The sequence below is a fragment of the Rhizobium sp. PAMB 3182 genome, assembly GCF_052908355.1.
This window is the reverse complement of record NZ_CM128607.1, coordinates 2,395,001-2,451,687: the sequence shown is the minus strand read 5'-3', so window position 1 is coordinate 2,451,687 and position 56,687 is coordinate 2,395,001. Positions and strand designations below refer to the sequence as shown.

General features: G+C 59.9%; 47 protein-coding genes, 1 tRNA gene, 2 rRNA genes and 4 pseudogenes (2 of these 54 running past the window's edge). 31 read left to right on the top strand and 23 right to left on the bottom strand.

Annotated features, from left to right (window positions below; all coding sequences use genetic code 11):
- The 4 genes from ACU5AZ_RS11930 to ACU5AZ_RS11915 all read right to left on the bottom strand — a co-directional run.
- Window positions 1-722: the 5' portion of an ABC transporter substrate-binding protein gene (locus tag ACU5AZ_RS11930; protein ID WP_446822581.1), read on the bottom strand. 319 nt of this gene lie to the left of the window's left edge; only the first 722 of its 1,041 coding nucleotides appear in the window; its start codon is at window positions 720-722; its stop codon lies beyond the left edge, outside the window.
- A 61-nt stretch (window positions 723-783) separates the two neighbouring features.
- Window positions 784-2,091 (bottom strand): NAD(P)/FAD-dependent oxidoreductase, encoded by a 1,308-nt coding sequence (locus ACU5AZ_RS11925; RefSeq protein ID WP_446822580.1) that lies wholly within the window; start codon window positions 2,089-2,091, stop codon window positions 784-786.
- 43 nt (window positions 2,092-2,134) lie between these two features.
- Complete coding sequence (locus ACU5AZ_RS11920; protein WP_446822579.1) at window positions 2,135-2,866, bottom strand: HAD family hydrolase; 732 nt, start codon at window positions 2,864-2,866, stop codon at window positions 2,135-2,137.
- Window positions 2,867-2,903: 37 nt separating this feature from the next.
- Entirely contained in the window at window positions 2,904-3,995 is a 1,092-nt protein-coding gene (locus tag ACU5AZ_RS11915) for an ABC transporter ATP-binding protein (protein WP_446822578.1), read from the bottom strand.
- A gap of 233 nt (window positions 3,996-4,228) precedes the next feature.
- Between ACU5AZ_RS11915 and ACU5AZ_RS11910 the strand changes: the two genes are divergently transcribed.
- Complete coding sequence (locus ACU5AZ_RS11910; protein ID WP_446822577.1) at window positions 4,229-5,206, top strand: LysR family transcriptional regulator; 978 nt, start codon at window positions 4,229-4,231, stop codon at window positions 5,204-5,206.
- On the opposite strand, the gene ACU5AZ_RS11905 is transcribed toward ACU5AZ_RS11910, so the two are convergent.
- Window positions 5,187-6,077 (bottom strand): GNAT family N-acetyltransferase, encoded by an 891-nt coding sequence (locus tag ACU5AZ_RS11905; protein WP_446825999.1) that lies wholly within the window; start codon window positions 6,075-6,077, stop codon window positions 5,187-5,189. The two genes, ACU5AZ_RS11910 and ACU5AZ_RS11905, sit on opposite strands and share 20 nt — an antisense overlap.
- Before the next feature lie 308 nt (window positions 6,078-6,385).
- On the opposite strand from ACU5AZ_RS11905, the gene ACU5AZ_RS11900 reads away from it, so the two are divergent.
- From ACU5AZ_RS11900 to ACU5AZ_RS11890, 3 genes are read left to right on the top strand one after another with little or no spacing between them, the layout of a single operon-like run.
- A complete protein-coding gene (locus ACU5AZ_RS11900) occupies window positions 6,386-7,309 on the top strand; it encodes a 2-hydroxyacid dehydrogenase (protein WP_446822576.1) in 924 nt (307 codons plus the stop codon).
- Between the two features lie 31 nt (window positions 7,310-7,340).
- Window positions 7,341-8,396, top strand: coding sequence for a tartrate dehydrogenase (locus ACU5AZ_RS11895; RefSeq protein WP_446822575.1), 1,056 nt, complete (start codon window positions 7,341-7,343; stop codon window positions 8,394-8,396).
- Window positions 8,397-8,400: 4 nt separating this feature from the next.
- Complete coding sequence (locus ACU5AZ_RS11890; protein WP_446822574.1) at window positions 8,401-9,858, top strand: NAD-dependent succinate-semialdehyde dehydrogenase; 1,458 nt, start codon at window positions 8,401-8,403, stop codon at window positions 9,856-9,858.
- 112 nt (window positions 9,859-9,970) lie between these two features.
- Here ACU5AZ_RS11890 and ACU5AZ_RS11885 read toward each other — a convergent pair whose 3' ends face one another.
- Window positions 9,971-11,245 carry an NAD(P)/FAD-dependent oxidoreductase gene (locus ACU5AZ_RS11885; RefSeq protein WP_446822573.1) on the bottom strand — a complete coding sequence of 425 codons (1,275 nt, stop codon included), beginning with the start codon at window positions 11,243-11,245 and terminating at the stop codon, window positions 9,971-9,973.
- Between the two features lie 15 nt (window positions 11,246-11,260).
- Window positions 11,261-11,929, bottom strand: coding sequence for a haloacid dehalogenase type II (locus tag ACU5AZ_RS11880; protein WP_446822572.1), 669 nt, complete (start codon window positions 11,927-11,929; stop codon window positions 11,261-11,263).
- 308 nt (window positions 11,930-12,237) lie between these two features.
- Between ACU5AZ_RS11880 and ACU5AZ_RS11875 the strand changes: the two genes are divergently transcribed.
- On the top strand, window positions 12,238-13,077 hold the full coding sequence (locus ACU5AZ_RS11875) for a GNAT family N-acetyltransferase (RefSeq protein ID WP_446822571.1): 840 nt from the start codon (window positions 12,238-12,240) through the stop codon (window positions 13,075-13,077).
- Between the two features lie 23 nt (window positions 13,078-13,100).
- The gene (locus tag ACU5AZ_RS11870; protein WP_446822570.1) at window positions 13,101-14,474 is read left to right on the top strand and encodes an aminotransferase class III-fold pyridoxal phosphate-dependent enzyme; all 1,374 of its coding nucleotides are present in this window, start codon (window positions 13,101-13,103) and stop codon (window positions 14,472-14,474) included.
- A gap of 14 nt (window positions 14,475-14,488) precedes the next feature.
- On the opposite strand, the gene ACU5AZ_RS11865 is transcribed toward ACU5AZ_RS11870, so the two are convergent.
- The 3 genes from ACU5AZ_RS11865 to ACU5AZ_RS11855 all read right to left on the bottom strand — a co-directional run bounded on the left by ACU5AZ_RS11865 (window position 14,489) and on the right by ACU5AZ_RS11855 (window position 17,848).
- The gene (locus ACU5AZ_RS11865; protein WP_446825998.1) at window positions 14,489-14,965 is read right to left on the bottom strand and encodes an Lrp/AsnC family transcriptional regulator; all 477 of its coding nucleotides are present in this window, start codon (window positions 14,963-14,965) and stop codon (window positions 14,489-14,491) included.
- A 279-nt stretch (window positions 14,966-15,244) separates the two neighbouring features.
- Window positions 15,245-16,573 (bottom strand): aspartate aminotransferase family protein, encoded by a 1,329-nt coding sequence (locus ACU5AZ_RS11860; RefSeq protein WP_446822569.1) that lies wholly within the window; start codon window positions 16,571-16,573, stop codon window positions 15,245-15,247.
- 87 nt (window positions 16,574-16,660) lie between these two features.
- Window positions 16,661-17,848 carry a phosphotransferase gene (locus tag ACU5AZ_RS11855; RefSeq protein ID WP_446825997.1) on the bottom strand — a complete coding sequence of 396 codons (1,188 nt, stop codon included), beginning with the start codon at window positions 17,846-17,848 and terminating at the stop codon, window positions 16,661-16,663.
- Window positions 17,849-18,161: 313 nt separating this feature from the next.
- Here ACU5AZ_RS11855 and ACU5AZ_RS11850 point away from each other — a divergent pair, with 313 nt between their 5' ends.
- From ACU5AZ_RS11850 to ACU5AZ_RS11840, 3 genes are all read left to right on the top strand, one after another.
- Window positions 18,162-18,959 (top strand): substrate-binding periplasmic protein, encoded by a 798-nt coding sequence (locus ACU5AZ_RS11850; protein ID WP_446822568.1) that lies wholly within the window; start codon window positions 18,162-18,164, stop codon window positions 18,957-18,959.
- 120 nt (window positions 18,960-19,079) lie between these two features.
- Window positions 19,080-19,751 (top strand): amino acid ABC transporter permease, encoded by a 672-nt coding sequence (locus ACU5AZ_RS11845; RefSeq protein WP_446822567.1) that lies wholly within the window; start codon window positions 19,080-19,082, stop codon window positions 19,749-19,751.
- 124 nt (window positions 19,752-19,875) lie between these two features.
- Complete coding sequence (locus ACU5AZ_RS11840; protein WP_446822566.1) at window positions 19,876-20,649, top strand: amino acid ABC transporter ATP-binding protein; 774 nt, start codon at window positions 19,876-19,878, stop codon at window positions 20,647-20,649.
- 45 nt (window positions 20,650-20,694) lie between these two features.
- Here the strand turns inward: ACU5AZ_RS11840 and ACU5AZ_RS11835 are convergent, their stop codons facing one another.
- Window positions 20,695-21,369, bottom strand: a complete 675-nt coding sequence (locus ACU5AZ_RS11835) for a GntR family transcriptional regulator (RefSeq protein ID WP_446822565.1) — start codon at window positions 21,367-21,369, stop codon at window positions 20,695-20,697.
- 333 nt (window positions 21,370-21,702) lie between these two features.
- Entirely contained in the window at window positions 21,703-22,179 is a 477-nt protein-coding gene (locus ACU5AZ_RS11830; RefSeq protein WP_446822564.1) for an Lrp/AsnC family transcriptional regulator, read from the bottom strand.
- A gap of 380 nt (window positions 22,180-22,559) precedes the next feature.
- Here ACU5AZ_RS11830 and ACU5AZ_RS11825 point away from each other — a divergent pair, with 380 nt between their 5' ends.
- The 13 genes from ACU5AZ_RS11825 to ACU5AZ_RS11765 all read left to right on the top strand — a co-directional run bounded on the left by ACU5AZ_RS11825 (window position 22,560) and on the right by ACU5AZ_RS11765 (window position 35,115).
- On the top strand, window positions 22,560-23,960 hold the full coding sequence (locus ACU5AZ_RS11825; protein WP_446822563.1) for an aminotransferase: 1,401 nt from the start codon (window positions 22,560-22,562) through the stop codon (window positions 23,958-23,960).
- 32 nt (window positions 23,961-23,992) lie between these two features.
- Window positions 23,993-24,769 (top strand): amino acid ABC transporter ATP-binding protein, encoded by a 777-nt coding sequence (locus ACU5AZ_RS11820; RefSeq protein ID WP_446825996.1) that lies wholly within the window; start codon window positions 23,993-23,995, stop codon window positions 24,767-24,769.
- Window positions 24,770-24,806: 37 nt separating this feature from the next.
- Window positions 24,807-25,625 carry a transporter substrate-binding domain-containing protein gene (locus ACU5AZ_RS11815; RefSeq protein WP_446822562.1) on the top strand — a complete coding sequence of 273 codons (819 nt, stop codon included), beginning with the start codon at window positions 24,807-24,809 and terminating at the stop codon, window positions 25,623-25,625.
- 59 nt (window positions 25,626-25,684) lie between these two features.
- Window positions 25,685-26,398: an ABC transporter permease subunit gene (locus ACU5AZ_RS11810; protein WP_446822561.1), complete on the top strand. Its 714-nt coding sequence runs from the start codon at window positions 25,685-25,687 to the stop codon at window positions 26,396-26,398.
- 2 nt (window positions 26,399-26,400) lie between these two features.
- Window positions 26,401-27,081, top strand: coding sequence for an ABC transporter permease (locus tag ACU5AZ_RS11805; RefSeq protein WP_446822560.1), 681 nt, complete (start codon window positions 26,401-26,403; stop codon window positions 27,079-27,081).
- A 24-nt stretch (window positions 27,082-27,105) separates the two neighbouring features.
- Complete coding sequence (locus tag ACU5AZ_RS11800) at window positions 27,106-27,459, top strand: cupin domain-containing protein (RefSeq protein WP_446822559.1); 354 nt, start codon at window positions 27,106-27,108, stop codon at window positions 27,457-27,459.
- 43 nt (window positions 27,460-27,502) lie between these two features.
- Entirely contained in the window at window positions 27,503-28,822 is a 1,320-nt protein-coding gene (locus tag ACU5AZ_RS11795) for an NAD(P)/FAD-dependent oxidoreductase (RefSeq protein ID WP_446822558.1), read from the top strand.
- A 657-nt stretch (window positions 28,823-29,479) separates the two neighbouring features.
- Window positions 29,480-29,728: a hypothetical protein gene (locus ACU5AZ_RS11790; RefSeq protein WP_446822557.1), complete on the top strand. Its 249-nt coding sequence runs from the start codon at window positions 29,480-29,482 to the stop codon at window positions 29,726-29,728.
- Window positions 29,725-30,012: a DUF1488 family protein gene (locus ACU5AZ_RS11785; RefSeq protein ID WP_446822556.1), complete on the top strand. Its 288-nt coding sequence runs from the start codon at window positions 29,725-29,727 to the stop codon at window positions 30,010-30,012. Before ACU5AZ_RS11790 ends, ACU5AZ_RS11785 begins: the two co-directional genes overlap by 4 nt.
- Window positions 30,012-30,200, top strand: coding sequence for a hypothetical protein (locus tag ACU5AZ_RS11780; RefSeq protein ID WP_446822555.1), 189 nt, complete (start codon window positions 30,012-30,014; stop codon window positions 30,198-30,200). The genes ACU5AZ_RS11785 and ACU5AZ_RS11780 overlap by 1 nt, the downstream gene beginning before the upstream one ends.
- Window positions 30,201-30,281: 81 nt before the next feature.
- Window positions 30,282-32,561 carry a glycosyltransferase family 4 protein gene (locus tag ACU5AZ_RS11775; protein ID WP_446822554.1) on the top strand — a complete coding sequence of 760 codons (2,280 nt, stop codon included), beginning with the start codon at window positions 30,282-30,284 and terminating at the stop codon, window positions 32,559-32,561.
- Complete coding sequence (locus tag ACU5AZ_RS11770) at window positions 32,558-33,958, top strand: glycoside hydrolase family 130 protein (RefSeq protein WP_446822553.1); 1,401 nt, start codon at window positions 32,558-32,560, stop codon at window positions 33,956-33,958. Before ACU5AZ_RS11775 ends, ACU5AZ_RS11770 begins: the two co-directional genes overlap by 4 nt.
- On the top strand, window positions 33,955-35,115 hold the full coding sequence (locus ACU5AZ_RS11765; RefSeq protein WP_446822552.1) for an AGE family epimerase/isomerase: 1,161 nt from the start codon (window positions 33,955-33,957) through the stop codon (window positions 35,113-35,115). Before ACU5AZ_RS11770 ends, ACU5AZ_RS11765 begins: the two co-directional genes overlap by 4 nt.
- 89 nt (window positions 35,116-35,204) lie before the next feature.
- Here ACU5AZ_RS11765 and ACU5AZ_RS11760 read toward each other — a convergent pair whose 3' ends face one another.
- From ACU5AZ_RS11760 to ACU5AZ_RS11745, 4 genes and pseudogenes are all read right to left on the bottom strand, one after another.
- Window positions 35,205-35,942 (bottom strand): MOSC domain-containing protein, encoded by a 738-nt coding sequence (locus tag ACU5AZ_RS11760; protein WP_446822551.1) that lies wholly within the window; start codon window positions 35,940-35,942, stop codon window positions 35,205-35,207.
- A 225-nt stretch (window positions 35,943-36,167) separates the two neighbouring features.
- Window positions 36,168-36,335 (bottom strand): annotated as a pseudogene (locus ACU5AZ_RS11755) (IS3 family transposase); the annotation flags it as partial.
- Window positions 36,304-36,630 carry a hypothetical protein gene (locus ACU5AZ_RS11750; protein WP_446822550.1) on the bottom strand — a complete coding sequence of 109 codons (327 nt, stop codon included), beginning with the start codon at window positions 36,628-36,630 and terminating at the stop codon, window positions 36,304-36,306. The pseudogene ACU5AZ_RS11755 and the gene ACU5AZ_RS11750, both read right to left, overlap by 32 nt.
- A gap of 311 nt (window positions 36,631-36,941) precedes the next feature.
- Window positions 36,942-37,547 (bottom strand): helix-turn-helix domain-containing protein, encoded by a 606-nt coding sequence (locus ACU5AZ_RS11745; RefSeq protein WP_446822549.1) that lies wholly within the window; start codon window positions 37,545-37,547, stop codon window positions 36,942-36,944.
- Window positions 37,548-38,097: 550 nt separating this feature from the next.
- On the opposite strand from ACU5AZ_RS11745, the gene ACU5AZ_RS11740 reads away from it, so the two are divergent.
- Together ACU5AZ_RS11740 and ACU5AZ_RS11735 are read left to right on the top strand one after the other, a co-directional pair.
- Window positions 38,098-40,548: a GcvT family protein gene (locus tag ACU5AZ_RS11740; protein WP_446822548.1), complete on the top strand. Its 2,451-nt coding sequence runs from the start codon at window positions 38,098-38,100 to the stop codon at window positions 40,546-40,548.
- Window positions 40,545-42,992, top strand: a complete 2,448-nt coding sequence (locus tag ACU5AZ_RS11735) for a GcvT family protein (protein WP_446822547.1) — start codon at window positions 40,545-40,547, stop codon at window positions 42,990-42,992. The genes ACU5AZ_RS11740 and ACU5AZ_RS11735 overlap by 4 nt, the downstream gene beginning before the upstream one ends.
- A 473-nt stretch (window positions 42,993-43,465) precedes the next feature.
- On the opposite strand, the gene ACU5AZ_RS11730 is transcribed toward ACU5AZ_RS11735, so the two are convergent.
- Window positions 43,466-44,401: an AraC-like ligand-binding domain-containing protein gene (locus ACU5AZ_RS11730; RefSeq protein ID WP_446822546.1), complete on the bottom strand. Its 936-nt coding sequence runs from the start codon at window positions 44,399-44,401 to the stop codon at window positions 43,466-43,468.
- Between the two features lie 164 nt (window positions 44,402-44,565).
- On the opposite strand from ACU5AZ_RS11730, the gene ACU5AZ_RS11725 reads away from it, so the two are divergent.
- A complete protein-coding gene (locus ACU5AZ_RS11725) occupies window positions 44,566-45,861 on the top strand; it encodes an acyl-CoA dehydrogenase family protein (protein ID WP_446822545.1) in 1,296 nt (431 codons plus the stop codon).
- Window positions 45,862-45,871: 10 nt separating this feature from the next.
- Here the strand turns inward: ACU5AZ_RS11725 and ACU5AZ_RS11720 are convergent, their stop codons facing one another.
- Complete coding sequence (locus tag ACU5AZ_RS11720) at window positions 45,872-46,510, bottom strand: helix-turn-helix transcriptional regulator (protein ID WP_446822544.1); 639 nt, start codon at window positions 46,508-46,510, stop codon at window positions 45,872-45,874.
- Window positions 46,511-46,684: 174 nt separating this feature from the next.
- Here ACU5AZ_RS11720 and ACU5AZ_RS11715 point away from each other — a divergent pair, with 174 nt between their 5' ends.
- The 5 genes and pseudogenes from ACU5AZ_RS11715 to ACU5AZ_RS11695 form a co-directional block, all read left to right on the top strand.
- The gene (locus tag ACU5AZ_RS11715; RefSeq protein WP_446822543.1) at window positions 46,685-48,097 is read left to right on the top strand and encodes an acyl-CoA dehydrogenase family protein; all 1,413 of its coding nucleotides are present in this window, start codon (window positions 46,685-46,687) and stop codon (window positions 48,095-48,097) included.
- Between the two features lie 119 nt (window positions 48,098-48,216).
- On the top strand, window positions 48,217-48,834 hold the full coding sequence (gene ribA, locus ACU5AZ_RS11710; RefSeq protein WP_446822542.1) for a GTP cyclohydrolase II: 618 nt from the start codon (window positions 48,217-48,219) through the stop codon (window positions 48,832-48,834).
- Window positions 48,835-49,193: 359 nt separating this feature from the next.
- On the top strand, window positions 49,194-50,579 hold the full coding sequence (locus ACU5AZ_RS11705; RefSeq protein WP_446822541.1) for an NtaA/DmoA family FMN-dependent monooxygenase: 1,386 nt from the start codon (window positions 49,194-49,196) through the stop codon (window positions 50,577-50,579).
- 62 nt (window positions 50,580-50,641) lie between these two features.
- Window positions 50,642-51,151 (top strand): flavin reductase family protein, encoded by a 510-nt coding sequence (locus tag ACU5AZ_RS11700; protein WP_446822540.1) that lies wholly within the window; start codon window positions 50,642-50,644, stop codon window positions 51,149-51,151.
- Between the two features lie 14 nt (window positions 51,152-51,165).
- A pseudogene (locus tag ACU5AZ_RS11695) lies at window positions 51,166-51,612 on the top strand (6,7-dimethyl-8-ribityllumazine synthase); the annotation flags it as partial.
- Between the two features lie 142 nt (window positions 51,613-51,754).
- Here ACU5AZ_RS11695 and ACU5AZ_RS11690 read toward each other — a convergent pair.
- A pseudogene (locus ACU5AZ_RS11690) lies at window positions 51,755-51,922 on the bottom strand (integrase core domain-containing protein); the annotation flags it as partial.
- Between the two features lie 61 nt (window positions 51,923-51,983).
- Window positions 51,984-52,453: pseudogene (locus tag ACU5AZ_RS11685) on the bottom strand (integrase core domain-containing protein); the annotation flags it as partial.
- 63 nt (window positions 52,454-52,516) lie between these two features.
- On the opposite strand from ACU5AZ_RS11685, the gene ACU5AZ_RS11680 reads away from it, so the two are divergent.
- Window positions 52,517-53,706 (top strand): IS3 family transposase gene (locus tag ACU5AZ_RS11680; protein ID WP_446822318.1). Its coding sequence is split into 2 segments (ribosomal slippage): window positions 52,517-52,769 and window positions 52,769-53,706, totalling 1,191 coding nucleotides; the frame shifts between segments, so codons are not numbered across the junction.
- An 80-nt stretch (window positions 53,707-53,786) separates the two neighbouring features.
- Here ACU5AZ_RS11680 and ACU5AZ_RS11675 read toward each other — a convergent pair.
- From ACU5AZ_RS11675 to ACU5AZ_RS11665, 3 genes are all read right to left on the bottom strand, one after another.
- Window positions 53,787-53,863 (bottom strand) — tRNA-Met (locus tag ACU5AZ_RS11675).
- Window positions 53,864-54,015: 152 nt separating this feature from the next.
- Window positions 54,016-54,130: ribosomal RNA gene (rrf, locus tag ACU5AZ_RS11670) — 5S ribosomal RNA — on the bottom strand.
- 201 nt (window positions 54,131-54,331) lie between these two features.
- A 23S ribosomal RNA gene (locus tag ACU5AZ_RS11665) occupies window positions 54,332-56,687 on the bottom strand (it continues 445 nt past the right edge of the window).

Sequence of the window (56,687 nt, the reverse complement as noted above, 5' to 3'; positions counted from 1 at the left end):
ATCGGCGCGCCCTCCTTGACGATGGCCGACACGCGGCCGTTCCAGGCCATCTCCATGTCCACCTCTCCGTCAGCCAGCAACTGGGCCGATTGCGCGCCCGACGTCCACCAGACCGAGATGTACGGCTTGATCTCCTCGAGCTTCTTGAAGGCGCGGTCGACGTCGAGCGGGTAGAGCTTGTCAGCCGGCACGCCGTCCGCAAGCAGCGCTGCTTCGAGCGTCGCCAGCGGATGGTTGCGCAGTGCCCGCGTCCCCGGGAACTTCTTCACATCCCAGAAATCGACCCATGTCTTGGGGGGATTGTCACCGAATTTGTCCTTGTTGTAGGCCAGCACGCTCGAATAGAACTCGTAGGCGGCAGAATACGGGCTCTTGTATTCTGCCGGCATTTTCTCGGCATTGGGGATCTTGGAAAAATCGAGCTTCTCGATCATTCCCTGTTCGCCGCCGCGGATGCAGTCCTTCGTCGGGGTGTCGACCACGTCCCAGATGATCTTGCCGGATGTGGCCTGGGTCTTGATGACCGGCCAGGCGTCAGGCGAACTGTCCTGGTTGACGGTGATGCCGAGCAGCTTTGCAACCGGGTCGAGAATGGCCTTGGTCTGGGCTTCCTGGTAGGCGCCGCCTTGCGAGACAAAGGTGATCTGCTCGGCGGAGGCCATGCCGGCGGTGAAGATTGTGGCGCCTGCAGACAGCGCGATCACGGAAAGCTTGTATTTCATTGCGTCGTTCTCCTCATTATTGATGGGGTAGAGCCCCTTGATGGCATGCGACTTGCGGGTCTTAGCGCCCGATTGCATCCAGGAACTGGTACCATCCGGCGACGAGCCGGACGGCTGGTTCCCTGATGGGATAGAATGGAACGGGCTTCAGCGGACCTGCGGTCAGAAGTCCGAGATCGGGTGCCTCTCCGGCCACCAGGGCGGCGACGTGACGGCCCATGTTCGACGCCATGGCGACTCCCGTGCCGTTGTAGCCCATGGCGTAGACGATGCGGTCGTCGAGCCGGCCGAGATGGGGAATGCTGTCCATGGTCATTGCCACGAGACCCGACCAGCGATGCGTGACCGAAACCGTCTGCAGCTCCGGGAACTGGCGCACCATGCCCTTGTGCAGCGCCGCGAAGGCGCTTTCCGAATCGGCCTTGCCGAACGCGCCGCGGCCGCCATACATCAGCCGGTCACCCGCCTTGCGGAACCAGCGCATCATCCTGCGCGTCTCGGTATAGCTGCGCCCTTTCGGCAAGAGCCCCTCGCCGGCCGTGCCGGTCAGCGGCTCCGTTGCAATCATCGCCGAACGGAAGGGAATAATGGATTTGCGGACGGCCGAAGTCGCCGGTGTCAGGTCGGAATAGGAATTGGTGGCGATGACGACCTGACGGGCCGTCACCGTGCCGTCGGGAAGTTCGAGAACGACGCCATCCCGGTCTCGCCGGATCGCCGTCACCGGCGACGTCTCGCAAATGGCGATGCCCTCCGCCTTCAGGCCGGCGGCCAGTCCGAGCGCGAAGTTCAGCGGATGGATGATGCCGCCATGGGTGTTGAGCATGCCGCCGACGAAATCGCGCGAACCGGTCTCGGCTTCCATGTCCCCGGGCGAGAGGATCGTGCAGGCGCTATCGCCGAGCGTTCCGCGCAGCCACTCGACCTCTTTCTTCAGCCCGTCGAGGGAAACCTGATTGTGGGCGCAGCGAAGCGAGCCGGAGGCCCGGTAATCGGCAGCCGCAATGCCGTAGTCCGATACCAGCTCGCCCACATGGTCGATCGCCTCGATGCCGAGATCGTGCATGCGCCGGGCGGTATCAAGGCCGTGGCGCGCGGCGATGTCGGCGAAGGACAGCCGGAACTTTCCCGAGACGACCCCGCCATTGCGGCCGCTTGCGCCCCAGCCGATCCGGTTCGCCTCCAGCACCACCGCGGAAAGTCCGCGGCGGGCGAGATAACGGGCCGTCGACAGGCCGGTGTAGCCGCCGCCGACGATGGCGATGTCAACCCGATGACCGCCCGACAGCCGGTCGAAGGCCGGACGGCTCGACGCCGTCTCCTGCCACAGGGACTGAATGTCGGGATAGGGAGGAAGGGGCTCGGTCATCAGGCTTGCTCGTTCTCGTACTGGCTGGCTGCTATGTCTCCGTTCAGGCGGCAGCGACGGTCGCGACGCCCGCGGCGAGTTCGGCATCGACCGCATCGGCCAGCTGCTTGAGGGTGGAGAAGTGGAAATCGGGCTTGGTCAGAACCTTCGGCTCCGGCGTACCGCCAAAGCCTTGCTGGCCTTGGCGACGCTCGATCCAGCACGTCGTGTAGCCGAGTTCGCGGGCGACGCCGATATCGTGGTGCTGGCTCTGGGCAACATGCAGGATTTCCGACTGCTGGAAGCCGAAAGCGGACTGGCGGCCCTTGTTGTAGGCGAAGAACTGCGGATTGGGCTTGGCGCAGCCGGTTTCATCACAGGTAATACTGTCGTGGAACGGATTGCCGAGCGTATCCGAATAGGCGGAGAACGCAGTCCGGTCGGCATTGGTCATGGCAACGAGACGGAAATTCTTGCGCAGCCGGGCCAGCGCCTCGACGGAATCGGCGAAGGCCGGCCAGCGCAGCACGGAAAGCTGGAAGGCATCGGCGGTGGCGTCGTCACTCTTGAACCCCGTCTCTTCGGCGAGCGACAGGTAGACATCCTTCATGGCAGAGGAGGAGCGACCGTAGAACTTGTCGCGGCCGCGCTTGTAGGGCTCGAAAATCTCGTCATCGGTGGCCTTGGCGGCCTTCTCGCCGCCCAGCGCGCGCACCGCGTTGAGCACGCCGCTTTCGAAATCGATCAAAGTGCCGACCACATCGAAGGTCATGACCTTGAATTGCGTGAGTTGCATGGTTTTCATCCTTGTTGTCTGCAATGAATGGGAGCCGTCAGCCCGCTTCGGGAACGATGACGGTGTCTTCTGGGTGGAGCGCCAGCGTGATCGCCTCGCCCGGTGATTTCATCTGCGCGCGGCCGGCATGGTTGCTGGGAAGCCTGAAACTCAGTTCCTCGCCGTCATCGAGCCTGACGAAGACACGGACGCTTTCACCCTGGTAAAGCGTATCCGTAACGGTGCCGGCCAGCCGATTGCTTGCTTCGGGCTCTGTCCCGTCGGCCAGCACGAGCTTCTCGGAGTGGACGACGAGATGCAGGTTGCCACCGTCGGGCACGCGATGGGCGGTCCTGAGAACCTGCCCCTTGAGACGCACACTGTCGTCGCTTTCGCGCCGGACCGGTAACAACGTTGCCTCGCCGATGAAGCGGGCGACGAAGGCATTGACGGGATGGTCGTGCAGGCGCTCGGGCGTGTCGACCTGCACCAGCCGGCCCTCGTTCATGATAGCCACGCGGTCGCTCATCGTCAGCGCCTCGCGCTGGTCGTGCGTGACATAGACGATCGTCGCGGAGAGGCGCTGGTGCAGGCGCTTCAGCTCGATCTGCATCGTCTCGCGCAACTGCTTGTCGAGCGCCGAGAGCGGCTCGTCCATCAGGATCAGTCCGGGTTCGAAGATCATCGCACGGGCAAGTGCGACGCGCTGGCGCTGGCCGCCGGAAAGCTCGTGGATCTTGCGGTTCTCGTAACCCGCCAGCTCGACCATCTCGAGTGCCGATTTCAGCTTTGCCGGCCACGTCGATTTTGGCAGGCGGCGCGCCCGCAGGGGAAAGGTGATGTTCTCGCCAACGCTCATATGCGGGAACAGCGCATAGTTCTGGAAGACGATGCCAATTTCCCGTTTATGCGGCGGCTCAAATGTAATGTCGCGATTGCCCAAAAAGATCTTTCCGGATGTCGGCTGAACGAAGCCGCCGAGAATGCCGAGCAAGGTCGTCTTGCCGGAGCCGGATGGGCCGAGAACGGATACGAACTCACCGGGTGCGACATCAAGGTTGACATTGTCGAGCGCCCTAAAGCCCCCGTAAACCTTGCTCGCCTGTCTGATGGAAACGCCAACGCGTTCCTTGTCGTGTTCTTCAATCATATGATTCCACAGCAAAATTCCATCGCCTTCGGCATCAAGCCAAAGCGGAAAAGCAATCTCTTGTAGAAACGGACATGGAACGACGGTCGATCGCGACATCAGCCGCAAACGCCTTCAGACCAAAACGTTACCCCTTGAATACGGAAGGTCTTCTGCCCTCATTGACGAGCAGAAGACCAAACAAGGTGGCGATGCGCAATTGAAAAAAATTCTCCATGGTGTTACATAATGTAATGCCATATCTGCGACGCTCCCTGCCATCCATGAATGGCCTCTTTACTTTCGAGGCCGCCGCGCGTTGCGGCAGCTTCTCCCGCGCGGCCGACGAGCTGAACGTCACGCCGGCCGCGGTCAGCCGCATGATGTCGCGCCTTGAGGAACATCTTGATACGACTTTGTTTCTTCGCCAGCCGGGCGGCGTATCGCTGACCGAGGCGGGTCAGCTGCTGTTCGATGCGATCGCGCGCGGTTTTGCCGGAATCGAGAATGCGTTGCGCGAGATCGAGGATCGCCGGACCGGCATCGAGACGGTGTCTCTCTCGGTCTCCACCGGCTTCACCACCCATTGGATGATGCCGCGCATGGCCGAGTTCAAGAAGGAATTCCCGGCGGTCGACCTGCGGTTCCAGCTGGTGATGGGGGCGCTTTCCGGCCCCGTCAACGACGTCGATCTCGGCATGCGCTTTGTCGATGGACCGGACGAAAGGCACGAGGCCGCCTTCATCATGCCGGAAATCCTGCTGCCGATCTGCAGCCCCGGCTATATCGACAGCCACCGCGGATCAGGCGCCGGCATGGGCCGCATGCCGGATACGACGATCAATCTCAGCGACGCCCAGCCGGACTGGTCGAAACTGTTCATGCCCGCAACCGACGGCGAGGCTCTCAATTCGATGATTTTCTCGGACTATGCCATCGTGGTCCAGGCAGCCCTCCTCGGACAGGGGGTGGCGCTTGGCTGGATGAACGTCGTCGCTCACTGGCTGAAGACGCGGGCGCTCGTGCCGGCCCGCGAGCAGCTTATGATCACGGGCAGGCAGTCTCACCTCGTTCGGCTGCGCGACAAGCCGGCGCGTGCGATCGTCGGCAACGTTCGCGACTGGCTGATTGCTGAGCTGAGGGCGGATGTGAAGGCGGTCGGAGCCCTGTATCCGTCGCTGAACATCGACATTGACAGGCAGGGCGCCGCGACTAGCCGAGTGTCTGGCTGACCAGCGTATAGGTCTGGGGGGCGTCGGGCGAACCGGTCGTAAAATCCTGCAAGGTCTTGCCGAGCGACATCGTCAGGACGGTGTCGAAAACCATCATGCCGCTGTTGACAACAAGCTCGGCGAATTCGCCACCCTCAAGATGCGTGTCGAGCCGAAGGAACCCGCCCTCGTGCTCGCGGATATGCGGCAATATCACGGCCATGGCATCCTCGTCGCCGGCGGCGACGAGCGGACCGACGACGTGGCCGCGGCCGAAACGCCGACAGAGTGCGAAGGCTTGCAGGGTGCCGTCGCGGAACAGGCCGTAGCCGCGCGAATGACCGAAGAGCCTGGCCATCAGGGCCGCCCGCGCCACGCCGAATGCCATGGTATCGAGCGCGGTGGCCGCGGCAAGATCCTCCTCCGTCAGCAGGCGGACGTCCTGCGGCGTCGTCTGTTCTGCGGGCAAGGCAGTGATGATCCCCTGGCACTGATAGACGGTCTTCTCGGGCCTGAAACCAAGCGAATGATAAAGCCGCTGGGCAGCACGGGTGGCGTTGAGGCGCAGATTGACGCCGCCCAGATCGTCAAGCGCGTATTTCATCAGCCAGAGACCGGTTCCCTGGGTCTGCAGTCGGGGCGAGGTGATCACCATTCCCATCGTCGCCAGATCGTGCGACTGGCGAAACCACATCGCCGAGCTCATGATCCGACCGATCTCGTCGGTCGCGACCACGCCCTCGCCAACCTCGCGAAGAAACTGCCAGTCCTCGCCGCGATGCGGCCAGCCGACAGAGATCGACAGCGCATGAAGCTGCTCGAGGTCCGCAGTCCGGACGTCGCCGATCTGCATGGCGAAAGCATCGATCTGGAGTATTTCGCTTGGCTTCATCGATTCAGCCACTGACAAATCCTCGAAATGCTTCTGATACTGACGCAGCCATTGCTGGCCTCCCGCCATCACCATACATTCGGCCCGCCATATAATTCGCCCGAATATTCATCCGAAACACAACATTCCGCCGAAACGACTGCGGCTTCGGCATGGAATCCTGCCCGATGCGGCACATTCTGAGGATAAGCCGAAACATGTCGCAACCAGCGAATGCCCGCCGGGGCAATTCGTTAACGCGACTGCAGGCAGGACGAATTCAATGCGGAAAGCAAGCGCGCGGACAGCAGCACAAGGAAGCAAGTCTGATGACCTTTCTCTTCAACTCGGACGCCGAGCGTGGTGCGATCTTTGCGGCGGCCTTCGCCAGGGATCTGCCCGATGTTCCCTTCAGCATGGATCCCTCAGGCGTCGATCCGGAGACGGTGCGGTATCTGATCACGTGGACGGTGCCCGAAGATCTCGCACGCTACCGCAATCTCGAAATCCTCTTCTCGATCGGCGCCGGCGTCGATCAGTTCAGTGGCTCGAGCGTTCCCGAGCACGTCAAGATCGTGCGGATGGTCGAGGACGGAATCGTTCGGATGATGCAGGAATACGTGCTGCTGGCGGCTCTCGCTCTGCACCGCAATCTGCCACTCTATCTCGACCAGCAGAAGCGCAAGGTCTGGTCACCGCTGCCACAGCTGCAGGCCACGGAGCGACGGATCGGCGTCCTCGGTCTCGGCACGCTTGGGCAGGCCGTCCTGGAACGCCTGAAGCCGCTCGGCTTTCCTCTGTCCGGTTGGAGCCGCAGCCCGCGAACCATTGACGGCGTCGCATGCCACCACGGCGACGCCGGCCTTGAGACCATGCTCGCGACGACGGACATCCTTGTCTGCCTGCTGCCGCTGACCTCGGAGACCCGTGGCTTCATGAATGCCGCATTGTTCCGGAAGCTTCCTGAAGGCGCTGCACTGATCCATGTCGGTCGTGGCCCGCAACTCGATCAGGACGCGCTCATTGCGGCCCTCGACGCGGATCATATCGCCGCCGCCATGATCGACGTCACCGATCCCGAACCCTTGCAGGAGGACCACCCCTTCTGGAGCCACCCGAAGATCATGCTGACGCCACACATTGCCAGCGTGACCCAGCCGGAAACCGCGGCACGCGCTGTCATCGACAACATCAGGCGTCATCTCGCCGGACAGGAGCCGATCGGCCTTGTCGACCGTGCGCGCGGCTACTGAACCGAGGCCAGCCTTTAGGAAAGTACCCACAATGAACACATACAAGATTGCATTGATCCCCGGCGACGGCATCGGGCGTGATGTCACCGACGCCGCATGGACCGTGCTGCAGACAGTCGCCGGTATCTCCGGCATCAGGCTCGAAGGCACGGAATTTCCCTGGTCCTGCGCATTCTATAAACAGACCGGCCGGATGATGCCGGAGGACGGCATCGAGACGTTGCGTCCCTTCGACGCCATTTTTCTCGGCGCGGTCGGCTGGCCGGCGGAAGTGCCGGACGCAGTCTCGCTCCACGGACTGCTGCTCCCGATCCGCAAGGCCTTCGTGCAATACGCCAACATCCGCCCGCACCGGCTGCTGCCCGGCGTGCACGGTCCCCTGAAGGCCGAAGGCTTCGACATCCTCTGCATCCGGGAAAATACCGAGGGCGAGTATTCGGGAGCCGGCGGGCGCGTCCACCAGGGCATGGGCAATGAAGTCGCCGTCGAGACCTCGATCTTCACCCGTACCGGTGTCGAGCGCATCATCCGCTTCGGCTTCGAGCAGGCACGCGCAAGACGCGGCAAACTCGCTTCCGTCACCAAGTCGAATGCGCAGAAATACTCGATGGTGTTCTGGGACGAGATCACGCGGACGCTCGCCGCCGAATATCCCGACGTCGAGGTGACGAGCTACCACGTCGATGCACTTGCCGCGCGCATGGTCATGGCACCCGAAAGCCTCGACGTCATCGTCGCCTCCAATCTCTTCGGCGATATCCTGACCGACCTTGGCGCCGCCATCCAGGGCGGCCTCGGCTTCGCGGCGTCCGCCAACATCAACCCCGACCGCTCCGCACCGTCCATGTTCGAACCCGTTCATGGCTCCGCACCTGACATCGCCGGGAAGGGGATCGCCAATCCGATGGCCGCCGTCTGGTCCGGCGCGATGATGCTGGAACACTTGGGCGAGAAGGAAGCCGCGAACAAGGTCATGGCCGCTCTTTCCGCGGTCACAGGACACGGCATCGGCACCGTCCCCAGCAAGGACACCACGGATGCGATCACCGCCGCGATCATCGATACGCTCACCTCCTCCGAAGGATAAATCCATGCTCAACATCAAGGACACGGACCTGCTGCGTCAGGCCGGTCTCATCAACGGCGAATGGGTCGTTGCCCGCTCCGGCAAGACTGTCGACGTCATCAATCCGGCAACGCAGGATGCGATCGGCACCGTACCAGACATGGGCGGCGAGGAGACCCGCGCGGCGATTGCGGCGGCCGATGCCGCCTTCAAGAGCTGGAAGGCAAAGACCAATGCGGAGCGCGCGCTGCTTCTCGAAAAATGGTTCGACCTGATGATCGAAAACCTCGATGACCTGGCGCTGATCCTGACTTGCGAACAGGGAAAGCCGCTGGACGAGGCGCGCGGCGAAATTCGCTACGGCGCATCCTTCGTCAAATGGTTTTCCGAGGAAGCCCGCCGCATCAACGGCCACACCATTCCAAGTCCCGCGCGCGACCGCCGCATTCTGGTGCTGAAGGAAGCGGTCGGCGTCTGCGGCATCATCACGCCGTGGAATTTCCCCAATGCCATGATCACCCGCAAGGTGGCGCCTGCGCTCGCCGCCGGCTGCACCGTCGTCATCAAGCCCTCCGAGTTCACCCCCTATTCGGCGCTGGCACTCGGCGTGCTTGCGGAACGGGCCGGCATTCCGGCTGGCGTCATCAATATCGTCACGGGCATGCCGACGGATATCGGTAACGAAATCATGGCGAACGAGACTGTCCGCAAGATCTCGTTTACCGGCTCGACCCGCGTCGGCTCGCTGCTGATGCGCGGCGCGGCCGACAGCGTGAAGCGGTTGAGCCTCGAGCTCGGCGGCAATGCCCCGTTCATCGTCTTCGACGACGCCGATCTCGATATTGCCATCGAGGGTGCGCTGGCGTCGAAGTTCCGCAACGGCGGCCAGACCTGCGTCTGCGCCAACCGCATTCTCGTGCAGTCGGGCGTCTATGACGCCTTCGCCGCCAGGCTCAAGGCCCGCGTCGAGGCCATGAAGGTCGGCCCCGGCACGGAAGCCGGCGTCTCCATCGGGCCGATGATCAACAGTGCCGCCATCGACAAGATCGAGCGCCATGTGGCCGATGCACTCGACAAGGGCGCGAAGATCATCACCGAGACTCCTGCCATGCCGAATGGCCGGCAATACACCGCCCCGATCGTGCTCACGGGCGCAACGACCGAAATGCAGCTTGCGACCGAAGAGACCTTCGGTCCGGTCGCCCCCCTGTTCCGCTTCGAAACTGAAGAAGAGGCGATCGCCATCGCCAACGGAACGCCCTTCGGCCTCGCCTCCTATTTCTATACGGAGAACATGAAGCGCGCCTGGCGGGTCGGCGAGGCGCTGGAGTTCGGCATGGTGGCGCTCAACACCGGCGTCATCTCGATGGAGGTCGCTCCCTTCGGCGGCGTCAAGCAATCCGGTCTCGGCCGCGAGGGCGCCCAGATGGGCATCGAGGAGTATCTGGAATCGAAGAGCTTCCATATGGGCGGGCTGGCCTGAGCGGATATATTATGAGGGCGGTCGCTGAACCGCCCTTTCTTCGTTCCCGCGAGACGACAAAAAGAAGGCGCAGACTGCAAGCAATCCGCGCCTTGAGTCTGGCTGGGATGGGCTACTGGAACCTGTCGAGCATCTTGTAATACTGGCCGACCAGCGGCAGGAACCAGGGCTTGCCGAAATGGCCGGGAACGGCAGGCCAAGGGTAGTCGCGCATCGGATTGCGGTCGGCGCGGCCGAGAATGGCGTCGGCCACCATCATGCCGAGATGGGTCGAGAGCTGCGCGCCATGGCCTGAATAACCCATGGCGTACCACAGCCCGTCATGGTAGCCGGCGCGCGGGAAACGGTCGGCCGTCATGTCGACGAGCCCGCCCCAGCAATAGTCGATGTCGACGCCCTTCAGCTGCGGGAAGATCCGATCCATGCTTTCGCGCAGGATCTCGCCGCTCCTCGAATCCGAGCGCTGGTCGGACGTCGCCGAGAAGCGGGCGCGGCCGCCGAAGATCAGGCGATTGTCGGGGGAAAGCCGCCAGTAATTGCCGATATTCATCGTGTTGACGCAGGTGCGGTTGCCCGGCATGACCGCCCGGGCTTCGCTTTCCATCAGCGGCCGGGTGGCGATCAGGAAGCTGCCGATGGCAATGATGCGACGGCGGAACCAGCTGAAGTTCTTGGTCGTATAGGCCCCGGTCGCAACGATGATATTGGCGGCCGTCACCGCACCGCGTGAGGTTTGCAGGGTATGGAGACCGTTGACCTCGACGTGCCCGGTCACAGTGGTCCGCTCGAAGATTGTCGCGCCATGTCGCGCCGCGGCCTCCGCAAGACCGGCGACATAGCGGCCCATATGCATCATGGCGCCCTTCTTCGACAGCATCGCGCCATGGAAGGGCGACCCGACCTCGTCTTTCAGGTCTCCCGGCGACAAGAGCGCCGTATCGGGATCGCATTCCTCGTGCAGCACCTCGAAATTGCGCGCGATCGCATCGAAATGCCTGGGCTTGGACGCAAGCTTCAATTTGCCGGCGCGGCGGAAATTGCAGTCGATCCCCTCTTCCGCGATCAACGTCTCGATGGTGTCGATGGAATCGTCCAGCGCGTGATAGAGCGCGATCGCGCGCTCCTTGCCGAGTTCGGCCTTGGCGGCGAGATAGCTGTGCGCCAATCCGTTGTTGAGATGACCGCCATTGCGGCCGGAGGCGCCAAAGCCGACGCGCTCCGCCTCCAGCACGACGACCTTCGCCCCGGCCTTGGCCAGCTGCCGCGCCGCAGCAAGCCCGGTAAAGCCCGCGCCGATGACGGCGACATCGTAGTGCCCGCTGACCGGACCCGGGGCGGCACCGGCAAACGTCGGCGCCGTATCGTGCCAATAGGAGACGAATTTCATCGCTTGGACTTTCCTTTATAGACCGACCACGCCCGGCAGGTCGTGAATGCCGGCAATCTCGGTATAGCCGTAATAGGGGTTCGCCGGCTCGTGACCGCGATTGACCCAGACCTTGTTCCGGATGCCGAGATCATGGGCCGACATCAGGTCATAGCGGAAGGAGGACGAGCAGTGCAGGATGTCCTCCGGGCCGCAACCGAGCATGTCCAGCATGTATTCGAATGCCTGGAAGCGCGGCTTGTAGGCCTGGGCCTGCTCGGCCGTGCAGACCTTGTGGAAAGGCGCGCCGAGCTTTTCGACATTCGACATGATCTGCGAGTTCATGGCGTTGGACAGGATGACGAGCGGTATTTCCTTGGCGACACGGGCAAGGCCGGCCGGCACGTCCGCATGTGGTCCCCAGCTGGGCACGCGCTCATGCACCATCCGCGCATCCTCATCCCGGAAGGTCACGCCATTCGCCTTGCAGGCCCGCGAGAGCGAATTGTGGATGACGTCTGCGTATGGCTTCCATGCACCCATGATCTCGTCGAGGCGATAGGCGGAGAAATTCCGGATGAATTTCTGCATGGCCTGCTCGTCGAGCCGGTCGCCATAAAGGTCGCGGGCCGCACCCGCCATGTCGAAATTGATCAACGTGCCGTAGCAATCGAACGTAATGTACTTCGGGCGAAAGGGGGCCATGACGTTCTTCCTCTGGCGTCGCATTTCGTTGCCATGATCATAGGACAGGCCTCCAGCGCCGGCTGTCCGAATGGGGCGCTCCCCGAAGCACAATGTTGTTAATCTGCCATCCCGTTTGGCAGACTATTGCACGGCAAACTCCCGAAGCGGCCCTTCTTAACCCCACGCAGGCGCCCAGTTTGCGGGGATTGCAGCATAAGATGCGGCACTGGGGGGCGGCTTCGGCGAAAGATAGTGCGCCGGCCGCGCCATTCAGATGATTAGCTTCCCCTTCCTGTCCGAGACTTCATCCCAGAAAAGGGAATGCCATGCAGAACAACCAAATCGATCTCGTCGCCTTCGGACCGGAGCATATTGAAGGTGCGGTCCTGCTGTCGCGCGCCGAAAGCTGGCCCCATCGCCACGCGGACTGGAAGCTGGCGCAGGAGCTGAGCACCGGCATCGCCGCGGTTGATGCGGACGGCCGCGTTGTCGGCACGACGCTGGTCACGCCCTACGGCAGGGATTGCGCCACGATCAACATGGTCATCGTCGACAAGTCGATGCGCGGCCTCGGCCTCGGCCGCAAGCTCATGGAGCGCGCCATCGCACTCGCCGAGGACCGGCCGCTGCGGCTGGTTGCCACAGACGAAGGCCTGCCGCTCTATGAAAAGCTCGGCTTCGTCGCCAACGGCCAGATCCGCCAGCATCAGGGCGAGGTGCGTCCGGTCGCCTGCCCCGATGGCGTCGAGGACATGCAGCCCGGCGATCTGGACGACCTGAAAGCCCTCGACAAGGAAGCCCATGGCGCGGATCGCTCGGCGCTGATCGACGCACTGCTCGAACGCGGCGAGATCGCCGTCATCCGCAAGGGAAAGACAATCGAAGCCTGGGCGGCGATCCGCCCCTTCGGTCGCGGCGAGGTCATCGGCCCCGTTATCGCACCCGATGCAAAGACCGCCTGCGCGCTGATCGCCTATCATGCCTCGTCGCGGCCGGCCGCGTTCCTGCGTGTCGACACCGGCAGCGAAACGGGCATAGCCCCTTGGCTGTCCGAAATCGGCCTGTCCCATGTCGGCGGCGGAACCGCCATGCGTCGCCCCGCCAAGGAAGACGCGGAGCAGTCTCGCCGAAAAGTCTATGCGCTCGCCAACCAGGCCCTCGGCTGAAAACAGCAATCCGGAGACTGAAAATGCTCGCCAACTCCCTGATCGAACTCGATCGCGCCCATCTGATCCATCCCGTCGCCTCCTATCGCGGTCACGAGCGCCAGGGCGTACGCGTGCTCAAATCCGCCTCAGGCGCGACCGTAACGGAAGCCAATGGCCACCAGCTCGTCGACGGCTTCGCGGGACTTTGGTGCGTCAATGCCGGATACGGCCATGAAAGCATCATCGAGGCGGCGACCCGGCAATTGCGCGAACTGCCCTATGCCACCGGCTATTTCGACCTTGGCTCAGAGCCGGCGATCCGGCTCGCCGCAGAGCTTGCCGAGCGCGCGCCGGGCGATCTCAACCGCGTCTATTTTACCCTCGGTGGTTCGGATGCGGTCGACAGCACCATCCGTTTCACGCGCTACTACTGGCATACGAAGGGCCAGCCGCAGCGCGACCAGTTCATCTCCATCCAACAGGGCTATCACGGCTCCACCACCGTCGGCGCCGGCCTGACCGCTCTTCCCGCTTTCCATGCGGGCTTCGGTGTTCCACTTGACTGGCAGCACAAGATCCCGTCCCCCTATCCCTACCGCAACCCCGTCGGAAACGATGATGCGACCATCATTGCGTCCTCGCTGGCAGCGTTGAAGGCAAAGATCGAGGATCTCGGGGCAGACCGGGTGGCGGCCTTCTATGCCGAACCGATCCAGGGCTCTGGCGGAGTCATCGTGCCGCCCAAGGGCTGGATCAAGGCGATGCGCAATCTGTGCAAGGAGTACGGCATCCTGTTCATCGCCGACGAGGTGATCACCGGCTTCGGCCGCACCGGGCCGCTGTTTGCCTGCAGCGATGAAGACATCGTGCCGGACATGATGACCGTCGCCAAGGGTCTGACCTCCGGCTATGTGCCGATGGGCGCAGTGTTCATGGCCGATGGCGTCTACGACGTGATCGCCGATGGCGCCGGCGAAGCAGCGGTCGGCCACGGCTACACCTATTCGGCCCACCCGGTGAGTGCGGCAGTCGCGCTGGAAGTTCTCAAAATCTATGAGGGCGGACTGCTCGAAAACGGCCTCAAGGCCGGCGCTCGCCTCCGCGCAGGGCTGGAAAGCCTCACCGACCATCCGCTGGTCGGCGAAGTCCGCGGCCGCGGCATGCTCTACGGAGTCGAGCTCGTCACCGACAAGGCAAAGAAGACGGCACTTCCGCCAGCGGCGATGCCGGCGCGCCGCATCTTTGACCGCGCCTGGGACAACGGTCTCGTCATCCGCGCCTTCCCGCAGGGCGTGCTGGGCTATGCCCCGCCGTTCTGCTGCACGGACGGCGATATCGACGCCATCGTCGAGCGCACGCGCAGGACACTGGACCAGACGCTGGAAGATCCCGACGTCCGCCAGGCCATGGCCTGAGCGGGAAAACGCGATCAGACCGGGAAGAGGCTCGTCAGCGGCAGGTGCGACTTGACGATTGGCGATTTCAGCACGACGAAGCTGAAATACTTGTCGATCCCGATATCCATGTCGGTGAGCCGTTCCATGATCGTCTGGTACTCGCCGATGCCGGCGGTGACGAACTTCATGAGATAATCGTAGCCGCCGGAAACGAGATGGCATTCGATGACCTGGTCTATCTTTTCGACGACCGCCAGAAAGCGCGCGAAATCCACCTGCCGATGATTTTTCAGCGTGATCTCGGTGAACACGGTCAGGGTCTGGCCGAGCTTGACGAGATTGATCTGCGCCGAATAGCCCTCGATATAGCCTTCCGCCTGCAGCCGCTTGACGCGCATGAGACAGGGGCTGGGGGAGAGGTGGACGAGGTCTGCAAGCTCGACATTGGTGATGCGGCCGTTCTTCTGAAGCTCGTAGAGAATCTTGATGTCCGTGCGGTCGAGTTTCAACATCGGCTTCTGTCTTCCTTGCATCCTGCCGCAGCATAAAATGCCGCGGATTGTCGCGATGACGTTAGCACAGGAGGGTACGTTGTCCACCGACACCCATCTCTGGAAACGGCACAGAAGGTTTCGAAGCCATATGCCACCGAAGAATTTTCTGCCGCAAGTTTGGGAGATGCGGTCCCGAATACGCCCGGCGGCGGAATTCTTCGAGGCTGCAGAGAAAGGCAGGGCCACGCGCCGTTTCTGGAAGGACCGCGCAATTGTCGGCGGTCTTCCAGTTCGTCAGGCCGCGACCCGTTCCAGTGCACGCTTCAGCGCATCCAGGAAGAAGTCCACATGATCTGTTTCGCAGATCAGCGGCGGACGGACCTTCAGCGTATCCTCATTCGCACCTGTCGTGCTGATCAGCACACGTTCATCGCGCATCACATTGACGACGTCCAGAGCCATCTTGCGGCGGGCGGCGGCACTCAGACCGTCGCGCCCCATGTCCACCCCGAAGAACAGGCCGGCATTCCTTACACCGCGGATGTCGGCATGCCCTGAGGCCAGCTTCGAGAGGCCTGCTCGCAGGTACTCGCTGACTGACAGTACCTTTTCCGGAATCCGGTCTCGCTGAAGCACTGTCAGAACGGCGTCCGCCGCTGCAATTCCCACCGTGTTTCCGGCAAACGTGTTGGAGTATCGGGCCGTCGCACCGAACTTGTCCATGGGAAGCCTGCGCCCGACCACGGCACCAATCGGAAAGCCATTGCCCATCGGCTTTCCGAGGGTCACCAGATCCGGAACGACCCCATGCCGCTCGAAGCCCCACATGTGCTGGCCGGTCCGGCCAAAACCAGGCTGAACTTCATCCGCGATGAAAAGCGCGCCGGCGCTGCGCGCTGCCTCCACGCCACGTGCAATGAAGCCAGGCGGGTCCACCCACACGCCGTCGCTTGAGAAGATGCTGTCCATCAGCAGCGCCGCGACGCCGGTTCCCCTTCGTTCAAGGTCGTGGACGGCGGCCTTTATCTGCGCCTCGAAGAATTCCGCCGCCTGGCTTTCGGGTATGCCCTCCGGGCCGGGCAGTGCGATCATGCGGACGTGCGGGCTGAGCTTGACGGCGTCGCCGAGATTGGGCGAGACCGCGGCAACGGATGCGCTGGTCCCGTGATAGGCATAGGACGTGACGATCACGCCTTCATTTCCGCTTGCCAGGCGCGCCACCCGCAAGGCGAGGTCGTTTGACTCACTGCCTGTGCAGGTGAACACAACCCGGTCCAGCGCCGCGGGAAAGGTCGCAACGAGCCGTTCCGCGTAATCGACAAGCCTCGGCTCGAGATAGCGTGTATTGGCGCTCAACAGGCCCGCCTGTTCGGCGATCGCGTTGTTGACCTCGTGATTGCAATGCCCGAGCGACGGAACGTTGTTGTAGAAGTCGAGATAATCGCGGCCGTCCGGATCGTAAAGCCACATGCCCTGGGCACGGACGAAATGCACGGGTCGACGGTATTGAAGCCGGTACGATGCTCCGAGAACCGCGTCGCGACGTGCGATCAGGTCCCGCTCCCGTGCTGGCAGTTCGACCTCACCTGGGACGAAGCGATTGGGCATAAGGTCTGTGGTCATTGTGTTCAATCCGCTTGAAATGGTGGAGAACCGCATTGGACAAGTCGGGCGGTTCGAGGGCAATGCTTTCCGATTGCGTCCAGTCGGCTATGTCATCGTGACAGCTCGCGAGATCGCCGCTTCCTCGTCGACGGAGGAAAGCTGTCTTAGAATGGTCAGTCCTCGCTCGGCACGCGCAACATTCTTCAAGATGTAGCCGGCCTCCGCTGGAAAGAGGCGCGCGCGCCAGTTGTTGATCAGGATGAGGGCGCTCTGCCGGGCGCGCATGAGCCCGACGAGAAGCCGCGCCTCCAGGCTCGAAAGTGGAAACTGCGAGGCGTAGCCGGAGATCAGATACTCCGCTCCGCCCAAGGGCAATGCCGGGTCCGTTACCATGTGGCTCGCCGCGATTGCCAGGTCCTGGATGCGCGGGCTCCAGCATCCATCGCCAAAATCGATGAATGCGATCCCACTGTCCGTCAGCAGCATGTTGAATGGACTCGGATCATTGTGTGTCACCTGCCATTCCAGATCGTTCAGGCGCGGCGCGACATACGCCATGTAAGTCTCCATTGCCTCGTGGACATTATCCGCAATTTGGCCGGGAGGAAGATATTGTTGAAGGCCCATCAGGCCGGGCCAGCAACCGATGTGCCACAGGATCGGGCGATCGATCGCGGGCATGTCGAGGCGGCCGAGCGCCGCGTCGAGAGCGGCCAGGGACGCGCCTGCGCGGCGAAGGAGGTCGGGGCCCATGTTCAGCGCGTGAAGCGGCAGGCCTTCGATCCGGGTCTGGAGATATCCGCAAACGCCGTTCTCGTTGAAGGTCAGCGCGCCCAGGGAGGAGCACACGATCTCCGGAACGACAAAGCCGGTCGCGCCCTTCAGCCCGGAGAGAGCGCTTGCCTGAAAGCGAAAGCTGTCTACGGATTCCGGTCGCGTCGACGTCTTCAGAATGAGGCGACGTCCATCGGACAGCATCACTTCATCTGTGCATTCGATTTCCGACGAAAGATTGGAAATATTGCCGTCGAGACCATACTGCCGCGCAAGGAGTTTCGCCGGCATGCCCGGCTCCAGACTGGCCGGACGCTCTGCGAGCAATCTGCTCGCCGTCTCGAAATAAGCCTTATCCGACATGCGGGCAACGGGCGGGGCAATACCGGACCCGGGCACCTGGTTTGCACCCCCCTGTTCAATGACCTGCAACTTCTGGGCTCCCCGAAAATGGATCTGGCGCGACGACGATGAAGGCTCTCCCGGATCACCGCGATTGCCGTCTTTAACTGTGATCACATATATCAATATTCAGGTTTGTCAAACGACACCCTCGTCCACGCGCCAGACAAAACAATGAACATTGCGCGATAATAGCGAAATTTCTCCGATATAGACAGAGGGCGTTGCAGTGTTTTAATTTTGTGATATGAGATCACAATACAGATTGCCTAAAATGATTGCGTGCGCATTCTGTAGGCAAGGAACCCGATGGGTTCTTTGACAATCAAATGGCGGCTTCGCGCCTGCAGGGCGCTGCAAAACAAAGGGAACGACAATGACAGCCGGTTTTATGTCTCGCAGAACTCTATTGTCATCAGCCGCGGGAGGCGTGGCAGCAGCCTTGCTGGCGTCACGCGTCCACGCGGCTTCAGGACCCACCATCAAGAGCACGGATGGATCCTTCGAACGCGTGAAGACCGCAAACAGTCTCAGCTTCGGAACCTCGAACGATCAGCCATATTGCTACGTCGACGCCACCTCCGGTGAGGTTGTCGGCATTGATGCAGAAATCATGTTCGCGATCCTCGGAAAGCTCGGCATCGCCAACCACGACATCACCCAGGTGGATTTTGACGGGCTCATCCCCAGCCTCCTGGCCTCGCGCATGGATGTCATCACCGACGCGATGTACATCACCGAGAAGCGGAAGAAGGTAATCAACTTCTCGGACGGCTGGTATCAGTACGGCGAGGCGCTGCTCGTTCAGGCCGGCAATCCGCTCGGTCTCCATTCGCTTGCGGATCTGAGCAAGGCGAAGGTCGGCAGCTATCTCGGCACGGTGTACCTGGATTGGCTCAACGAAATCGAGGGGGCCAAGGTCAGCAGCTATCCGGATGCAGCAACCGCCATGGAAGATCTCAAGGCCGGCCGTATCGACGCCGCCATCGTCGACGCTCCCGTTGCCGGCTTCGCACTAGCCCGGAATGAAAAATACAAAAACGCCTTCGAGATTGTCTCCGACTACACGCCGAAGGAAATCGGCATCATCGGTGCCGGCTTCCGAAAGGAAGATGAAGCATTGCTCGAAGCCTTCAACTGGGGCCTCAAGGCCATCAAGGAAGACGGCACGGACCTGGCGATCCTCAAGAAGTGGGGGCTCTCGGAGAACAACCGCTACCTCGGCTGAGAAGCGGCCACTCCTGGCGAGACATGGCTGCCGGATAGCGTTCAGAAAAGGCAGAGCGAACACGGCTCTGCCTCTCGGACGCGATCCGGTTCTGCGGCAATTTTCTGGAAGGCATTCCCGATGGACTTCTCCGTCACCGACATAATCGACTTCATGCCGCGTCTCCTTTGGGGAGCGCTGACGACAATCGAACTGACACTGATGTCGATCATCTTTGCAATGGCGATTGGTCTGCTGCTGGCCATTGTTCGGCTGTCGTCACGGCGACTTCTGACCTTCCCCGCAGCGCTATTTGTCGACGTGATCCGGGGAACGCCGCTGCTGTTGCAGATATTCTATATCTATTATGTCCTGCCGCTGGCCGGAGTGACTTTGGACTCCTTTACGGCCGGCGTCATTGCCCTCAGCCTGAATTATGCCGCCTATCTCAGCGAGGTGTTTCGCTCAGGGATCATGGCTGTCGCGCCGGGACAACGGGAGGCGGCCTGGTCGCTAGGTATTCCCGCCCGTGAAACGATGACGCGGGTCATTCTTCCACAAGCGATCCGCGTGGTGATTCCGGCCGTTGGAAACTACTTCGTCTCGCTTTTCAAGGATTCGGCCCTGGTGTCGGTCATCGCGCTGTCGGAACTGATGCGGGCGGGCCAGCTGCTGGCATCCTCGACCTTCAAGCATTTCGAGATTTTCACGATGGTTGCATTGATCTACCTGGCCATAAGCTATCCAGCGACCTGGCTCGTTCGCTGGACCGAGAGGCACTTCAAGATCGGCAGGATCAAATCCACTGCCTGACACCGCCCGGGTGCGGTCATTGTCCCGTGAACTCACGGCTTGGCCGCAGTCCGCAATTCGAGAGTGAGAACGTGTCGCGATTGCGTTCTTTCCGTTATCTCACATAAAGCACCCAGAGGGTCACATGCAAAATTCTGAAATTGGCTCCGGCTCGGCATCCAAGAAGAAGATCGTCGACATTCGCGATCTTTCCAAATCCTACGGAAGCTATGAGGTCTTGAAGAAGGTCAATTTCACCGTACATGCGGGCGAGCGCGTCGTCATATGCGGGCCATCGGGCTCGGGAAAGTCGACCCTGATCCGCTGCATCAACAGACTTGAATTGTTCCAGTCGGGAAGCATCGTCGTCGATGGCGTCCCGCTTGATGGAAATCCGGAAAACATCGACACGATCAGGCGCGAAGTCGGGATGGTTTTCCAGTCCTTCAACCTCTTCCCGCATCTGACGGTCCTTGAAAACTGCACCCTCGCACCGATGATCGTGCGCAAGCTGTCCCAACCGGCAGCCGAAAAGCTAGCACTTGAGCTTCTGGACCGGGTCCAGATTGCCGATCAGGCGCGCAAGTATCCCATGAACCTGTCCGGCGGGCAGCAGCAGCGCGTCGCGATTGCGCGCGCCCTGTGCATGAAGCCACGGTTGATGCTGTTCGACGAGCCGACATCCGCCCTCGATCCCGAAATGGTCAACGAGGTTCTCGACGTGATCGTCAGCCTCGCCAACGATGGCATGACCATGATCTGCGTCACCCACGAAATGGGCTTTGCCCGCCGCGTGGCCGATCGCGTTGTCTTCATCAGCCAGGGCGAAATTCTGGAAGAAGCGGAGCCGAACACCTTCTTCGAGGCACCGCGGCACCAGAGGACGAAAGCGTTTCTGTCGAGGATATTGCCACACTGAAGAGCGGATCCGGCGCGCCCTGCCCCCGACGGATCTCGCGCAGCGCTACGTCGGCGGCATGCAGGAGATGATGAATTCCATGCCCTCGCCGATGTCGTCCTCGATTGCCGCCCGCAGCGCGGCCGGATCGCGCGCGACAATCGCCGCCAGCGCTGATTCATGATGGGCCGTCAGGGCGGCAACTTCAGTCTCGTTCCGCTCCACCGCGCGGGGACCGGTTGTCAGCAGGTTGAAACTCGGCCCTATTCGCAGCCAGAGATTTTCGATGATGTTGACCGCGATCTCCATGCCCGAGCAGCGGTACAGCGTGAAATGAAAGTCCTGGTTTTTGACGAGGTAGCGCTTCGAGTCGCCGATCGCCAGGGCAGACCGCATCTGGCCCTGCAACTCATACAGAACGGACAACTCCCTTGCCCCCACCCGCAGCGTTGCCGCTTCAGCCACCGATCCTTCAAGAATGGTACGCAGCTGCAGCAGCTCCGTCAGGATTTCCCGGGTGATCTCGGGAACCGCATAGGTCCGGTTCGGCCTGAGAACGAGAGCACCTTCCGCAATCAGGTGCTGCACGGCCTCCCGCACCGGCATCGGACTGGTGCCCAATTCGCTGGCAAGACTTCTCAGGCTCACAGTGTCGCCAGGCATGAAGCGCCCCTTCATGAGGGCTTCACGCAAGGCCTGATAGCTCTGCTGCTGGAGACTTTCGCGGTCCACCGGCTTCATTCTTATCGACAGGGCATCCTCGGAAGGACTTGAGCTCGTTGTATCGGAAGTCACATTTGACTTGCTCACGGCAGGAAGCTTTCAACGTGCTGACAAGAGAAGCATGGAACAAACATTCTAACTCGTAATCTAGCAGAAAAACAAAGAGTTACCAATCCAAATGACGCCCCCTCCACAGAAACCGGCGCGAGACGACGCCATTCTTGCAATCCCTTCGCGTGGCAGATGATGGAACGGTGCGGAGCGGAGAAATTTCCGTTCCCGGCATGGTCCTGCGCACGCTTCTCTCGTTTCAGTGCCCCACCCCTATCACGGGGATCTGCCCGCATGACGCTATGAGAAATCGTTGACGTCGATCGGCACGGAAAATCCGACTTTGACGCGATCCATCACCACCATCGTCTTGAACCCTTTGATATCGGGGTTTTCATAGAAGAACTTGCGGGTAAAGCCTTCATAGTCCTCCATGCTGCGCGCGGTAACGATCAGAACGAAGTCCGAATCTCCGGTCACATAATACCCATTCATGACTTCAGGCGTCTGCCGGATCGACTGCTTGAATCGATCGACAATATCCGCGCGTTCGCGCTCGAGGGACACCAGCACGAGCATCGCAAGCGGCCGTCCGACCGCCTTGGGTTTGACGACGGAGAGATCTGCCTCAATAACACCCTCTTCTCTCAGCCTTTTGACCCGTCTCTGGACGGCAGTCGCAGATAGGCCAACCAGCGCGCCCAGCTCCTCTGTGCTGTGACGATTGTGGGACTGGAGAATGCTGAGAAGACGTGCATCAAGACGATCGAGTTGCATGGACATTCCTGCAGGTTTTCAACGGATTTTTTTAAAACAAAGCAGGATTCCCGCATCATTGCAATTTATCTTGCTGAATTTCTGCGCTGCACTGCACATAAGCTCTTCACGACGAAGGGGACGAAAGCGAGCGGCCGAATGTTGAACTCGATACCGACGGAAGGCCACGCTTTGAAGCAATTGAACGATGGGTATCGTTCCGAGACAGGACGTAAGTCGCGGGCCTCTGACGGGGCACCGGCATCGCCGCCCGCCGTGTCGGATCCCAAAACCCTTCAACGAATCGCGCAGAGAACAGATGGCGAGGCAGGGTTGCTTGGTCGAAAGATCAACGCGGCCGAGAGCGCCTCTGGCGGCCTGGCCGCGTCAGGACATACATCATGAACAATATCGCTGAAATCGCCGACATGGACCGCAGGACAGTCCTGCATCCTTTCACCTACCTGAAGGACTATGCGCAGGGCGAAGCCGATCCCACCATCATGGAAACGGGCAAGGGCGTCCGCATCAAGGACGCAACGGGTCGCGAATATATCGACGGCTTCGCGGGCCTATACTGCGTGAACATCGGCTATGGTCGTACCGAAGTGGCCGAGGCGATTGCCCGGCAGGCCTACAAGCTGGCCTATTATCACTCCTATGCCGCTCACACGACCGAAGAACTCGCAAGACTTTCAGACCGGCTCGTCCGGATGGCGCCGGGCAACATGTCGAAGGTCTTTTACGGCCTGTCGGGCTCCGACGCGAACGAAACACAGGCCAAGATCGTCTGGTACTACAACAACCTGCGCGGAAAGCCGCACAAGAAGAAGATCATCGCCCGCGAGCGCGGCTATCACGGATGCTCGGTGATCTCCGGCTCCATGACCGGGCTCAGCTTCTATCATGACCACATGGACCTGCCGGTTTCCGGCATCCTGCGCACCGGCGTTCCGCATTTTTATCGCGGCGCCCACCCGGGAGAAACCGAGGAGGCTTTCTCGCAGCGTCGCGCCGACGAGCTTGAGGCCCTGATCATCGCGGAAGGCCCCGACACGGTCGGCGCATTCATCGCCGAACCGGTCCTCGGAACGGGCGGCATTACTCCGCCGCCGGCCGGCTACTGGCCGAAGATCCAGGCGGTACTGCAGAAATACGACATATTGCTCATCGCCGACGAGGTGATCTGCGGCTTCGGACGTACCGGCGCCATGTTCGGCTCGGATCTCTATGGCATGGAACCCGACCTGGTCACCGTCGCCAAGGGACTGACGTCTGCCTATGTGCCGCTCTCCGCATCCATCGTCTCGCAGAAGGTCTATGAGGTCATGGAGGAAGCGACCCCGCGTGTCGGCTCCTTCTCGCATGGCTACACCTACTCGGGCCATCCGATCGGCGCCGCGGCGGCAAACGCCGTCCTCGACATCGTCGAGCGCGAGGATCTCGCCGGGCAGTCCGCCAGGAAGGGCGCCTATCTGATGGGGCGCCTGAAGGCTGCATTCGAGCAGAATCCGATCGTAGGCGAAGTGCGGGGCGTCGGCATGCTGGCGGCAGTGGAGTTTGTTGCGGATCGCGACACCAAGGCGGCATTCGACCCTGCTCTCAAGGTCGGCGCCCGGATCTCGCAGGCGGCACGCAACCGCAATCTGATCGCCCGGGCAATGCCGCATGGCGACATCCTGGGCTTCGCGCCGCCGCTCGTCATGACCGAGGCGGAGATCGACGAAATGGTCTCCATTGCCAAGGCCTCCGTCGACGAGGTTCTGAAGGAACTCGACAGCCAGGGCGCCGTGAAGAGCTGATGAATGACCAGCCGACTGGAGAGCCCGCGCGCATGAAGGACGTCCTGAAGGTCCACGATCTCGTCAAGTCTTTCGGCACGACGCGCGTGTTGGATGGCGTCAGCTTTCGCATGCGGCAGGGCGAGGTCATCTCCCTGATCGGCTCCTCCGGCTGCGGCAAGAGCACGCTGCTTCGCTGCGTGAATTTCCTCGAGGTCCCGAGCTCCGGCCAGATCGAAGTCCTCGGCGATGCGATTTCGGCCAGCACCGACAAGCGGGGTGAAAGCGTCATCGTCAATGCAGCAAATATCGTGCGATTTCGCCGGCAGATCGGCATGGTTTTCCAGAACTTCAATCTCTGGCCGCACCGCACCGTGCTCGGCAATGTGACGGAAGCGCTGGTCTATGTCCTGAAACTGTCGAAGAAGGAAGCCACCGACGTCGCACTGTCTGCCTTGGCAAAGGTAGGCATGGCCGATTTCCGCGATCGCTACCCGCAACAATTGTCGGGTGGGCAGCAGCAGCGGGTCGCGATCGCCCGCGTTCTCGCGATGCGGCCCAAGCTGATGCTGTTCGACGAGCCGACATCAGCGCTCGACCCGGAACTTGTGGGCGAGGTGCTGAAAGTCATACGAACCTTGGCCGAGGAGGAAGCCACCATCCTTCTCGTCACCCACGAGATGCGGTTCGCACGCGATGTGTCGGACCGGATGATATTCCTGCAAAAGGGGCGCCTTGAGCAGGACGACACGCCGGAGGAACTGTTTCGCAATCCCGCTTCGCAGGCGGTGAGACAGTTTCTATCCAGCGTCATGCCGGCCAACGCCTGAGGGCGGGCCACAACAACAACCATAAAGGGGTAACAGAATGATCAGCAGCAAGTTCATCAAGGCCACACTCGCATCCAGCTTCCTCCTGATGGCCGCCGCCGGTGTTGCGTCGGCGGAAGAAGGCGTTCTTCGGGTCGGTACCGAAGGCGACGCGCCGAAGTTCAGCATGGCCGATGCCAGCGGCGACGTCAGCGGCTTCGACGCGGATATCGCCAAGGGCCTCTGCGCCGAGCTCAAGCTCACGTGCAAATTCGTCGTTCAGACCTTCAGCTCGCTTGTCCCGTCCATGGACAGCGACCGCTTCGACGTCATCATCTCCGGCCTCAGCATCACCGACGAGCGTGCCAAGAAGATCGACTATTCCATTCCCTACGCCACGACACCCCAGTATTTCGTGGTGGCGAAGGATTCACCGCTTGCGGGGCTGAAGACGCTGGCCGAGATCGAGAAGGGTCTTGAAGGCAAGAGCGTCGGCGTGGTCACCGGCACCACCTATGCGAAGTTCGTCCAGAAGAACGTGCCTTCGGCCGATCTCAAGACCTATGACGCGACGACCCAGCAGCTCGCCGACCTCGCGAGCGGCCGCATCGATGCCGCTTATGGCGACTCGCCGACCTGGCAGGATTTTCTGTCGACCCCGGATGGCGCAAACTTCACCAAGATCGACGTGAAGGTCATGTCGATGGACGACCCGGAGACGCTCGGCAAAGGCATGGGCGTCGGGATGAAGAAGGGCAACACGGAACTGAAGGCCAAGATCGACGCAGCGCTCTGCAAGATGATCAACGATGGCAAGGTCAAGGAAGCCTCGATGACCTGGTTCCAGGACGACTATACCATCCCTTGCAAGAAGTGATCCTTTGACAAGGAGACCTGCCTCGAGGCTCTTCGGGGCAGGTCAACGGGATGGTGCTTATGTTGACTGATTTTTGGGTGCTCATGGTGGAGCAGGGTTGGGCTCTGGCTCTGCTGAAGGGCAGCCTTGTGACCGTGGCCATCGGCTTGCTGGGTATGGTGCTGGGCTTCGTCGTGGCCACCCCCCTGGCCGTCCTGCGCTGGAAACAGGTGAAGGGGATTTCGCAACTTGTCGATGCCTACAGCGTCGCAATCCGCGGCGTTCCCGGTCTGCTGGTGATCTACCTTCTGTTCTTCGGTTCGCTCGACTGGATCCGTTCCGTGACGACGGTCTTTGGCTTTCAGCAGGCTGCCGAAAATGCCTATCCGTTCATCATCGGGGTCCTGGCCATCGCCGTCATCTCCTGCGCCTATTCCATCGAGGTCATTCGCGGCGCGCTGGAAGCCGTGCCCCCCGGACTTTTGGAGGCCGCGGATTCGCTGGCGCTGCCCTGGAACGTCACCTTTTTTCGCGTCACGCTGCCCTTGGCACTGCGGCTTGCGCTCGGCGGCATCAACAATGTCTGGCAGATGACGATCAAGGACACATCGCTGATTTCGGTGGTCGGCCTGCAGGAACTCATGCGCACCGCTGCGATCGCGGCGGGCATAACCCGCTCTCCCTTGCTGTTCTACTGCATTGCCGCGGTGGTGTTTTTCGGGATGACGGCGGTGAGCCAATCCCTGTTCTCGATTGTCGAGCGCTCCCTCAATCGTGGCTTCGGGGGGCGATGACCATGGATCTCGACATCATCGGCTACGCGGTCCCGTTTCTGCTCACCGGCACGAAAGTAACACTGCTGATCGCGGTGTTCGGCATTGGCTTTGGCCTGCCATTCGGTGTTCTCGTGGGCCTTGGGCGCGGCTCGAAAAACAACCTCATCCGCCGCCTCTGCGACATCTATTGCGCCGTTTTTCGCGGCACTCCCATGCTGGTTCAGATCTTCATCATCTACTACGGCCTGGCCCAGGTGGGTTTCATACGGCATAACCCGGTCATCTGGTGGATGATCGGCGACGGCCTCAACGCCGCCATCCTGGCCGTGGTGCTCAACACCGGCGCCTACACCGCGGAAATCTTTCGAACCGCCTTCCTCTCCCTGCCGAAGGGTCTCATCGAGGCAGCCGAAGCCTGCGGCATGTCGCCCTGGTATGTGTTCGCCAGGATCAAGTTTCCATTGGCGCTTCGCCAGGCGCTTCCGTCCTACAGCAGCGAAGTCGCCATCATCGTCAAGGAGTCGAGCCTCGCGTCGACGATCACCGTCCTCGAGATCACCGGCTATGCCAAGCGGCTGATGAGCGAGACCTTCGCCATCATGGAAATCTTCATCATCACCGCCGCCTTCTATCTCGCCATCAACGTCGTCGCGCTGACGTCGCTGAAACTTCTTGAACGACGCCTCTCGTTCACCCGGTAAAGCACCCTTTCAGAAAGGTTCATCATGTCCAAGCTTACATTCATCGACCAGAACAAGCTTCCCGAGCCGCGCAAGGGCCAACCGCTGCCCGAACGACTTCTCGAAGGCGATCCGCGGTTCCTCTCCTGGGATATCGCGCAGACCGAGGACGGTCAGGTCTCCTGTGGTTTGTGGGAGGCAACCCCCGGTGCCTATCGGTCGATCAAGGGCAAGGTTTTCGAATTCTGCTACATCCTGTCCGGCGTGTCCGAACTGACGGAAGACGGCGGCGAGACGCGCCGCATCAAGGCCGGGGATTCCTTCGTCATGCATCCCGGCTTCGAGGGTGTGTGGAAGGTCATCGAGACGACCCGCAAGATCTGGGTGGAGCGTAGCTGATTTCCACCGCGCCACCCGCCGCAACATCGACAAGGTGCCTTCAATGTCTGCATCCGCTCTCACTTCGGTTCAATCGACGCCCTACTGGTGGGACGATTGCGATTTCCAGTCCCTGCCGGTGCAGCCGGTCGGCGCAACCTGCGACGTCGTCATCGTCGGGGGCGGCTACACGGGGCTTTCGGCGGCGATCGAGCTAGCCCGGGCCGGCCGGCACGTGCAGCTCTTCGACCGGCAGCCCCTGGGCAAGGCTGCGTCCAGCCGCAATGGCGGCATGGCCAGCGGCAGCATACGGCCGAGCCGGAAGGCGCTGGTCAAGCGCTTCGGAGAAGCGCGCGCCAACGGCATTCTTCTGGAAGGCAAGGCGGCGCGCGAGGATCTCCGGCATTTCGTTGAGGAAGAGAGGATCGATTGCGACTTCTTCCTCTCGGGCCTTTTCGATGGCGCCATGACCCCCGGGGAAGCAGACGACCTGCGCCGACATGCGGATTTCCTTCATCGGATGATCGGCATCGAGGCGTTTCCCGTCGAGAAGGCAGATTTGGGCAGCTATATCGGCACGGACCTCTATATCGGTGGATTTGTCCGGAAGGACATCGGCGGCCTGCAGCCCGCAAAACTTCTGGCCGGGATGATCCGGATCGCAGTCTCCACCGATGCCGTGATCCACGAGAACACGGCGGTGCTCGGCTGGAGTGAAGAGGCCGGTGGTGTGAGGGTGCGAACCCAGCGCGGCGAGGTCCTTGCGAAGAAGCTTCTCGTCTGCACCGGCGGTTACACAGATGCCTTCGATCCGTGGCTGCGCCGCCGCCTGGTGCCCGTGCGCAGCCGGATCATCGCCACCGAGCCGCTCGGAACCGAAGTCATGGACCGTCTTATGCCGGCGCGCATGATGTATGGCGACATGCGCAAGCTCAGCTACTACTACCGGCCGTCGCCGGATGGCACGCGCATCCTGTTCGGCGGACGGGACGGCACGACGGAAGGCGATCCGAGCGCACCGACAGTACACCTGCAGGCCGAACTCGCACGGCTCTTTCCCGACCTGCGGGGCGTGGGGATCACCCATAGCTGGTTCGGCTACGTCGACATGAACCGCGACATGGTTCCACGGATGTTTTCCAGGGGCAATACGGTCTATGCCACCGGCTATTGTGGATCGGGCGTTGTCTGGGCCCGCTGGCTGGGCAAGAAGGCCGCATTCAGGATCCTTGGCGACAAGGACCAGGCCCGCAGCGCCTTCGATATCGACACGCCACCCAAAGCCATTCCCTTCTACAGCGGCCGCCCTTGGTTCATCCCGATCGTCTATTCCATGTACGAGCGCCACGACAGGAAAACCCTGCAGCACCGGAACCGTCACTGATTCCGAGCGGAGTCCAGAGCGACACAAAGCCCCGTGAGGGGCTTTGTTTGTATTGCGGGGAATATTGGTTGCGGGGGCCTGATTACACCGAGACCAGAACATTCAGCCAATTTCTGGGGACTGGCTAACCCGCAATCACCAGACCCAAACGAAAAACCGGGGTTGGTGCTACGACTTTCATTGACAACGGGGCACCTTCACGGTGGTCATCGAAGTTGCCATCGCCCTGGCCGAAAGGCGGACAGAGCAGCGATTGCTGCCTCTGTGCCGGTGACATTGCGCAGTTCGACAATCGACATTGCACCATGGCAAGCCTCCGCCTGCGTCAGAACGCCAAAGGTCATTTGAAGTTTTGGCCCCGTAAACCGTACTCGCGAACCTTCTCGTCGAAAACGAGAATTGGAAGCGTTTGAGGTGCTTCCGTGTTCGTGAGAGTGCGGTTCGAGCTTGGTCGCTCCGCTAAGCGTCAGCCTCTGCCCGAACCCAATCCTGGAGCCGCATCTGAACCCGCAGCTCTGAGGTTCGCCCCAAGGATGTTTCTCGAGTGACATTGCAATTCATGGTACAGGGTCCCATATGCTAGTCAGTGGCAGCCATTGAACGGGCACTGCCATTTTCTGGGCGGCACTCACCCTGGCCCCAATCAAGGAGGACGGTATGTCTTCCGACCTTAATCAACCAATCAGCAGCTACGACATCAGCATCATCAGGACCGTGCTTCGGCGCTCCGGGTTCCGCCATGAGGAACCATTGTGCGAACTGGACCGCGGTGCAGCGCGCCATGCTCTGAAACTTTACCAAAGAGGTCTCCGGAGCTCCGGCGATCTGATTGGCGCCGTCACCCTGTGGGCCGATGAGGCCGTCAGCGCGCGGCGCAAGGCCGGCGTTCAGGCCACGAGCCTGTGACCCTCGCCTTCCCCAACTCGACCCGGACCTACGACGAGACGCGCGGCGTCATTCGCTTCATCGGGCATGACGGTCTGAACCAGGTGCTGTTTCTCCTGCCTGTCGCTGTGTTTGACCGCCCGGGCACGCCCGACCGCCCGAAGGAACGCGACTATCTCATGGCATTCGATCGGGCGCGCGAGCGCATCCTGAAGACGGCTCGTGCAGCCTTCCAGTCCCGCCGACGAGACACAATAGAACTCGATCTCAGTGCCTTCGGGTCGTCCCTCCAGTCGCAGATATGATGACGCCGATCAGACGTTCGGTGAAATTCGAAGAAGGGGCGGTCAAGGCTGATCGCCTGCTGACCGGGGTGGCCCTGTGCGATCCACAATCAGCAATCTGGAAGCAGGTTGATCTCGGCGAAGCCGAAGCTCTGTTGCGATGGGAGGATGAAGGCGGAAGCCCACGTAGCGGCGATCCTGCCGCCTGACGTTCGCAAATCGATCGTCACGCATAACGCAGCCTACGACTTTAGACGAGAGTTCGACACCATGTTCTGAAGGGAACGCAGATGACAAAGCCAACCCGTATCGCCTTCATCGGCAATTCTCTTCCTCGCCAATGTGGTATCGCGACGTTCACCGGCGATCTCTCCCACGCCATGGCTGATGCGTCGCAATCCGTCCGCGCGAGCATCGTCGCCGTGACGGATGCCAAGCAATCCTACGCCTATCCGGAAGACGTGATCTTCGAGATACGAGAGGATGAAGTCGAAGATTATGTAACTGCCGCGCGGGTCTTGAACGAAGGGCGGTTCGATGTGGTGTCGCTACAGCACGAATTCGGCATCTTCGGAGGTCCCGATGGCGACTTCATTCTCATGCTTTTGAAGAACCTGCGAGTTCCGGTCGTCACCACCTGCCACACCATCCTTGCCGAGCCGAGCCCGTCTCAACTCCACGTGCTGCAGAAGATCGCGGCGCACTCCAGTCGTGTCGTTGTCATGGCAGAGAAGGGCCGTACCCTGCTCACGGAAATCTATGGCGTGGCGGCGCGCAAGATCGACGTCATCGCCCATGGCATACCCGACCGCCCGTTTCACGATCCGGAAATGGCCAAGCTGGACCGTGGCTACGCCGGGCGTCCCCTGATCCTGACCTTTGGGCTTCTTTCTCCCAACAAGGGCATCGAGGTGGTCATCGACGCCATGCCGGCGATCTTGAAGGACAACCCCGAGGCCTTGTACATCGTCCTCGGTGCCACCCATCCAACGCTGCTGCGCCAGCAAGGTGAAGCCTATCGCGACGGGCTGCGCCAGCGCACCGAGCGACTGGGCGTCGATCAGGCTGTGCAATTTCTCAATCACTTTGTCGACCTGCCCACGCTTCTCGACTTCATTGCCATGTGCGATGTTTACGTGACGCCCTATCTGGACGAGGCGCAGATGACCTCGGGTACGCTTTCCTATAGTTTCGGCATGGGGAGCGCGGTGGTTTCGACACCCTATTGGCACGCCTGCGATCTCCTTGCTGACGGACGTGGCCTGCTGGTTCCATTTGACGATGCGCCGGCAACAGGCAATGCAATTGCGTTCCTGCTCGGTGATGACGCCGCCAGAATGACCATGCGCAAGCGGGCTTATGATGCGGGCCGCTCGATGATCTGGTCGCATATCGCGTTGCTCTATCTCGACAGCATGGCCAAGGCCCGCGACGCTTATCGAACCAAGCTCATCGGCAATCTCATCACTTTGCCGATCGACCGCTCGCCGCAGCGGACCGCTTTGAAGCTCGGCCATTTGCATTCGATGTGCGACGACACGGGCATCACCCAGCATGCCGTGTTCTCCGTTCCCGACAGGTCGCATGGCTACTGTGTCGACGACAATGCGAGGGCCCTGCTTTTATCCTCGCTCCTTTCTGCCGCCGGCGAAACGGGCATCGCGGATCGCATGACGGCCTGCTTCGCCGCCTTTGTCGAACACGCATGGAACCCGGACACCAACCGCTTTCGCAACTTCATGAGCTTCGACCGCCGCTGGCTTGAGGACGAGGGCTCCGAGGACAGCCATGGACGGACGCTTTGGGCGCTCGGGGCCTGCGCCCTGTCCGATACCGATGCGCCCCGCCGTCGCTGGGCGAGCGCACTCTTCGCCAAGGCGATGCCCGTCACGCTCGCCTTTCGTTCGCCGCGCGCCTGGGCCTTCACGCTTCTCGGCCTCAATGATTATTGCGCGGCCAACCCGGAAGACCCTCAAGCCCATGCGCTGCGCATTCGGCATGCCGAACATCTGATGGACCTGGAACGTCATGTTTCCAAGGAGGGGCGCCGCTGGTTCGAGGAGGGACTGTCTTATGAGAATGCCCGCCTGAGCCAGGCCTTGATCGTGACGGGCCTGGCGACCAGCGTCCCGGCCTTTGTCGACACAGGAATTGCCACTCTGCAATGGCTGATGATCCAGCAGAGCGGGGATGAGGGCCAGTTCCGCCCTATCGGGACCGATGGCTTCTTCGAGGTCGGGCGCCCGCCCATGCCGTTCGACCAGCAGCCGGTCGAGGCGACGGCAACGATTTCAGCCTGCCTTGCGGCGTATGAAGCGACCTCGGACAAGAGCTGGATCGAGACCGCAAACAGGACCTTCGACTGGTTCACGGGCAGCAACGACCACGGCATCTCACTCATAGACCCGGAGACGGGCAGTTGCCGCGACGGCCTGCATGTGGATCGCCCCAACGAAAACAGGGGAGCGGAATCGGTACTCTGTTACCTGATCTCCTGCGTTGAGCTCGGTCGCGCCAACCAGGTGCTGCGCCCTGCACGTCCAAGGGTCGGCGCCAGGCAGTTGTCATGAGCCGTCCCACCCTGACCAAGAATGTCGAAGGATCAACCTTGCCCCAGTCCAGCCTCCTCAATCGGCAGGCGCTCTATCTGAAGCCTGATCCGACCCGCGTCATCGTTCGTCCCTTCAAGCCGTCGACCGAACCACGGGATCTCGCTCCGCGCGACAAGACCAGGGCCAACGAAATCGTCGATCGCGTGCTGTCCCTCGACGCCGTCTCCACTGCCAATCAGTTGCGCGAAATCCTCGCCAATTTTGATGGCCGGCATCGCAACCTGCTCAGACAGTTCGAACTGAGGGCGGACGCGATGGAGGATGCCCTTTTGCACCACCCGCAGTTCAGCCAGCAACAACGGCAGCTGGTTGGGGCCTATTTCCTGAATGAATATTCGTTCGAAGCCGCCGCCCTTTTCAATCCGAGCATAGTGCCGCATCCCGATCAGTCCGGAATGCAAGATGGTAGCCGTCGGCTGATCATCAGTCTGAGGGCCGTGGGAGAGGGGCACATCTCCTCCCTTACCTTCCGTTGCGGGGTGATCGATCCACACGGGGCCGTCACCATCGATGCGCCGACGCAATTGGCTGGACTGCCGGACATCCACGTCAGTGACGGCCTTGCGCCTGCTGGCTGTATCCGGCTGAGCTTTAAGAGTGATAGCGACCTCAGCGAGCGCGTAATCTTTCCCGCGACCGAGGCCCAGTCGAACGGCATCGAGGATGCCCGTTTCGTGGCCTTCGAGGACGCGGGCAGGACGACCTATTTGGCGACCTACACCGCCTATAGCGGTTCTTCGATCCGCTCAGAGCTCCTGGAAACGGAGGACTTCCTGACCTTCACGCTGACTCCGTTGCGCGGACCCGCCGCCCGCAACAAGGGGATGGCGCTTTTCCCTCGGCGCATCAACGGCCGCTACGCGATGATTGCCCGGCAGGACAGCGAAAACCTCTACCTGCTCTATTCCGACGACCTTCACCATTGGGACGAGGGTCGCCTCCTGATGAAGCCGGAGTTTGCCTGGCAGTTCGTCCAGATAGGCAATTGTGGCTCTCCCGTCGAAATCGATGAGGGGTGGCTCATGTTCACGCACGGCGTAGGCCCGATGCGCCGCTACGCGATTGGCGTGACCCTCCTCGACAAAGAAGATCCCAGCATCATCCTGTCACGCACGGTCGAGCCGTTGCTGCAGCCGGAGCCGACGGAGCGAGAGGGCTATGTGCCCAATGTCGTCTATTCCTGCGGAGCCATGAGGCACGGCGATCTGATCGCCTTGCCCTATGCGGTCTCGGACACCTATTCCAATTTCACAACAATCGAGATCCGCCGGCTTTTGGAAACCATGCACCCGCCGGGCCCGCTCTTTGCGGGCGCGGCGGGCGAACAGTCCGGCTCCAGCGGCATAGGGCCATGAGCCTCCAGCATTTGAAGACCCTCTTCCTCGGGGAAGTGCTCCCAAGCTGGAGCAAATCGGGCTTCGACGAAACCTGCGGGCAGTTCGTCGAGCATCTGGAGCTCGACGGATCACCCCAAAGGTCGGGCGAGGTGCGGACCCGCACGGTGGCGCGTCAGATTTATGTGTACGCTCACGCGGCCCATCTCGGCGTCGCCCCATCCGGATCACTCGCCATGGCAGAGAGAGCCTTCGCCAACCTCCATCGTGTCGCCTGGGTGGACGGCAAGCGCGGCGGCTATGGAAGAGCCTTCGATCGCCACAGCGAAATCCTGATCGACCCCACTCGCGATCTTTATGACAATGCCTGTGTCGTGCTCGCCCTTTCCTGGCTGCTCACCGCCACAGGAAACGCCATGTACCGATATCAGATCGACCTGACGCTTCGTGCGATCGACAGGACACTGACGGACGAATTCGGCGGCTGGGCTGAAGACAGCAACGGCACCCTGCCGCGACGGCAAAATCCCCACATGCATTATCTCGAAGCGGCACTGGCCTTGTGCGAAAACAATCCGACGCCTTTGCATTTCCGGTTGGAAGACAAGGCGTTTGCTCTCCTGCGGTCGCATTTTTTCGTGGAACCGAAGGGACCCTTGCACGAGCTCTTTGGACCTCGCTGGGAAATCGCCGAACGCTATGGATCAGACAGACTTGAACCTGGCCACATGTGCGAATGGGTCTGGTTGACTACCCGGCACGATATTCTCGCCAACAGCAACCATACCCGGATATGTCTGGATCTGTTCTCAACCGCCCTTGCGATCGGGCGCACGGAGGGCTCGTCCTTCCTGGTCGACTCTGTTTCCAGAACGCCGGCCAGCCCGTCGAGACGCCTCTGGCCCCAGGTGGAAATGCTGAAGGCCATGGTCACGCTGCATGAGCGCCTTGGGGGTAGCCAATATCGGGTCGAGGCCGACGCATTAGCCTCAGAAATCATTGTCCACTACATGACAGGCGTACCTCAAGGTTGCTGGCACGATCGCCTGGATTTGAATGACTGCTCGATCGCTCAGACTATCCCCGCAAGCTCTCTCTATCATCTCTGGACGGCAGTCGCGGATCAGGTCGAAAATGGCGAACGTGCGCGCTCGCAATCAGCAGTGATAGCTTCGTGAGCATGCTGGAGAGCTGGTGCGTCAGAATTGCAGAGAAAGGATGGAGCGGCAGCCAGTCGAGCGCCTATCGAGCGGAATGTCCCCATCCTTCAAAGAAGGCACACCACATCCCCGACCTTCAGCACGCCGGAGGCGCCAGGCGCGCAGTAGACGCCCATGTTGCGCGCGCCAAACTTCATCACATTGCGCAGAATCTCGGGGTCATTTTCCAGACCCTCCTGTGCGAGGATGGTGAAGCCGCAGCGTTTGGTCGGGGCGATCACCGTTCCATCCACGAATCCAAGGCGGATGGGCTTGTCGATCCAGCCGAGTTCGGCAAAGCCGGTGACGTCGCTCTCTGCGTCCATGAAGATGTTGGGTCGAAAGCGGCGCCGGTCGGGGTTACCTGCCGGGTGAAGGGATTTCAGGTGTTCGACGGATGCGCTGGTCAGGAGATGCAGCGGCGACACATCGTAGCGATCGACCGCAAAGGAGGTTGCTTCTCCCGCAGTGGCCGAACGCTCGTAGGGCCTTAACTCGACAGCGAATTCGAAGAACACGGTCAAGGCTGCGGTAAGGTTAGGCGCCTCGATGCCAAGCCATTCGTGACCGGGAAGCTGAACCTCGATGCCTCCCGTTTGCGCGGTGCGCGACTTCACGAACACCGCCTTCTGCCAGCGCTTGTCGCGTTCGGGGTGAGCGACGATGCCCGTCTCGGCATCGACGAGAGCGTAGCGCCTATCGCCTTCCATCCCCGCCGGGGATACGGAGACCTCGTCCAGCCGCTCACCAGTCACGGAACTCACCGGATAGCGCCAAAGCTCCTTGATTTTACCCACGCGCCGCATCTAGTGCATCACCCCGATCGCCGACGGCATTGTCCCAAAGACGGGCTTGAAGGTTCTGGTGAAACCAGAGGCGTTTTCGATCATCGGCATCCTGGAGTTGGCCAGCAAAGATTTTGCCCTTTCCATGTTAACGCGCGAATCCGCCTGAGCCGGTGACAATCCGGTCGTCTTCACAGTTTTCTGGAGGGGAGCGCGTGGCCGTATGTCGCCCGGAGATCTGGTCTCCTCGGTCTTCTTAACCCATTTGTGCAGAGTGGCTAACGTGCTGCCGATCTTGGCCACGATAGATGAAACAGCAGCCCACCGCGAAGAGTGCTTGGCTTCGTGATCCAGTACCATTCGAATGGCACGCACACGGATTTCAGGCGAAAACTTGTTTGCCGTCTTGCTCATCGTAGCTCCACTTTCTCAGAAGTTGGAGCTTCCGGCAAATCCCGTGCGGCTCATTAAGTGGATACCACGCACGTTCCGGCAGCATTTCCTCAACTTCACACAGGCTCATATTGAACCGCCCATAAAGCCAAACTGCGAGTGCGACCATCTTGTGGCCTTTCAGCATAAGGCGGCATTCCAGGTGCATTTTAACGGCGCGCGCGAGACGCCGGCTTTCGATATCGCGTTCGGTCGCCACAAAATCCTCGGCGGACTTGGCGTGCGTGACGTGTTCTGATTGCCACGGCTTGCGCATTCAGCCAGCCGATCCGAATCTGGCAGAGAAGGTGAAGCATCGCGTGGTCGAACTTCGAGACCATGACTACGACCTTGGGCTTGCGTCTGACTCCACGAGCTTTGTCTTAATCTCGAACCGGAGGGCCAGAGACTTCGGTACTCGCTCAACGTCATCGCGAGACTTCGTGGCCGTGAAGGTCACGGTCAGGATGAACTCTGATGGCATGGCCCTTCCCCTTGCACCATCGTCCCGCGAAGCAGAGTGAACAGAAGTGCCCAAAGGTGAAGTCGGACCGATCGAACCCTGAATCGAAGCAGTCCTATTGTTTATCAGTAGTGCGGAGGCGTAATAACCCACACAACCTTCGTCGGCTTGTCGCCGCTGTTGGCGCAACGATGCGTTTCCGTGCTCTTGAAGGAAAAACTGTCTCCCTCTTCGAGCTGGAAGAACACGCCCGATACCCACAGATCCAGACGCCCCGAGATCACCAGCCCCGCTTCGACGCCGTCATGGCTATAATCGCCACTGTCGGAGCCGGGCTCGATGGTGCTCATCAGGAGTTCGAGAGGGCCGCCAAGGTTCGGCGACAGAAGCTCTTCCTCAATGCCTATCCCGGTAAACACAAACCGCCGTCTGTTATGGGCACGGACGACGATATCACGCTCCATGCTCGGGACGTCGTCCGCATGAAAGAACCAGTTCATGTGAACGCCGAGAGTGCCGCTGATCTTCTTGAGGACACCGATCGGCAGCTTTGTCTGGTTGCGCTCGATCTGGCTGAGATAACCTACGGAGATCTCAGCCGCGTCGGCCACCTGCTGTAGTGTGAAGCCCTTGACCTTTCTAAGTTCCCTGATCTGTCCGCCGATCTCTGCCTCGCGGACAATGTCCTCCGTATTGAGCTTTTCGACCGCAGGTAAATTTCTACGTGGCATGGGCATTCCTCAGCAGAAAATCAGAAATATGTGCGTTCTGGGTGCAGATACAGACACTGCCTGATGTTCGAGTCAAAACCTTCCATGAAATTTCCATCGCGGTTTTTCAAGCATTTTTTATTTCGAATACGACGTTGAATATTTACTTGTGAAAAATCAATGTCATTTTTTCACGCTTGTAAAATATTTTTTGATGTGAAATGAATTGAAGCGTCCAAATTTTACGGACGATGGCACTGTCCCCATCTGCAGGGAAAAAAGCGGGCCCGATACCGGAGTGGGAAAATGAGACATCTTGAACGGGACGCCGCTTTGGGTGGTTCCCACGTCAATCACGTGTGCCCTCTGATTAAGCCGCAGCACGCTTGTCGCGTCGGATCGGCGGTGCGTGCCGCCCTGAACTGTCATCAGCGAGAATCATCATCTCCGGTGGTCACGCACTCGGCTCGTCGCCGATCTGTTCGACATTATGCCAGAGTTCGAGACGTCCCCCCAGCACGATAGTTTAGTGATGAGAGCGGCTTCGCTCCAGCAATTCCAGGAGACTGCAATGTCCGAACTTCCATCAAGGGCCCGTGTCGTCATCATCGGTGGTGGTGTCGTCGGCGTCTCAGGCCTTTATCATCTTGCTAAAGCCGGCTGGACCGACTGCGTGTTGCTCGAGAAGAACGAACTGACCTCCGGCTCGACCTGGCACGCGGCCGGCAACGTCCCGACGTTCTCGTCGTCGTGGTCGCTGATGAACATGCAGCGATATTCCACGGAGCTTTACAAGCGCTTGGGTGCCGAGGTCGACTACCCGATGAACTACCATGTGACCGGCTCTCTGCGCCTGGCCCATACCGACGAACGCATGCAGGAGTTCCAGCGGGTCAAGGGAATGGGCCGCTATCAGGGCATGGACATCGAGGTGCTGGGGGTCGACGAGATCAAGTCGCGCTATCCATTCCTCGAGATGCATGACCTGAAAGGTGCACTCTATGATCCGAACGACGGCGATATTGATCCTGCTCAGTTGACGCAGGCTCTGGCCAAGGGTGCCCGCGACATGGGGGCGAAGATCGTTCGGTTCTGCCCGGTCACCTCGGCTCGCCGCGAGAACGACGAATGGGTAGTCGTCACCGAGAAGGGCGAGATCCGCTGCGAGTTCGTCGTCAATGCCGCCGGTTATCGCGCGCAGGAGGTGGGCCGGATGTTCCGCCGCGAGGTGCCGATGGCCGTCATGAGCCACCAGTATATCCTGTTCGACGAAATTCCCGAGCTTGCCGCGTGGTCCCGCGAGAACGGCCGCAAGCTGCCACTTCTGCGCGATGTGGACAGCTCCTACTATCTGCGCCAGGAAAAGAACGGGATGAACCTCGGACCCTACGAGCGCAACTGCCGCGTCCACTGGAACACGGCGGAAGATCCAATGCCTGCAGACTTTTCCTTCCAGCTCTATCCTGATGATCTCGACCGTCTGGAATGGTATTTGAACGATGCAGTCGAGCGGGTCCCGATCCTGGGAACCGCCGGCTTGTCGAAGGTCATCAATGGCCCCATCCCTTACGCTCCCGACGGCAATCCGCTCATCGGACCGATGCCTGGCGTGCCGAATGCGTTCGAGGCCTGCGTATTCACCTTTGGGATTGCCCAGGGCGGAGGTGCCGGCAAGGTGCTGGCGGAATGGATCATCGAAGGACAGACCGAATGGGACATGTGGTCCTGCGATCCTCGTCGCTTCACGGACTATACGGATCCACAATATTGCGTCGACAAGGCGATGGAGATCTACGGCAACGAATACGCCATCCATTTCCCGAAGCACATGTGGCCCGCTGCCCGCGACCGGAAACTTTCGCCGATCCATGACCGCATTCAGGCGCTCGGCGGTCAGTTCGGCCCCTTCAACGGATGGGAGCGTGCCAACTGGTATGCCCAGCCGGGAGACGATACATCCGAGCATTCCACGGAAACGTTCAGGCGCGATGGCCCCTGGGAGAAGCGCGTCCGGGAAGAGTGCCTGGCCGTCCGTGACCATGCCGGCATCCTTGATCTTCCGGGCTTCTCCCGCTTCAGGGTCAGCGGTCGGGGCGCACGCCAGTGGCTTCTGGGGTTGACCACCGGCCTCGTCCCGAAGACAGGCCGCATAGGTCTCGCATACTTCGCCGACGAAAAAGGCCGTATCGTCACTGAAATGTCCGTGATGGCCGTAGATGAGGACGAATTCCTGCTGATCACCGCGGCGGCCGCGCAGTGGCACGACCGGGACTGGCTGACAAAGCACCTGCCTGCCAACGGCGACATCTCGATCATCGATGTCACCGACCAATATTCTTGCCAGATCCTCACGGGCCCCAGGTCCCGGGACATTCTGGCAGCCGCCGCGCCAGCGGCCGATCTTGCAAGAGGCTGGCTCACGCATCAGACAATCGAGATCAGCGGCAGGCCATGCCGCATCGTCCGCGTATCCTTCGCTGGCGAACTCGGTTGGGAACTGCACAGCCGGGTCGAGGACACGGCGTCGATCTATGACGCCGTGACGGAGGCCGGGAAGGACTTCGGACTCCGGCCATTTGGGATGTTCGCGCTGGATTCCCTGCGATTGGAAAAGGGTTATCGCACGTGGAAGGGCGACCTTTCCACCGACTACACGGTCCTTCAGGGTGGCTTGGACCGCTTCATCAAGTTCGACAAGGAAGACTTCATCGGGAAGGCCGCACTCGCCCTCGAGAAGCAGGCCGGTGTCAAGAAGCGCTTCGCCACCCTGACGGTCGAGGCCGGCGAGTTCGACGCGCCATACATGTCCACGATCTGGCATGGCGATACCATCGTCGGCGAGACGACGTCCGGCGGGTATGGTTACAGGATAAACAAGTCGATCGCTCTCGGCATGCTCCGAGCCGATTTGCACGAACCGGGCACGAAACTGGAAATCGAAATTTACGGCCAACGTCATGCCGCAACGGTCCACGCTGACGAGCCACTTTGGGATCCGCAGAACGAAAGAATTCGCACATGAGCAACATTCCATCCCACGCACGCGTCGTCATCATCGGAGGCGGCATTTCGGGCTGCTCGGTCGCTTATCACCTGGCCAAGTTGGGCTGGAAGGACATCGTGCTTCTCGAGCGCAAGCAGCTTACATCCGGCACCACCTGGCATGCCGCCGGCCTTATTGGCCAGCTCCGCGCCTCGCAGAACATGACCCGGCTGGCCAAGTACTCGGCTGATCTCTACGTCAAGCTCGAGGCCGAGACGGGCATCGCCACCGGCATGCGCCAGAACGGTTCCATAACCGTGGCGCTGACCGAAGAACGCAAAGAGGAGATTTACCGCCAGGCGACGCTCGCACGGGCATTCGATGTCGATGTCACCGAAATCTCGCCCCAGGAAGTCAAGAACCTCTACCCCCATCTCAACATTTCGGATGTCGTCGGTGCCGTCCACCTGCCGCTCGACGGTCAGTGCGATCCTGCGAACATCGCCATGGCGCTGGCCAAGGGCGCACGGCAGCTCGGTGCCCAGATTGTCGAGAACGTCAAGGTGACGGCCGTCCATAGCAAGGACGGGCGTGTGACGGGCGTGTCCTGGTCGAAAGGCACGGAGGATGGAACGATCGCCGCCGACATGGTCGTCAACTGCGGCGGCATGTGGGGACGCGACCTCGCGGCCAGATCCGGCGTGACCCTGCCTCTGCATGCCTGCGAGCACTTCTACATCGTTACCGAGGCGATCGAGAACCTCTCGCGCCTGCCTGTCCTTCGGGTACCAGACGAATGCGCATACTATAAGGAAGATGCCGGCAAGATGCTGCTCGGCGCATTCGAGCCGGTCGCGAAGCCGTGGGGCATGGATGGCATCCGGGAGGACTTCTGCTTCGACCAGCTTCCGGAAGACTTCGATCACTTTGAGCCGATCCTTGCCCAGGCGGTAAACCGCATGCCGATGCTTGAGACCGCCGGGATCCACACGTTCTTCAACGGGCCGGAGAGCTTCACGCCGGATGACCGCTATTATCTCGGCGAGGCGCCGGAGTTGAAAGGGTACTGGATTGCCGCCGGCTACAACTCCATCGGCATCTCCTCCTCCGGCGGCGCAGGTTTCGCGCTTGCCCAGTGGATGAACGATGGCGAGCCGCCGTTCGACCTTTGGGAAGTGGACATCCGGCGTGCCCAACCATTCCAGAAGAACCGCAGCTATCTGAAGGAACGAGTGACGGAGACCCTCGGCCTTCTTTATGACGACCACTTCCCATACCGCCAGATGGCCACATCGCGCGGTATCCGTCGTTCGCCGCTGCACGAGCATCTCAAGGCAAGGGGTGCTGTGTTCGGAGAGGTCGCGGGTTGGGAGCGCGCCAACTGGTTTGCCAGGGAAGGGCAGGAACGCGAATACAGATATAGCTGGAAGCGTCAGAACTGGTTCGAGAACCAGAGGGAAGAGCACCTTGCCATTCGAAACGGTGTCGGGCTCTTCGATATGACCTCGTTTGGCAAGATCCGGATCGAGGGCCGCGATGCGCTCGGCTTCCTCCAACGGATTTGCGCGAACCAGATGGATGTCGCGCCGGGCCGTATCGTCTATACCCAGATGCTCAACAGCCATGGTGGCATCGAGAGCGATCTGACCATCACCCGATTGTCGGAGACCGCATTCTTCGCCGTCGTTCCCGGCGCGACCCTTCAGAGGGATCTCGCGTGGATGCGCAAGCATCTTGGCTCGGAGGAGTTCGCGGTCATCACCGACGTCACTGCCGCGGAGTCGGTGCTGGTCCTGATGGGGCCGAAGTCGCGCGAGCTGATCCAGCGCGTCAGCCCGAACGATTTCTCGAACGAGGCATTTCCGTTCGGGTCGGCACAGGAGATCGAGATCGGAATGGGTCTCGCCCGGGCGCATCGCGTGAGCTACGTCGGCGAACTGGGCTGGGAACTCTATGTCTCGAGCGACCAGACGGCCCACGTGTTCGAAGCGCTCGAGGAGGCAGGCAAGGAATTCGGGATGAAGCTCTGCGGTCTCCATGCGCTCGACTCGTGCCGCATCGAGAAGGGCTTCCGTCACTTCGGTCACGACATCACCGACGAGGATCATGTCCTGGAGGCCGGCCTTGGGTTTGCCGTCAAGCCTTCCAAAGGCGATTTCATCGGCCGCGATGCCGTTGTCAGGAAGAAGGAAGAGGGTCTCAAACGTCGTCTGCTTCAGTTCAAGCTTCGCGATCCCGAACCGCTGTTGTTCCACAACGAAGCTCTGGTGCGCGACGGACAGATTGTCTCGATCATCACCTCCGGCAACTACGGCCACTTCCTAGGGGGTGCCATCGGCATGGGCTACGTGCCTTGCGAGGGAGAAACCGAGGAGCAAGTTCTCGCATCGGTCTACGAGATCGAGATCGCCGGCAAGCGCTACGTCGCCGATGCCTCCATACGTCCGATGTACGATCCGAAGTCGGATCGTACCAAACTCTAACCCGCTCGATAAGGAACAGCACCCTGTCTATCGCTGACACGCAGAAGCTGACAAGCCGATGGATGCGTTCACGACAAATCGCCAGTTCCAGAAGGCGGCACGTATCCTGGTATCCGTAAATTCTGGACGCGTTGAGAATAAAAAACCCGCCTTTAGGGCGGGCTTTTTTATTGGTTGCGGGGGCCTGATTACACCGAGACTTGAAAATTCAGCCCGTTTTGCTGAAACAACAGTAGTCTGGCGACAGGTAGACACAAACTGAATAAATTGGATCAATGCCATGGCCTCCACCAACGTCAGCAAAGCGCCCCAAGTCGGCCGTACGCGCGGTCGCTTGCCGTTTCGGAAAGCGGTCATTTTTCGCAGTGAAGGCTCGTCGCCTTTGCGCCAATAGGAGACATTGTGCCTGCGGGCCAAGGGTCTAGGGATCAAGCCTCGCACGCGCTATGTTCGCGCGAACCTACGCGCGCAACCTACCGGCTCCTGTAGTCCCGGGGAGCCACTCCGAAATGGCCTCTGAAAGTTCTGCTGAAATGCGATAGATCGTTGAATCCCCAACGAAAGGCTATCTCACCGATCGAACCGACAGCCTCGGCGCGGAGATCCTCGGCACATCGCTCCAAACGACGCCTGAGCAGCAGGCGGCTGAAAGTCTCACCGCTTTCCTCAAGGAGAAGGTGCACGTACCGGACGGATATTTTGAAGTGTTGAGCTGCCTTGGCGGGCGTCAGTTCAGGGTCCGCGGCGTTTGCACCGATGAACCGGACAAGAGATCGCGAAAGTTGCGCTCTCAGCGCCCCGCGAGCACGGTCTTCTGCGCCTACGGAAACTCCAGCAGCCATGGCGACCAGTTCGACAATGTGGTTCGCTATTGGGGTCGCAGCGGTTTCGATTTGTTCCACGTTCCGCGCTATGGACTTCAAATAATCCCCGGCGACGGACGCGATCGGATTCGCGTTCGTAATCCTTATGGCCGTCTGCTTGTCGGGTTGCCTCAACAGAGGTTTGAGCAGAGCTCTCGGGATACGGAAGGAGTACTGCGTCCAATCATCACTGCAGTAGTCATTGAGATAAGGTTGGGTTGAATCCACCAGCGAAAAATCGCCTGGTTCCAGCAGCGCTTCTCTGCCGCCCTGCAACATCCGACACTGCCCCTTCACCTGGAAATTGAGAAAGTAGACTTCTCGCGGCATGCGGCTGATTTCCAGACGTCGGCGATGGATTTTCTGCCTGCTCGAAGAGATTGTGGTCACGTTGATCGAATCGAGAAGGTGTGCCCGAACCTCTCCACGGAAGGGTCGTTCACCCTCAAGAGTGGGGTTCAGTGCAATATAGGCTTCGCAGAGAACTTCCTTCCAATAGGGGAAGCGGTCCCGCTCGGGCAATTCGCTTGCATTCCAGGATGCCATACTGTCGCCTCCGAAGTTCCCGTTTCGGAAAGAGATAGGCAATTTTCATGCCAATCGACTGGCGAAGCGTCCTCTGTCGCATTCCACTGGCCGCTCGGGGATGCGGACTTCGATGTCCTGGCACGGGGATTGCATTATCCTGAGCAAGAACTCTGGAGACCTTCATGGCCATAGACTTCACGCTGTCCGCCAACCAGAAGCGCCTGCAATCCATTGCGCGGGAGTTTGCGAACGATATCCTAGCACCGCGGATCAGGAAGGCCGACGAAGAACCGGACCCGCAACGGGCCTTTCAGGAGGTCAAGGGTGCCTACATAGAATCATACAAACTTGGCTTTGCAACCGGCTTTATTCCCAAGCAGTACGGAGGAGGCGGAATCAGCAACCTCGACCTTCAGGTGGTCGCTGAAGAAATCTGCGCCGTAGACCCAGGTTTTGCCACGATCCTGCTCGTCAACGGTCTTGCCCTGATGCCGCTTGTGTGGTTCGGCTCCGAGGAGCAGAAGCAGAAATGGCTTGTGCCTGCGACGAGTGATCCTCGCGGCGAGTATCTTGCCGCATGGACTGTCAGCGAAGCTGCGGGATCGCCTGGAGGCACAGCAAATTTTGACAACCCAGCCCCCTGGCCCGCAGGAATATCCCTGACAGCCAAGCATGACCGGGCGAACGGCGAGTATGTTCTCAATGGGCATAAATACTGGCCATGTAACGCGGGCGGTTGGGACCTCGCCGGAGCGAATGTGAACGTCTGCGTCGTCCGAACGGCATCGGAGCTTGGCGGAAATGAAGGGCTGTCGGCAATCATCATTCCCAGGGGCACGGCCGGAGTTGAGTATGAGGAACCTATCTCGAAGCTGGGCCACCGCATCTGCCAGAACAACTCGATCGTGTTCAGAGACTGCCGGGTCCCGGAAGAAAACGCCTTCGCGATCGGACAGGGCGACCTGGCAATTTCGCGGGCGTTCACATGGTCTGGCCCCGTTGCGGCGATCGCAGCCGTCGGAGTTGCCCGCTCTGCCTACGAATATGTACTCGAATGGTCCAAAAATTACACGGGAGGAGGGCCGACGCCCATCATAAACCACCAGGCCGTGGGCTATTCGCTCGCAGACATCGCCATGAAGATCGAAGCGTGCCGCGCTTTCGCCTGGAAGGCTGCGCATTATCTGGACAACAATGAAAGCCATGGGCATGCCATCTGCGCTATGGCGAAGGTGTTCTGCGGAGAGACGCTGTTCGACGCGGTTTTCCGTGCAATGAAAGTGATGGGCGTCAATGCGCTGGATCGCCGACATCCGGTCGAGCGCTATCTCCGCGAAGCGGCAGTCTTCCCTTTGTACGACGCGGGAAACATGGGGATGCAAATGCGGAAAATCTGGACCGTGATGCGCCATGATGACTTCGCTCCACGAGCCTTCATGGACCTTGCCGCCACTCCCTTCGATAAGACGCTGATCTAACGAGAGTTGGCTAGGCGTAAGGAATGAAGCGGAACCGACAGACTTGTCCGTCGTCCCGCTGCATGCACTCTTCCTGCTCCACATCCGCCCCCATCAGTCCACTGATAAAGCCGATGTCAAATCGACAGACTTCTGGATGATCCTTCGCCAGATCATGATAGACGCAGTTCTTGCATGCAATGCGAGCAAGGCTTCCGGCATCACCCTCGATTGCCTGCGCGACAAACCCTGTCTCGTTCATGATACGAACGATCTCTAAAATGCGCTCGCTCCTGGTTTTTCCAGTGATGCGCGGCAGGGCCGCAGCGGACATGTCGACGCCGAGATTGAACATGAATTCCCCGAGATCGGCCTCGCCGATGCGCGACCTGAGGGTTTGCAGAAGCACCCGGGAAAACCATGAATACTGCTTGGGAAATACGTCGATCCCGTCGTCAGTAAGGACGAAGGTCTGCTCCGGACGCCCGGCCGTCTTGCGCGCGGTTCCGCGCGCCACGTAACCGTCCCGCTCAAGCCCGGAAAGATGCTGTTTGACCGCCGTCCGACTGATATCGAGCCGCTGTGCCAAATCGTCGATCGAAAGACCGTTTTTGACATCAAGAAGCTGTGCGAGCAGTCGTCGCTGGGTCCCTCCTCCGCTGAGCATCATTCAATCCCCTTCGACACACCGGCTTTTTTATAAAGGCGCACCAGCCATTTAACAACATCTGCCCCGAGAGGCATTTCGATCAGAATTTAAGCACAACTGCCTACTTTTTCAACATAAAAATGTTTTGACATTTTTTTATGCCAAAAGTACCGTAAGCCCGCATCCACGTCCGGCATGACGAAGGGCGCATCAGAGGCCGACCATACCGGGCGGCCGTTCATAAGGGGAACTTCAATGGCAATTGACTTCACAATGTCACCTGAACAGCGAAGAATTCAGGCGACGGCACGCGAGTTTGCGGAAAACATTCTTGCGCCGGTCGTTCCGGAAGCTGATCGCGAACCCGATCCGCTGGTGGCGCATGCCATGACCAAGGGAGCTTATATCGAGGCTTACAAGGCTGGCATCGCCATGGCGATGCTGCCGAAGGAATACGGCGGCGGCGGAATGTCGTGCCTGGACTTTACCATTGCCGCCGAGGAAATCTGCGCAATCGATCCCGGTTTCGCATGCACTGTCCTTTGCAACGGTCTCGGCCTGATGCCGGTATCCTGGTACGGCACGGAGGAGCAAAAAAAACGCTTCATCGGAGCGGCAACTTCGGATCCGACGGGTGAATTCCTCGGCGGCTGGACTGCGGGCGAGCCGCCGGGCGGCACGGGCGGCACCGCCAACTTCGACAATCCGTTCCCGAGGCCTGCGGGTATCGGACTGACGGCGGTCCGCGATGGCGATCACTTCGTCCTGAATGGTCAAAAGAAGTGGTCGTCGGCAGGCGGGTGGGATGCCAAGGGCGTCAATGCCCAGACCGTGATCGTCCGCACCGACCCGGATGCTGGCGGCACCAAGGGTCTTTCCGCAATCGTCGTGGAGCGCGGCACGCCCGGCATAAGCTATCAGTTTGTCAACAAGGAGGGTCACCGTACCGCATCCAATGCGTTGATCACCTTCAATAACGCGCGCGTACCCGTCGAGAACCTCCTGCCGGGTGCGGAAGGCAATGGCGACTTCGTCATCAACCGGAACTTCGCCTGGTCCGGCCCGGTCGCAGGCATCGCCGCCGTCGGGATGGCCCGCTCCGCCTACGAACTTGCTCTGAAGTTTTGCAAGAGCAATACAGCAGGTTCGCTGACGCCGATCATCCGCTTCCAGAATGTGGGTTACATTCTGGGAGACTGCGCAGCGAAAATCGAGTCGGCCCGTTACTTCTGCTGGCGCACGTCGGACTATCTCGACAAGCACGAGCAGCATGCCGAACTTGTTGGCGCCATGTGCAAGATCAATACGACCGAGGCCATGTTCGACGTTATCTACAAATGCATGCAGGTCGTCGGCGTCAACAGCCTAAGCACTGAATACGCCTTCGGGCGCTATCTCCGTGAAGCCTCGGTCTTGCCGATCTATGATGGGGGCAACATGGGAATGCAGCGGCGTCGCGTCCATGGCGTTATCGCTGACGAAGGGTTCAATCCCCGTGCGATCATGGAGGACGAGACCGTCGTGTTCGAGAAATCGATGGAAAGCATCGGCACCGTCGCCGACTGGGACAAGAGATACTCCAATGCAGCTGCGGTTGCCGCGGAATAACGTCCCGGAACGAACGCGAAGACCCGGACAGCCCGCCTGCCCGGGTCGTTCGGATTGCCCCGTTCGGCGTTGCCGGTGCCGAACGCCCATGGACCAACCGAGGACAGGAGACCATACGGATGCCCCCTCCACAGGAGACACGTGTCGTTCGATACTCTGAAGCCGCAATGCCATCCCGATACGGCCTCTTCAGAGCGGTTGCCTATCGTGACGTTCTCTCAGGCATTGAACATCTCGCAATGGTCTGCGGACAGCCCGAGCGGCAGGAGACACCAATCGTCCGCGTGCACTCCGAATGCCTGACAGGAGAGGCCTTGGGATCCCTTCGATGCGACTGTGGCGAACAACTGGACGGTGCTCTGAGGATCATCGGAGAAGCCGGATCTGGATGTATGGTCTATCTGCGTGGCCACGAAGGAAGAGGTATCGGGCTGGCAAACAAAATCGCCGCATATGCCCTGCAGGACTCAGGCCTCGATACATTGGATGCCAACGAGCAACTCGGCTTTGCGGGCGATGCTCGCGAATTTGAAGCGGCTGCGGCCATCCTTCGTGATCTCGGACTGACGAAAGTTGAGCTTCTGACGAACAATCCCGCTAAGGTTTCGAAGCTTGTGGCGGCCGGAATCGTGGTTTCTCGCCGGCGAGGACTGATTGGCGCGATCAACGCGTCGAACTCGGCCTATCTCGCCGCCAAGAGAGACCGTTTCGGCCATTTTCTTGAGGCTCTGGGCTGAACGCCTCCGAAATGACGTTTGCAAATTCCTGTTCGCCTTGAGGACCACGCATGCGCGCGGCCCACACCTACAGCGACACACGTTCCCACGTCGTTTCGAATGCCGGTGGCTCCGATCTTGGCCTCGAAATTTCCGCTGACGGTAACCTCGGGAAGGCCAATCCACACCAAGCGGGTATCGTCTCCTCCAAGACGGCACCTGGAAATACCCTTCTGCCGGTCATTCCCGAGAAACCACCTGCCAGAAGCCGATTTTTTGCACGCTCAGAACAGACAGTGTTCTCTTTAAGGCAAGACGATTGCCGCAGTGCAGCATAACTTTTGGGTTCTAGGCCAACGATAATCAAAGGGAACAGCAAGATGCGCAAACGTATGATTTTCAACTGCTTCACCATGAACGTGCCCTCACATATCTATCACGGCACATGGCGGCATCCGAGGAACCAGCTCGCGAAATTCAATGACTTTGACACGTGGGCAAATCTTGTCAAAAAACTCGAAGAGGGAAAGTTCGACGCGATCTTTTTCGCCGACATCCTTGGTATCGATCCGGCCTATGATGGCAAGTGGGACGCCTATTTCGAACAGGGGCTCCACATGCCCTGCAACGACACCTTCACGCTTTGCGCCGCCCTCGCTGGAGTAACAAAGAACCTCGGCCTGGTGTTCACGAGCTCGATCCTATCCGAACACCCCTTCGCTTTCGCGAAGAAGGCCTCCACGCTCGACCACATCAGCCGCGGACGAATTGGCTGGAACATCGTGACAAGCGTGACCGATAATGCAGCTCGCAATTTCGGACATGACAAGATCGTTCCGCACGACCAGCGCTACGACTGGGCGGATGAATATATGGACGTCGTCTACAAGCTCTTCGAAGGATCATGGGAAGCCGGCGCGATGGTCGCCGACCGTGAGAGAGGCGTGTTCAGTGAGCACACAAAGGTGCATCATATCAATCACGTCGGCGAGCGATACAAGGTCCAGGGACCGCATCTGGTGGCTCCATCGCCCCAACGCACGCCCATGCTTTACCAAGCCGGCGCCTCCAAACGCGGCAGCCAATTTGCTGCGCAGCACGCTGAGGGCACCTTCATTCTCTATCCCAATGTGAACGGCGCTCGTATTGGCATCGCCGGTACAAAAAAGGTTGCCGAACAGGTTGGACGGGGACCCGAGGACCTGAAATTCATCCAGGGTTTGTCATTCGTGGTCGGCAGCACCATGGAAGAGGCTGCCCGGAAAGCTGCGGAAATCGACGAGTGGGTCCTTTACGAAGGGCTCGCCGCCCATGTGAGCCGCGATATGGGCGTCGATCTGTCTAATCTTGATCCCGACAAGCCAGTTGACGAGTCCGGTCTCGATGGCCTTCAGGGCTATGCGCGTATGATAGAAATGGGAAAGTCGAACGGCGAGAAGGCGACGGTGAAGGAAGTCGCCAACGCGCTCTCCTATAACTGCCGCATCGTGGGCACGCCGGAAACCATTGCAGATGAGCTCGAGCGATGGCAGGACGCGGGCGTGGATGGCATCAACATGATCTGCCAGCTTCATCCCGAGACCTATCTCGATTTCATCGACCATGTGACTCCGGTGCTTCAGGCGCGCGGTTTGGCTCAACGGGACTATGCCGAAGGCCCGCTTCGCCAGAAGCTGTTCGGACGGGGCCCGCTGCTTCCCGACAATCATCCGGGTGCCGCATACCGAAACGCGTTCTCGAATGCTGCACCGGTTGCCGCCGAATAACCATCCCTACGATCAGGATCCGGCTTGCCGGATCCTTCCTTCAATCCAGATGGGGAACTAATATGTTGATTGACATGAAAATTGGTGCCGCAAACGCGGACCGTTTCAAGGACGCGATGGCGATGATGGCAGCAGCCGTCAAAGTTGTCACAACCGACGGCAAGGCCGGGCGTGGTGGTCTCACGGTGACCGCGGCCTGTTCCGTATGCCAAGAACCGCCCCGACTTCTCGTTTGTGTGAATACGACGGCCTCCGCGCACCCGATCGTTCTGGAAAACGGCCGACTTAGTTTGAACATTCTGTCCGAGGGTCAGGAGGCCGTGGCCGCCGCCTTCGGTGGCCAGGTCTCGCCGGAGAAGCGGTTCGAGATAGGTCAGTGGACTGTCGACGAACTGGGCCAGCCGGTCCTGGAAGGGGCGTGCGCACGCTTCAGCTGCTCCGTTCATGAAACAATGCGATCAGGAACTCACACAATTTTCGTTTGCGACGTCCACATCGCCAGCGGTGAAAGAGGGAGTGTGCCACTGATTTATTTCAACCGAAGCATCATGACGCTGCCTCAGGTTGCATAGCCAGGAGAACGAAAATGGAGACCATAAATACCAGTACATATCGCATAGCGTTCATCAAAGCTTCGTGGCATGCCGAAACAGTTGAGCAGGCTCTCCTGGGATTCAAATCTAAAATGACCAGTCACACTATCGACGTTGTGGACGTACCAGGCGCATTTGAGTTGCCGCTGGCCGCGAGAAAGATGGCGAAGACAGGCCGATACGACGCGATTGTATGTGCAGCCCTTGTGGTTGATGGAGGAATCTATCGACACGAATTCGTTGCGGCTACGGTCGTCGAAGGCCTGATGACGGTTGGTCTTGATATGGATGTCCCTGTCCTCTCTGTCTCGTTGACACCTCACCATTTCCATGACGCGGGTCCTCACCGGGAGTTCTTCCTCGATCACTTTGTGAAAAAGGGGGAGGAGGCGGCCTCTGCTGTCCTAGGCGTTCTTAAAGCCCATGCCAGGATCGAAGCTCTTGCAGCCGACACTGGCACGACCGAATGTGGCCCGAACGGCTCTGATCCCGAAAACTGGATCGCTTCTGAGTGGAGTCTTCCGCGTTAGTGCTCTGGGACCAAACCTTGGACCGCCGGAAGCTGGAGTTTTCCGGCTCTGATCACGATGGCTGGCTGGTTGCGCCACCAAGATTATGCAGGGCGATCGGGACGTTATAACCGATCTCCGAGTGAGGACGTTCCTCGTTGTAGCATCGACGCCAAGTCTCCAACTTTTCGCGGGAAACCGCAAGTGTCAGGAACCAGTGGGTGTTCAGGCATTCGAACCTGATGACCTGAGACCCGATTTCCCTCCCATTTTCGGGAGAGTCTTGGGTTTTCAATCTGGCCTCATGCGGCCTGTTTTTCCAGTGCCATTTTCATTGCGAACTCGCTGGGCGTGATATTGCCCAGCGACAAGTGGGGTCTGTTCCTGTTGTAATCCTCCTTCCAAGCGGTGATGGCGGCGCGGGCTTGAGTAAGCGACGAGAACAGGGTCTCGTTCCGGCACTCGTCACGGAGGCTGCCGTTGAAGCTTTCGACGAAGCCGTTTTGCATCGGCTTGCCGGGGGCGATGTAGTGCCATTCGACCTTTGTCTCCTGGCACCATTTGAGGATGGCCATGCAGGTCATCTCCGTACCGTTTTGTCCGAGACGATCGTCTTCGGCTTTCCCCGTCTGGCGATGAGGCAGTCCAACTAGCGGGCAAGTCGCGCGCCCGACAGGGAAGTGTCGGCGACCAGGCACAGGCATTCGCGGGTGAAGTCGTCGACCACCGCCAGCACCCGAAAGCGGCGACCGTCGGTGAAGGCATCGCTGACTGACCTGCCACTGAGAATTTCCTCCAGATTGGATTAGAGTCCGGCCCATCAAAGGACGGACGAATGAAGAAGCAGCGATTTACGGAAGAGCAGATTATTGCGGTGCTGAAGGAGCAGGAGGCTGGCGCGAAAGCGGCCGACCTTTGCCGCAAGCACGGGATTTCAGAAGCAACGTTTTATAATTGGAAAGCCAAATACGGCGGCATGGAAGTCTCCGAGGCGAAGCGGCTGAAGGCACTTGAAGACGAGAACGCGAGACTGAAGAAGCTGCTGGCCGAACAGATGTTGGATGCAGCCGCAGTTCGCGAGCTTCTTGCAAAAAAATGGTAGGGCCCGCCGCCAAACGCGACGCCGTCACGCATCTGAAGACCGTCATGGGTCTTTCGGAACGGCGGGCCTGCCAGATTATATCTGCGGATCGGAAGATGGTGCGATATCGGTCCTGCCGACCGCCGGAGGTAGAATTGCGGGCGAAGCTGCGCGACCTCGCCAATGAGCGAAGGCGTTTCGGATACCGGCGACTGTTCGTCCTGCTTCGGCGGGACGGAGAGCCGTCCGGCGTCAATCGCATCTACCGGCTCTATCGCGAGGAAGGTCTTTCCGTTCGCAAGCGAAAAGCCCGGCGGCGTGCGGGCGGCACGCGTGCGCCGATCCTGGTTGAAGCGAAGGCCAATGCCCGCTGGTCGCTGGACTTCGTGCATGACCAGTTTGCCTGCGGCAGACGCTTCCGCGTGCTCAACATTGTCGATGATGTGACGCGCGAATGCCTGGCGGCCATCCCGGACACATCCATCTCCGGTCGACGTGTCGCCCGAGAACTGACGACGCTGATCGAACGACGCGGCAAGCCAGGAATGATTGTCTCCGACAACGGCACCGAACTAACCTCGAATGCCATCCTTGCCTGGTCGAAGGATCACAAGGTCGAGTGGCACTACATCGCGCCGGGAAAGCCGATGCAGAACGGCTATGTCGAGAGTTTTAACGGTCGGATGCGCGACGAGTTGCTCAACGAGAGCCTGTTCTTCGGCCTCGATCATGCCCGAAGCGCCATTGCCGAATGGGCGGACGATTACAATACTTTTCGGCCGCACTCATCGCTCGGATACCAAACCCCGGCAGACTTTGCCGGGACCATCGCCGCAACCGGCTCCAACGCTGCGCAAGATGAAAGCTTCGCGTTTCCGCCGGTTGCTCACACCGCGCCTGTTGGCGTATTCAAAACCGCCGCGGCTCTAGTCGCCGCTGGGTGAAAGTTCAGTGGCAGGTCATAGGATCGATTTGGCGGTTAAGCCGCTGTTATATCGGTGTGATGAGCGACTTATGTTTTTATTGGTTGCGGGGGCAGGATTTGAACCTGCGGCCTTCAGGTTATGAGCCTGACGAGCTACCGGGCTGCTCCACCCCGCGTTATATGTTTCCGGGTTTTGTCCCGGGAGCGATTTCAGGCTTAGCCTGATGAGTGTCTGCCTCAAAAGCAAAAGGCCGCTTTGGATGCGGCCTCGTCTTGGGCATGAGGCCCTTGGGTTTGTGAATGAGAAGATTTGTTTTGCCTTTTGCAGACCTGGCAGCGACCTACTCTCCCGCGTCTTGAGACGAAGTACCATTGGCGCTGGGGCGTTTCACGGCCGTGTTCGGAATGGGAACGGGTGCGGCCGCCCCGCCATAACCACCAGGTCGGCAAAGGGCAAAACATGAGAAGCTGGATTTTTGATCGCGTTTGGGCCTGTCCGTCTGGCACTTGACGAAGCGAAGCTTCGCAAGGCCGAACGGCCGTCGCGCCTTTTGGCGCGGCCCGTCCGGAGCGTAGCGGCGAAAGCCGCGACAGCGTCAGGACAAGATGATCATCTTTTTTTCGATGATCATTGATCAATGAGAACGATCAAGCCGATCGAGCTATTAGTACCGGTAAGCTTCATGCATTGCTGCACGTCCACACCCGGCCTATCAACGTGGTCGTCTTCCACGGCTCTGATAGGGAACACTCGTTTTCAGGTGGGTTTCCCGCTTAGATGCCTTCAGCGGTTATCCCTTCCATATATAGCTACCCTGCTATGCCGCTGGCGCGACAACAGGTCCACCAGAGATATGTCCATCCCGGTCCTCTCGTACTAGGGACAGATCCTGTCAATATTCCTACACCCACGGCAGATAGGGACCGAACTGTCTCACGACGTTCTGAACCCAGCTCACGTACCGCTTTAATTGGCGAACAGCCAAACCCTTGGGACCTGCTCCAGCCCCAGGATGCGATGAGCCGACATCGAGGTGCCAAACAACCCCGTCGATATGGACTCTTGGGGGTCATCAGCCTGTTATCCCCGGCGTACCTTTTATCCGTTGAGCGATGGCCCTTCCACGCGGGACCACCGGATCACTATGACCGACTTTCGTCTCTGCTCGACTTGTCAGTCTCGCAGTCAGGCGGGCTTATGCCATTGCACTCGACGACCGATTTCCGACCGGTCTGAGCCCACCATCGCGCGCCTCCGTTACTCTTTAGGAGGCGACCGCCCCAGTCAAACTACCCACCATACACTGTCCCGGATCCGGATGACGGACCGCGGTTAGACATCCACGAAGATAAGGGTGGTATTTCAAGGATGGCTCCACAAGAACTGGCGTCCCTGCTTCAAAGCCTACCACCTATCCTACACATGCCTTGGCGAATGCCAGTGTAAAGCTATAGTAAAGGTGCACGGGGTCTTTCCGTCTGACCGCAGGAACCCCGCATCTTCACGGGGAATTCAATTTCACTGAGTCTGCGTTGGAGACAGCGGGGAAGTCGTTACGCCATTCGTGCAGGTCGGAACTTACCCGACAAGGAATTTCGCTACCTTAGGACCGTTATAGTTACGGCCGCCGTTTACTGGGGCTTCGATTCAGAGCTTGCACCCCTCCTCTTAACCTTCCAGCACCGGGCAGGCGTCAGACCCTATACGTCGTCTTGCGACTTCGCAGAGCCCTGTGTTTTTGATAAACAGTCGCTACCCCCTGGTCTGTGCCACCCTCATCTACTTGCGTAAATAAGGGTCACGCTTCTTCCGAAGTTACGCGTGCAATTTGCCGAGTTCCTTCAACGCAGTTCTCTCAAGCGCCTTGGTATACTCTACCTGACCACCTGTGTCGGTTTCGGGTACGGTCTATACGGTGGAGCTATTTCCTGGAACCGCTAAGCAGCACTGACAATCCAATAAGTCAGTACAACAGTCGCAATCCGTCACTACCACCAGGCCCACGAATATTAACGTGGTTCCCATCGACTACGCGTTTCCGCCTCGTCTTAGGGGCCGGCTAACCCTGCTCAGATTAACTTTAAGCAGGAACCCTTGGTCTTTCGGCGAGGGGGTCTCTCACCCCCTTTATCGTTACTCATGTCAACATTCGCACTTCCGATATCTCCAGGACCCCTCACAGGTATCCCTTCACAGACTTACGGAACGCTCCGCTACCACGTGCAGTAAACTGCACATCCTCAGCTTCGGTGCATGGCTTTAGCCCCGTTACATTTTCGGCGCAAAGACCCTTATTTAGACCAGTGAGCTGTTACGCTTTCTTTAAATGATGGCTGCTTCTAAGCCAACATCCTGGTTGTTTTGGGATCCTCACATCCTTTCCCACTTAGCCATGACTTGGGGACCTTAGCTGGAGGTCAGGGTTGTTGCCCTCTTCACGACGGACGTTAGCACCCGCCGTGTGTCTGCCGAGTAGTACTCCCCGGTATTCGCAGTTTGGTTAGGATCAGTAAGACGGTGAGTCCCCATAGCCCATCCAGTGCTCTACCCCCGGGGGTATTCGCTCGACGCTCTACCTAAATAGATTTCGCGGAGAACCAGCTATCTCCGAGTTTGATTGGCCTTTCACCCCTAGCCACAAGTCATCCCAATCTATTGCAACAGATGCGGGTTCGGTCCTCCAGTTGGTGTTACCCAACCTTCAACCTGCTCATGGCTAGATCACTCGGTTTCGGGTCTAATGCAACATACTATGGTCGCCCTATTCAGACTCGCTTTCGCTACGCCTACACCTACCGGCTTAAGCTTGCATGTTACACTAAGTCGTTGACCCATTATACAAAAGGTACGCTGTCAGGGTTGCCCCCTCCAACTGTTTGTAGGCATCCGGTTTCAGGTTCTATTTCACTCCCCTTGTCGGGGTGCTTTTCACCTTTCCCTCACGGTACTTGTTCGCTATCGGTCATGCACGAGTACTTAGGCTTGGAGAGTGGTCTCCC

What these genes read in the sequence shown, in the direction of transcription:
- ACU5AZ_RS11780 (WP_446822555.1), top strand. Translation starts at nt 30,012, where the DNA reads ATGACGCCGATCAGACGTTCGGTGAAATTCGAAGAAGGGGCGGTCAAG.
- ACU5AZ_RS11895 (WP_446822575.1), top strand. Translation starts at nt 7,341, where the DNA reads ATGAACACATACAAGATTGCATTGATCCCCGGCGACGGCATCGGGCGT.
- ACU5AZ_RS11840 (WP_446822566.1), top strand. Translation starts at nt 19,876, where the DNA reads ATGCAAAATTCTGAAATTGGCTCCGGCTCGGCATCCAAGAAGAAGATC.
- ACU5AZ_RS11765 (WP_446822552.1), top strand. Translation starts at nt 33,955, where the DNA reads ATGAGCCTCCAGCATTTGAAGACCCTCTTCCTCGGGGAAGTGCTCCCA.
- ACU5AZ_RS11750 (WP_446822550.1), bottom strand. Translation starts at nt 36,630, where the DNA reads ATGCGCAAGCCGTGGCAATCAGAACACGTCACGCACGCCAAGTCCGCC.
- ACU5AZ_RS11730 (WP_446822546.1), bottom strand. Translation starts at nt 44,401, where the DNA reads ATGGCATCCTGGAATGCAAGCGAATTGCCCGAGCGGGACCGCTTCCCC.
- ACU5AZ_RS11815 (WP_446822562.1), top strand. Translation starts at nt 24,807, where the DNA reads ATGATCAGCAGCAAGTTCATCAAGGCCACACTCGCATCCAGCTTCCTC.
- ACU5AZ_RS11735 (WP_446822547.1), top strand. Translation starts at nt 40,545, where the DNA reads ATGAGCAACATTCCATCCCACGCACGCGTCGTCATCATCGGAGGCGGC.
- ACU5AZ_RS11725 (WP_446822545.1), top strand. Translation starts at nt 44,566, where the DNA reads ATGGCCATAGACTTCACGCTGTCCGCCAACCAGAAGCGCCTGCAATCC.
- ACU5AZ_RS11745 (WP_446822549.1), bottom strand. Translation starts at nt 37,547, where the DNA reads ATGCCACGTAGAAATTTACCTGCGGTCGAAAAGCTCAATACGGAGGAC.
- ACU5AZ_RS11925 (WP_446822580.1), bottom strand. Translation starts at nt 2,091, where the DNA reads ATGACCGAGCCCCTTCCTCCCTATCCCGACATTCAGTCCCTGTGGCAG.
- ACU5AZ_RS11830 (WP_446822564.1), bottom strand. Translation starts at nt 22,179, where the DNA reads ATGCAACTCGATCGTCTTGATGCACGTCTTCTCAGCATTCTCCAGTCC.
- ACU5AZ_RS11795 (WP_446822558.1), top strand. Translation starts at nt 27,503, where the DNA reads ATGTCTGCATCCGCTCTCACTTCGGTTCAATCGACGCCCTACTGGTGG.
- ACU5AZ_RS11835 (WP_446822565.1), bottom strand. Translation starts at nt 21,369, where the DNA reads ATGAAGCCGGTGGACCGCGAAAGTCTCCAGCAGCAGAGCTATCAGGCC.
- ACU5AZ_RS11910 (WP_446822577.1), top strand. Translation starts at nt 4,229, where the DNA reads ATGCCATATCTGCGACGCTCCCTGCCATCCATGAATGGCCTCTTTACT.
- ACU5AZ_RS11740 (WP_446822548.1), top strand. Translation starts at nt 38,098, where the DNA reads ATGTCCGAACTTCCATCAAGGGCCCGTGTCGTCATCATCGGTGGTGGT.
- ACU5AZ_RS11715 (WP_446822543.1), top strand. Translation starts at nt 46,685, where the DNA reads ATGACGAAGGGCGCATCAGAGGCCGACCATACCGGGCGGCCGTTCATA.
- ACU5AZ_RS11700 (WP_446822540.1), top strand. Translation starts at nt 50,642, where the DNA reads ATGTTGATTGACATGAAAATTGGTGCCGCAAACGCGGACCGTTTCAAG.
- ACU5AZ_RS11800 (WP_446822559.1), top strand. Translation starts at nt 27,106, where the DNA reads ATGTCCAAGCTTACATTCATCGACCAGAACAAGCTTCCCGAGCCGCGC.
- ACU5AZ_RS11870 (WP_446822570.1), top strand. Translation starts at nt 13,101, where the DNA reads ATGCTCGCCAACTCCCTGATCGAACTCGATCGCGCCCATCTGATCCAT.
- ACU5AZ_RS11770 (WP_446822553.1), top strand. Translation starts at nt 32,558, where the DNA reads ATGAGCCGTCCCACCCTGACCAAGAATGTCGAAGGATCAACCTTGCCC.
- ACU5AZ_RS11720 (WP_446822544.1), bottom strand. Translation starts at nt 46,510, where the DNA reads ATGATGCTCAGCGGAGGAGGGACCCAGCGACGACTGCTCGCACAGCTT.
- ACU5AZ_RS11885 (WP_446822573.1), bottom strand. Translation starts at nt 11,245, where the DNA reads ATGAAATTCGTCTCCTATTGGCACGATACGGCGCCGACGTTTGCCGGT.
- ribA (WP_446822542.1), top strand. Translation starts at nt 48,217, where the DNA reads ATGCCCCCTCCACAGGAGACACGTGTCGTTCGATACTCTGAAGCCGCA.
- ACU5AZ_RS11760 (WP_446822551.1), bottom strand. Translation starts at nt 35,942, where the DNA reads ATGCGGCGCGTGGGTAAAATCAAGGAGCTTTGGCGCTATCCGGTGAGT.
- ACU5AZ_RS11920 (WP_446822579.1), bottom strand. Translation starts at nt 2,866, where the DNA reads ATGCAACTCACGCAATTCAAGGTCATGACCTTCGATGTGGTCGGCACT.
- ACU5AZ_RS11860 (WP_446822569.1), bottom strand. Translation starts at nt 16,573, where the DNA reads ATGACCACAGACCTTATGCCCAATCGCTTCGTCCCAGGTGAGGTCGAA.
- ACU5AZ_RS11705 (WP_446822541.1), top strand. Translation starts at nt 49,194, where the DNA reads ATGCGCAAACGTATGATTTTCAACTGCTTCACCATGAACGTGCCCTCA.
- ACU5AZ_RS11900 (WP_446822576.1), top strand. Translation starts at nt 6,386, where the DNA reads ATGACCTTTCTCTTCAACTCGGACGCCGAGCGTGGTGCGATCTTTGCG.
- ACU5AZ_RS11810 (WP_446822561.1), top strand. Translation starts at nt 25,685, where the DNA reads ATGTTGACTGATTTTTGGGTGCTCATGGTGGAGCAGGGTTGGGCTCTG.
- ACU5AZ_RS11905 (WP_446825999.1), bottom strand. Translation starts at nt 6,077, where the DNA reads ATGAAGCCAAGCGAAATACTCCAGATCGATGCTTTCGCCATGCAGATC.
- ACU5AZ_RS11880 (WP_446822572.1), bottom strand. Translation starts at nt 11,929, where the DNA reads ATGGCCCCCTTTCGCCCGAAGTACATTACGTTCGATTGCTACGGCACG.
- ACU5AZ_RS11805 (WP_446822560.1), top strand. Translation starts at nt 26,401, where the DNA reads ATGGATCTCGACATCATCGGCTACGCGGTCCCGTTTCTGCTCACCGGC.
- ACU5AZ_RS11845 (WP_446822567.1), top strand. Translation starts at nt 19,080, where the DNA reads ATGGACTTCTCCGTCACCGACATAATCGACTTCATGCCGCGTCTCCTT.
- ACU5AZ_RS11915 (WP_446822578.1), bottom strand. Translation starts at nt 3,995, where the DNA reads ATGATTGAAGAACACGACAAGGAACGCGTTGGCGTTTCCATCAGACAG.
- ACU5AZ_RS11820 (WP_446825996.1), top strand. Translation starts at nt 23,993, where the DNA reads ATGAAGGACGTCCTGAAGGTCCACGATCTCGTCAAGTCTTTCGGCACG.
- ACU5AZ_RS11825 (WP_446822563.1), top strand. Translation starts at nt 22,560, where the DNA reads ATGAACAATATCGCTGAAATCGCCGACATGGACCGCAGGACAGTCCTG.
- ACU5AZ_RS11890 (WP_446822574.1), top strand. Translation starts at nt 8,401, where the DNA reads ATGCTCAACATCAAGGACACGGACCTGCTGCGTCAGGCCGGTCTCATC.
- ACU5AZ_RS11775 (WP_446822554.1), top strand. Translation starts at nt 30,282, where the DNA reads ATGACAAAGCCAACCCGTATCGCCTTCATCGGCAATTCTCTTCCTCGC.
- ACU5AZ_RS11790 (WP_446822557.1), top strand. Translation starts at nt 29,480, where the DNA reads ATGTCTTCCGACCTTAATCAACCAATCAGCAGCTACGACATCAGCATC.
- ACU5AZ_RS11875 (WP_446822571.1), top strand. Translation starts at nt 12,238, where the DNA reads ATGCAGAACAACCAAATCGATCTCGTCGCCTTCGGACCGGAGCATATT.